At 60.0% G+C, this 55834-nt stretch carries 56 protein-coding genes (2 of these 56 cut by a window edge); 29 read left to right on the plus strand and 27 right to left on the minus strand.

Translation table 11 applies throughout. The features are described 5' to 3' along the window. The 3 genes in view from fdhF to J7447_RS10415 are tightly spaced (at most 6 nt apart) and all read left to right on the plus strand, a layout consistent with a single transcriptional unit that may run on beyond the window. Positions 1–471 carry the 3' end of a formate dehydrogenase subunit alpha gene (gene fdhF, locus J7447_RS10405; protein WP_209170130.1) on the plus strand. 2373 nt of this gene lie to the left of the window's left edge, so 471 of the gene's 2844 nt are visible here — the last part of the coding sequence; the start codon falls outside the window, past its left edge; the stop codon is at positions 469–471. Positions 472–477: 6 nt separating this feature from the next. After that, positions 478–1296, plus strand: coding sequence for a formate dehydrogenase accessory sulfurtransferase FdhD (gene fdhD / locus J7447_RS10410; protein ID WP_209170131.1), 819 nt, complete (start codon positions 478–480; stop codon positions 1294–1296). Next, positions 1286–1489 carry a formate dehydrogenase subunit delta gene (locus J7447_RS10415; RefSeq protein WP_075284757.1) on the plus strand — a complete coding sequence of 68 codons (204 nt, stop codon included), beginning with the start codon at positions 1286–1288 and terminating at the stop codon, positions 1487–1489. Before fdhD ends, J7447_RS10415 begins: the two co-directional genes overlap by 11 nt. A gap of 217 nt (positions 1490–1706) precedes the next feature. On the opposite strand, the gene J7447_RS10420 is transcribed toward J7447_RS10415, so the two are convergent. From J7447_RS10420 to J7447_RS10450, 7 genes are all read right to left on the minus strand, one after another. Continuing rightward, positions 1707–2384: a hypothetical protein gene (locus tag J7447_RS10420; protein WP_209169561.1), complete on the minus strand. Its 678-nt coding sequence runs from the start codon at positions 2382–2384 to the stop codon at positions 1707–1709. Beyond that, a complete protein-coding gene (locus tag J7447_RS10425) occupies positions 2381–4123 on the minus strand; it encodes an ABC transporter ATP-binding protein (RefSeq protein WP_209169562.1) in 1743 nt (580 codons plus the stop codon). Before J7447_RS10425 ends, J7447_RS10420 begins: the two co-directional genes overlap by 4 nt. A 139-nt stretch (positions 4124–4262) precedes the next feature. Next, positions 4263–5354, minus strand: a complete 1092-nt coding sequence (gene peaD / locus J7447_RS10430) for a quinohemoprotein amine dehydrogenase subunit beta (RefSeq protein WP_023000784.1) — start codon at positions 5352–5354, stop codon at positions 4263–4265. A 36-nt stretch (positions 5355–5390) separates the two neighbouring features. Next, positions 5391–5723 carry a quinohemoprotein amine dehydrogenase subunit gamma gene (gene qhpC / locus J7447_RS10435; RefSeq protein WP_006932572.1) on the minus strand — a complete coding sequence of 111 codons (333 nt, stop codon included), beginning with the start codon at positions 5721–5723 and terminating at the stop codon, positions 5391–5393. Then, complete coding sequence (peaB, locus tag J7447_RS10440) at positions 5720–7156, minus strand: quinohemoprotein amine dehydrogenase maturation protein (protein WP_209169563.1); 1437 nt, start codon at positions 7154–7156, stop codon at positions 5720–5722. Before peaB ends, qhpC begins: the two co-directional genes overlap by 4 nt. Positions 7157–7173: 17 nt before the next feature. Then, positions 7174–8739 (minus strand): quinohemoprotein amine dehydrogenase subunit alpha, encoded by a 1566-nt coding sequence (gene peaA / locus J7447_RS10445; protein ID WP_209169564.1) that lies wholly within the window; start codon positions 8737–8739, stop codon positions 7174–7176. Beyond that, the gene (locus tag J7447_RS10450) at positions 8736–10082 is read right to left on the minus strand and encodes a lycopene cyclase family protein (protein ID WP_209169565.1); all 1347 of its coding nucleotides are present in this window, start codon (positions 10080–10082) and stop codon (positions 8736–8738) included. The genes peaA and J7447_RS10450 overlap by 4 nt, the downstream gene beginning before the upstream one ends. A 242-nt stretch (positions 10083–10324) precedes the next feature. Here J7447_RS10450 and J7447_RS10455 point away from each other — a divergent pair, with 242 nt between their 5' ends. Beyond that, on the plus strand, positions 10325–11350 hold the full coding sequence (locus J7447_RS10455; RefSeq protein WP_062488315.1) for an AraC family transcriptional regulator: 1026 nt from the start codon (positions 10325–10327) through the stop codon (positions 11348–11350). Between the two features lie 49 nt (positions 11351–11399). On the opposite strand, the gene J7447_RS10460 is transcribed toward J7447_RS10455, so the two are convergent. Then, a complete protein-coding gene (locus tag J7447_RS10460) occupies positions 11400–12440 on the minus strand; it encodes a glutathione S-transferase C-terminal domain-containing protein (protein ID WP_209169566.1) in 1041 nt (346 codons plus the stop codon). Positions 12441–12515: 75 nt separating this feature from the next. Further along, positions 12516–13082, minus strand: a complete 567-nt coding sequence (locus tag J7447_RS10465; RefSeq protein WP_209169567.1) for a hemerythrin domain-containing protein — start codon at positions 13080–13082, stop codon at positions 12516–12518. Positions 13083–13231: 149 nt separating this feature from the next. Between J7447_RS10465 and J7447_RS10470 the strand changes: the two genes are divergently transcribed. Beyond that, positions 13232–14152: a LysR family transcriptional regulator gene (locus J7447_RS10470; RefSeq protein ID WP_209169568.1), complete on the plus strand. Its 921-nt coding sequence runs from the start codon at positions 13232–13234 to the stop codon at positions 14150–14152. Between the two features lie 40 nt (positions 14153–14192). Here the strand turns inward: J7447_RS10470 and J7447_RS10475 are convergent, their stop codons facing one another. From J7447_RS10475 to J7447_RS10500, 6 genes are all read right to left on the minus strand, one after another. After that, the gene (locus J7447_RS10475; RefSeq protein ID WP_209169569.1) at positions 14193–14969 is read right to left on the minus strand and encodes an SDR family oxidoreductase; all 777 of its coding nucleotides are present in this window, start codon (positions 14967–14969) and stop codon (positions 14193–14195) included. Beyond that, positions 14966–15952, minus strand: coding sequence for a D-erythronate dehydrogenase (denD, locus tag J7447_RS10480; protein WP_209169570.1), 987 nt, complete (start codon positions 15950–15952; stop codon positions 14966–14968). The genes J7447_RS10475 and denD overlap by 4 nt, the downstream gene beginning before the upstream one ends. 204 nt (positions 15953–16156) lie before the next feature. Then, positions 16157–17083 carry an SRPBCC family protein gene (locus tag J7447_RS10485; protein ID WP_077292481.1) on the minus strand — a complete coding sequence of 309 codons (927 nt, stop codon included), beginning with the start codon at positions 17081–17083 and terminating at the stop codon, positions 16157–16159. Further along, positions 17080–17421: a metalloregulator ArsR/SmtB family transcription factor gene (locus J7447_RS10490; RefSeq protein ID WP_023000773.1), complete on the minus strand. Its 342-nt coding sequence runs from the start codon at positions 17419–17421 to the stop codon at positions 17080–17082. The genes J7447_RS10485 and J7447_RS10490 overlap by 4 nt, the downstream gene beginning before the upstream one ends. Before the next feature lie 209 nt (positions 17422–17630). Continuing rightward, entirely contained in the window at positions 17631–18398 is a 768-nt protein-coding gene (locus tag J7447_RS10495; RefSeq protein WP_286189111.1) for a glutaredoxin, read from the minus strand. Between the two features lie 148 nt (positions 18399–18546). Further along, on the minus strand, positions 18547–19938 hold the full coding sequence (locus J7447_RS10500; protein ID WP_286189112.1) for a PLP-dependent aminotransferase family protein: 1392 nt from the start codon (positions 19936–19938) through the stop codon (positions 18547–18549). A 259-nt stretch (positions 19939–20197) separates the two neighbouring features. Here J7447_RS10500 and J7447_RS10505 point away from each other — a divergent pair, with 259 nt between their 5' ends. The 7 genes from J7447_RS10505 to J7447_RS10535 all read left to right on the plus strand — a co-directional run bounded on the left by J7447_RS10505 (position 20198) and on the right by J7447_RS10535 (position 26627). After that, positions 20198–21058, plus strand: a complete 861-nt coding sequence (locus J7447_RS10505) for a DMT family transporter (RefSeq protein ID WP_075283798.1) — start codon at positions 20198–20200, stop codon at positions 21056–21058. Positions 21059–21212: 154 nt separating this feature from the next. Continuing rightward, positions 21213–21647, plus strand: coding sequence for a peptidoglycan-binding protein LysM (lysM, locus tag J7447_RS10510; protein WP_023000769.1), 435 nt, complete (start codon positions 21213–21215; stop codon positions 21645–21647). Positions 21648–21974: 327 nt separating this feature from the next. Then, complete coding sequence (locus tag J7447_RS10515; protein WP_168684300.1) at positions 21975–22913, plus strand: ABC transporter permease; 939 nt, start codon at positions 21975–21977, stop codon at positions 22911–22913. Further along, positions 22914–23792 carry an ABC transporter permease gene (locus J7447_RS10520; protein ID WP_209169571.1) on the plus strand — a complete coding sequence of 293 codons (879 nt, stop codon included), beginning with the start codon at positions 22914–22916 and terminating at the stop codon, positions 23790–23792. Between the two features lie 5 nt (positions 23793–23797). Further along, entirely contained in the window at positions 23798–25339 is a 1542-nt protein-coding gene (locus J7447_RS10525) for an ABC transporter substrate-binding protein (RefSeq protein ID WP_209169572.1), read from the plus strand. A gap of 56 nt (positions 25340–25395) precedes the next feature. After that, a complete protein-coding gene (locus J7447_RS10530) occupies positions 25396–26007 on the plus strand; it encodes a hypothetical protein (RefSeq protein WP_075283771.1) in 612 nt (203 codons plus the stop codon). Next, positions 26004–26627, plus strand: a complete 624-nt coding sequence (locus J7447_RS10535) for a hypothetical protein (RefSeq protein ID WP_075283772.1) — start codon at positions 26004–26006, stop codon at positions 26625–26627. Before J7447_RS10530 ends, J7447_RS10535 begins: the two co-directional genes overlap by 4 nt. A 457-nt stretch (positions 26628–27084) precedes the next feature. On the opposite strand, the gene gstA is transcribed toward J7447_RS10535, so the two are convergent. From gstA to J7447_RS10555, 4 genes are all read right to left on the minus strand, one after another. Continuing rightward, positions 27085–27690, minus strand: coding sequence for a glutathione transferase GstA (gene gstA, locus J7447_RS10540; RefSeq protein WP_209169573.1), 606 nt, complete (start codon positions 27688–27690; stop codon positions 27085–27087). Then, positions 27687–28091 (minus strand): hypothetical protein, encoded by a 405-nt coding sequence (locus J7447_RS10545; RefSeq protein WP_209169574.1) that lies wholly within the window; start codon positions 28089–28091, stop codon positions 27687–27689. Before J7447_RS10545 ends, gstA begins: the two co-directional genes overlap by 4 nt. 87 nt (positions 28092–28178) lie before the next feature. Next, on the minus strand, positions 28179–29399 hold the full coding sequence (locus J7447_RS10550; protein ID WP_209169575.1) for an NAD(P)/FAD-dependent oxidoreductase: 1221 nt from the start codon (positions 29397–29399) through the stop codon (positions 28179–28181). A gap of 261 nt (positions 29400–29660) precedes the next feature. Then, positions 29661–30743, minus strand: coding sequence for a methyltransferase domain-containing protein (locus J7447_RS10555; protein ID WP_209169576.1), 1083 nt, complete (start codon positions 30741–30743; stop codon positions 29661–29663). Positions 30744–30917: 174 nt separating this feature from the next. Here J7447_RS10555 and J7447_RS10560 point away from each other — a divergent pair, with 174 nt between their 5' ends. After that, complete coding sequence (locus J7447_RS10560; protein WP_209169577.1) at positions 30918–31895, plus strand: helix-turn-helix domain-containing protein; 978 nt, start codon at positions 30918–30920, stop codon at positions 31893–31895. Here the strand turns inward: J7447_RS10560 and J7447_RS10565 are convergent. Then, entirely contained in the window at positions 31887–32357 is a 471-nt protein-coding gene (locus tag J7447_RS10565; protein WP_209169578.1) for a hypothetical protein, read from the minus strand. The genes J7447_RS10560 and J7447_RS10565 overlap by 9 nt on opposite strands. 124 nt (positions 32358–32481) lie before the next feature. Between J7447_RS10565 and J7447_RS10570 the strand changes: the two genes are divergently transcribed. Further along, on the plus strand, positions 32482–32964 hold the full coding sequence (locus tag J7447_RS10570) for a hypothetical protein (protein WP_055655204.1): 483 nt from the start codon (positions 32482–32484) through the stop codon (positions 32962–32964). A 235-nt stretch (positions 32965–33199) separates the two neighbouring features. Further along, the gene (locus J7447_RS10575; RefSeq protein WP_209169579.1) at positions 33200–34282 is read left to right on the plus strand and encodes a hypothetical protein; all 1083 of its coding nucleotides are present in this window, start codon (positions 33200–33202) and stop codon (positions 34280–34282) included. Positions 34283–34326: 44 nt separating this feature from the next. On the opposite strand, the gene J7447_RS10580 is transcribed toward J7447_RS10575, so the two are convergent. Next, positions 34327–35223, minus strand: coding sequence for a LysR family transcriptional regulator (locus J7447_RS10580; RefSeq protein WP_209169580.1), 897 nt, complete (start codon positions 35221–35223; stop codon positions 34327–34329). A gap of 111 nt (positions 35224–35334) precedes the next feature. On the opposite strand from J7447_RS10580, the gene J7447_RS10585 reads away from it, so the two are divergent. From J7447_RS10585 to J7447_RS10595, 3 genes are all read left to right on the plus strand, one after another. Further along, complete coding sequence (locus J7447_RS10585) at positions 35335–36534, plus strand: MFS transporter (RefSeq protein ID WP_209169581.1); 1200 nt, start codon at positions 35335–35337, stop codon at positions 36532–36534. 16 nt (positions 36535–36550) lie between these two features. After that, positions 36551–37639 carry an alpha/beta hydrolase gene (locus tag J7447_RS10590; protein WP_209169582.1) on the plus strand — a complete coding sequence of 363 codons (1089 nt, stop codon included), beginning with the start codon at positions 36551–36553 and terminating at the stop codon, positions 37637–37639. A 397-nt stretch (positions 37640–38036) separates the two neighbouring features. After that, entirely contained in the window at positions 38037–38522 is a 486-nt protein-coding gene (locus J7447_RS10595; protein WP_208984206.1) for a hypothetical protein, read from the plus strand. Between the two features lie 42 nt (positions 38523–38564). On the opposite strand, the gene J7447_RS10600 is transcribed toward J7447_RS10595, so the two are convergent. Beyond that, positions 38565–39134 carry a TetR/AcrR family transcriptional regulator gene (locus J7447_RS10600; protein ID WP_031269198.1) on the minus strand — a complete coding sequence of 190 codons (570 nt, stop codon included), beginning with the start codon at positions 39132–39134 and terminating at the stop codon, positions 38565–38567. A gap of 331 nt (positions 39135–39465) precedes the next feature. Between J7447_RS10600 and J7447_RS10605 the strand changes: the two genes are divergently transcribed. From J7447_RS10605 to J7447_RS10620, 4 genes are all read left to right on the plus strand, one after another. Next, positions 39466–40476, plus strand: a complete 1011-nt coding sequence (locus J7447_RS10605) for an AraC family transcriptional regulator (protein ID WP_209169583.1) — start codon at positions 39466–39468, stop codon at positions 40474–40476. A gap of 291 nt (positions 40477–40767) precedes the next feature. Then, a complete protein-coding gene (locus tag J7447_RS10610; RefSeq protein WP_209169584.1) occupies positions 40768–41643 on the plus strand; it encodes a HAMP domain-containing sensor histidine kinase in 876 nt (291 codons plus the stop codon). Between the two features lie 210 nt (positions 41644–41853). Next, entirely contained in the window at positions 41854–42711 is an 858-nt protein-coding gene (locus J7447_RS10615) for a cysteine hydrolase (protein WP_286189113.1), read from the plus strand. Positions 42712–42765: 54 nt separating this feature from the next. Next, positions 42766–43245, plus strand: a complete 480-nt coding sequence (locus J7447_RS10620; RefSeq protein WP_209169585.1) for a YHS domain-containing (seleno)protein — start codon at positions 42766–42768, stop codon at positions 43243–43245. A gap of 69 nt (positions 43246–43314) precedes the next feature. Here J7447_RS10620 and J7447_RS10625 read toward each other — a convergent pair whose 3' ends face one another. Next, complete coding sequence (locus J7447_RS10625) at positions 43315–44118, minus strand: SDR family NAD(P)-dependent oxidoreductase (RefSeq protein WP_209169586.1); 804 nt, start codon at positions 44116–44118, stop codon at positions 43315–43317. After that, the gene (locus J7447_RS10630) at positions 44115–45644 is read right to left on the minus strand and encodes an AMP-binding protein (RefSeq protein WP_209169587.1); all 1530 of its coding nucleotides are present in this window, start codon (positions 45642–45644) and stop codon (positions 44115–44117) included. The genes J7447_RS10625 and J7447_RS10630 overlap by 4 nt, the downstream gene beginning before the upstream one ends. 365 nt (positions 45645–46009) lie before the next feature. On the opposite strand from J7447_RS10630, the gene J7447_RS10635 reads away from it, so the two are divergent. Then, complete coding sequence (locus tag J7447_RS10635) at positions 46010–46555, plus strand: helix-turn-helix transcriptional regulator (protein ID WP_023000745.1); 546 nt, start codon at positions 46010–46012, stop codon at positions 46553–46555. A gap of 36 nt (positions 46556–46591) precedes the next feature. After that, positions 46592–47632, plus strand: coding sequence for a PLP-dependent cysteine synthase family protein (locus J7447_RS10640; protein WP_075283785.1), 1041 nt, complete (start codon positions 46592–46594; stop codon positions 47630–47632). 60 nt (positions 47633–47692) lie between these two features. On the opposite strand, the gene J7447_RS10645 is transcribed toward J7447_RS10640, so the two are convergent. Then, a complete protein-coding gene (locus J7447_RS10645) occupies positions 47693–49189 on the minus strand; it encodes a sensor domain-containing diguanylate cyclase (protein WP_023000743.1) in 1497 nt (498 codons plus the stop codon). Between the two features lie 227 nt (positions 49190–49416). Between J7447_RS10645 and J7447_RS10650 the strand changes: the two genes are divergently transcribed. Continuing rightward, entirely contained in the window at positions 49417–50118 is a 702-nt protein-coding gene (locus tag J7447_RS10650) for a DUF1287 domain-containing protein (RefSeq protein ID WP_209169588.1), read from the plus strand. A gap of 33 nt (positions 50119–50151) precedes the next feature. On the opposite strand, the gene J7447_RS10655 is transcribed toward J7447_RS10650, so the two are convergent. Together J7447_RS10655 and J7447_RS10660 are read right to left on the minus strand one after the other, a co-directional pair. After that, on the minus strand, positions 50152–50877 hold the full coding sequence (locus tag J7447_RS10655; RefSeq protein WP_062488287.1) for a serine protease: 726 nt from the start codon (positions 50875–50877) through the stop codon (positions 50152–50154). 113 nt (positions 50878–50990) lie between these two features. Continuing rightward, a complete protein-coding gene (locus J7447_RS10660) occupies positions 50991–51938 on the minus strand; it encodes a LysR family transcriptional regulator (protein ID WP_023000740.1) in 948 nt (315 codons plus the stop codon). 113 nt (positions 51939–52051) lie between these two features. Here J7447_RS10660 and J7447_RS10665 point away from each other — a divergent pair, with 113 nt between their 5' ends. The 4 genes in view from J7447_RS10665 to J7447_RS10680 are tightly spaced (at most 2 nt apart) and all read left to right on the plus strand, a layout consistent with a single transcriptional unit that may run on beyond the window. Further along, positions 52052–53212 (plus strand): acyl-CoA dehydrogenase family protein, encoded by a 1161-nt coding sequence (locus J7447_RS10665; RefSeq protein ID WP_209169589.1) that lies wholly within the window; start codon positions 52052–52054, stop codon positions 53210–53212. Next, positions 53212–54309, plus strand: a complete 1098-nt coding sequence (locus J7447_RS10670; protein WP_286189114.1) for a CaiB/BaiF CoA-transferase family protein — start codon at positions 53212–53214, stop codon at positions 54307–54309. Before J7447_RS10665 ends, J7447_RS10670 begins: the two co-directional genes overlap by 1 nt. Positions 54310–54311: 2 nt before the next feature. Further along, on the plus strand, positions 54312–55148 hold the full coding sequence (locus J7447_RS10675; RefSeq protein ID WP_209169590.1) for a MaoC family dehydratase N-terminal domain-containing protein: 837 nt from the start codon (positions 54312–54314) through the stop codon (positions 55146–55148). After that, positions 55142–55834: the 5' portion of a CoA ester lyase gene (locus tag J7447_RS10680; protein ID WP_209169591.1), read on the plus strand. Its footprint extends 108 nt past the window's final position; only the first 693 of its 801 coding nucleotides appear in the window; its start codon is at positions 55142–55144; the stop codon falls past the right edge of the window. The genes J7447_RS10675 and J7447_RS10680 overlap by 7 nt, the downstream gene beginning before the upstream one ends.

Here is a 55834-nt window from a genome sequence, read left to right on the forward strand (position 1 = left end):
CGGTTCATTGTCACCGAATATGTGGCGACGGACGAGAAATCCGGGCCACGCTTCCCGCTGCTTCTGACCACCGGCCGCATCCTGTCCCAGTACAATGTCGGTGCCCAGACCCGGCGAACCGACAACGTTATCTGGCACGATCAGGATCTTCTGGAAATCCACCCGCATGACGCGGAAAACCGCGGACTGAAGGAAGGCGACTGGGTGAAGCTGGCATCGCGTTCCGGAGAAACCACCTTGCGGGCCCATCTCACCGACAGGGTCAGCCCCGGCGTCGTCTACACCACCTTCCACCATCCGGACACCCAGGCGAATGTCATCACGACCGACTTCTCCGACTGGGCCACAAATTGTCCGGAATACAAGGTGACGGCGGTTCAGGTCAGCCTGTCCAACGGACCGACCAACTGGCAGGAAGACTATGCCGCCCAGGCAGCTATGTCCCGGCGGATCCTGCCGGCTGCGGAGTAACTGGTGATGGATCGCCCGCTCTCCCGCTCCATGCCCGGCCGTGCCGTCCACGCGGACGGCCAGGTGGCGGTCGCGAGAAGCCTGCCGGAGGAAAGCCCTGTTGCGCTCGTCTTCGATGGCACCACGCAGGCAGTGATGATGGCAACGCCGGGCGATGTTGCCGACTTTGCCGTCGGTTTTGCCCTGAGCGAAGGCATCATCAGCTCGATCACCGAAATCGAAGCCTTCGAGGAGGTCTCTCATGACCGCGGCATAGAGGCTCGACTTTGGTTACGCGCAGACCGCTCGAAACGGCTTCTTGCCCGCCGCCGTGCCATGGCCGGTCCGGTTGGTTGCGGCTTGTGTGGCATCGAAAGTCTGGATCAGGCCCTGCGGCCTTTGCCGACGGTCGACGCAACAACAGTCCTGTCCCGCCTGGATGTGGCCAGAGCGACCGATGCGCTCAGCCGGCTGCAGCCGCTTCGGGACCAGACGCGCGCCACCCACGCCGCCGGTTTCCTCCAACCGGGCAAGGGCGTGGTCGTGGCGCGCGAGGACGTTGGCCGCCACAATGCGCTCGACAAGCTGATCGGCGCCCTTGCCCAAGCCGGGACCGACCCCGCAACCGGCGCTTTCGTCCTCACCAGCAGGCTGTCGGTGGAACTGGTGCAGAAATGCGCCTTCGCCGGTTGCCCGGCCCTGATTGCCGCCTCGGCCCCGACGTCGACCGCACTCCGCCTCGCCGACGAGGCCGGCATAACGGTCGCCGCATTTTCAAGGGACGGCGGGTTTGATCTTTACGCGCATCCAGAGCGCGTCTTATCCGGAGTTGCAGATGTCGCCTGAAAAGATGGTCTATATGGCCAACCAGATCGCCACCTTCTTCAAGACCCAGCCAGGCATTGACCAGGCGGAGAAGGTCGCGAACCATCTGAAGGACTTCTGGGAGCCGCGCATGCGCGACCAGTTGAGAGCCCATGTGGAAGCCGGCGGTGCCGGTCTCGACTCGGTCGTCCTGGAAAGCGTGCGCAGGCTCTGACGGGAGGGTTTCCCTCTTCAATGCCACGATACTGAAATTCGGAAATTCTGCCGCTGCGAATATGCGGCCCATCCTTCGAGACGGACCTGACGGTCCTCCTCAGGATGAGGTCGAAAGGGAGATTTCGGCTTCGCAACAAATACAACCTCATCCTGAGGAAGCGCGAAGCGCTGTCTCGAAGGATGGGCCACAAACTCCGGCCTCTTTTCAAATAAGACTACCCGCCGGCAGATACCTCGGCCGCTCCGTTGCCCGCAAGCGCCCCATCCCCGCGCCGTTCCCGCCCCCGGTAACGGACAAAGGTCTCCAACCCGACCAGGGCATTCCTTTCAGCCCCCTGAACCGATCTCGCCAGCAATCCGGCGAGATGCGCTGCCGCCGCGCTGGCGCCGCGAATATTCTCGCGCCCGGCAGCCATTGGACAGGCACCGAAGGTGGCCTGCGGCAGATCCAACTTTGACAGCTCCGCAGGGCCACAGCGGGCATCCCCCTGCACTGACAGGACGCCTGTAATTGCCGCCGGATAGGCGTTACCACCGCGCGCCGGAGCAGAACCGACAATCAGACTGCCCGCCTGCTGTAGCCGAGCCACTGCCACCGACATCTCGATGGAAGATCGCGCCATGCCGAAGGCACACAGGACAATGTCGGGTGGATCCTCAGCCAGCCAGCTCAAGGCAGCGCAGATGGCGTCAAGCGTGGTCGAGAGCTGCCCCGGAAACACAACGGCGTTGAGAAGCAAAACATCTGCCGCATGAGTGCGCACGGTCTGCGCCATCGCTTCGGCATGCCCTGAGGCAAGTTCAGCGCCGTCCGGCCTGCAGAACCATTCCTGTCCCACCAGGCCTGGCCAGTCCCCCGGCAAGGCACCGTCTATCAGCCCGACCCTGATCAAACCCCGACCTCTCTTGCTTGCAGCACCAGCTCACTGTCAAAGATCCCATACCGTTCCGTGTCCCCATGCGTGACGACAAGGCGGGTACGATCACCAAACCGGGTATCGATCCGGGTCATGATCCGAGACACCCGGTCCGCATCAACCTCCGAAAGGCTTTCATCCAGGATCAGCACCTGGAACGGCTGCAACAGGGCACGGGCAAGGCACAGCCGCTGACGTTCTCCGCCGGAAAGGTCAAGCCCTCCCTCGCCAAGAGCCGTTTCAAGTCCCTTGCCAGAAAACCGGTCCTCCAGCTCCACGAATTGCAGAACGGCATGCATGTCTTCCTCGGCTGCCTCAGAAGACCCGAGACAGAGATTGTCCGCCACCGTTCCGGAAAAGACATGCCCCTTTTGCGGCACGAGGGCGACAACCGTGCGGAGATCTTGAAGAGAGAGATGACGTAAGTCCGTACCATCCAGAAGGATCGTTCCGGCCTTCGGGTCGTCATGGCGTTGAAGAAGCGACAGAAGCGACGTCTTGCCGATGCCGGATGGACCGCTCAGCCGGAGTTTCTGTCCTTTTGGGACGATGAGGCTAACATTCTCAAAAAGCGGCACGCCGCCATCCGGTGCATAGGCAACACCTGCCAGCACCAATTCACCACCACCGGCAGTCAGTGGCACAGGTGAAACCGGGTCCTGGACATCCGGTACGGCACTCATGATCCGGTCGAGCCGGTCGAGCGCCGCTTTCATGCGCGCCTGTCCGTGCCAGAGGGAAATGAGCGACTGCATCGGCCCGATCAGGAAGGCGAGATAGGCGGTGAAGGCGATCAGGGACCCGAGCGGCATGGTGCCGTCGATCACCGCGAGCCCGCCAACCAGAAAAACCGCACCACGCAGGATCGCCGTCAGCACCATCGGCACCGCCCGCGTTACTTCGTTCCACATCTGCGCAGACATCAATGCTGCGACAAGGCCCTGTTGCCGTGTTTCGATCCGTTTTGCCGCAGCTCCGGTCGCATTCAAAGCCCGCAGCGCGGAAAGCCCGGCAATCGTCTCCGCAAGCCCGGATGCGAGCACACCGCGCGCTTGCCGTACCTCAGTTGCCTTCGCCTGGGTGACGGGTCGTGCACGGGCGAAAAACAACAGTTCGACCGGTGCCAGCGCCAGTGCAAGAAGAGCCAGCTTGGGCGCCAGCACAAACAACATGACCAGGCCGCCGACCAGTCTCAACAGGCTGCCACCGCCGTTCACCAGCACGGCAAACGTGAATTGCTGTACTTCCCCGGCATCGCCATCAAGGCGGCTCATGAGTTCGCCGATGGATTGTTTGGCCTGCCAGCGGGGCGACTGGGCAAGGATCCTGTCGACGGCCGAACGGCGCAGGTCCTTCAGCAGCCTTGCCGAGAACCTCAGGTGCAGCAAGGAATTCAGTGCGCCCAGCGCCAGTGCCGCCAGGCCAACCCCAAAAAGGATGGCCACAAAAACCACAAGCGCGTGCTTGTCGCCAGCCATCAGGCCCCGATCGATGACAAGCTTGGTCAGGTAAGGCGGCACAAGCGCCGCACCTGCCGCCACAAGGGATAACAGGAACAGCATTGCCAGCGGCCAGCGGTATGGCGCGACCAGCGGCACCAGCCACGCCGCCTCACGGGTGCCGAAGACCCGGTTGAACACCCCACGCAGCACCGAAGGCCGGGACGACTTGGTCCCGGCCCGGTCTGCTCCGCTCAAGGAAACTGCCTGTTTCATCCGTGTTCCTTGTTTGCAACCTCCCCCATTGTCGTCCCCGCGAAATCGAGGACCCGGTAATCACCGGCAATGAGATTGGAGCACTTTAGTTGCCACCGGGAATACTAGGTCCCGATGGCCTGGTAGGTTCGGTACTCCCCTAGCTTCCGGTGCTGATCACCTGCATCGTACCGGCGGCCATGTCGCCGCCCGAAGGCAGGAGGATTTCGCCGATACGTTCCAGGGTTTCCGCATCGTAGACGCCAATGTCGTCATTGGTGCCGCCGACATATATCTCCTTGCCGTCGGACGAGATGTTCACACAGTAATAGGTGTGTGGCAGGTCGACCCGCTTGATCAGCTCTTTCTTCTCGACATCATGCTTGGAAAGCTGGGTGTAGACACCGTAAAGCTTGCTCTTGTCGTTGGGGTCACGCACGGCGGAGAACATGATCACTTCCAGGCTGGCGAAATCCTGGATATCGCTTTCCCCAGTCGTCAGATCGACCGACTGGTACCCCCAGACGAAATCGGCAATCTCGCTCATCGACTCGTCGGTGAACTTGGCGGCCGAATAAAGCAGCATGAACTCGTCTGCCTGTGTACCGATAGGCCAGAAGGCAAGGACGTCCGGCGGAGAATAGGTCGGCCGGTCCCAGGTGGCATTCTTGATCTTGATGGAGATTTCGCCGGTCTTCGGGTCAATCGCATAGATCTCGTGCCCGGCGGCATAGAGCATGCCATCACGCCCGGTTGCCATCACCGTCATGCGGCGGGGACTCGGGAACGTGCGGGCCGGTTTGGCGTCAAGACCGGCTGCTGTCTCATAGACCGCGATTTCCGGTTCAAGAACCTCGTATCGGTCGGCAAGCAGCCGAACCGGATTGCGCACCGTGTAGACCTCCTTGCCATCCTTGGAGACGGCCAGCGAGGCGATCGACTTGCGCCGGATGTCGCTTTCTGACTGATGCGCGGAAAACACCGTCTCGCAGGTGGAAAGGTCAATACCGAACACATCCTCCCAGCGATTGCCGAGGATATAGGCGATCTTGTTGTCGGGCGAGACAACGATGACACCGGGGATCAGGTTGAAGTCGAGCTTGCAGTCGGTTTCTATCGTCCGTGCCTTGGCGTCGATCACGTAAAGCCGGTCAGGCTTTGCGGCCGTGACAATCAGATCCTTGGCGAGGGCCGGCAGAGCGGTAAGGCTCAAGGCCAGGGCTGCGCTTGCCGCAGCAATAAGGTTTCGCATCGGGTTTCTCCGAATATCTTGAAGGGCGTCTGCCGGTCAGGTTTCGCTGTCGGACGGGAAAACCGTTCCGAGCGAGCGCCAGTCCTTGCCGGCATTGTCGGCATCGGCGTTCCAGTCCCGATAGGAATTGATGGTGTCCGGCACCTGGGCCGGCCACCAGCAAGGGTCCGAGCAGCCGTAAAGATCGGCCTCCATCGGTTGGCACAGGGCGGCGACACCGCCGAACGGGTCGACTTCCCAGCCGGGATCGAGGGTCGACGTGCAGCCAACCACAACGGTCTGCATGGCCCGCACTTCGTCCATCTTGTCGGTTTCGACCGCAGTGACGACACGGTCGGCTTTCTGGTTCAGGGGTTTCAAGTGTCTCATTTGCCGAATGCCCTCCGAGGCATGATGTGATCCGAAAAGAAGGCCGGAGCGCCGGCGATCAACTCGCCATAGACGCCGATGCCGAAATCCACCCAGTCGCGCATGAGGTCGCAATAGTGGTAGGTCGGCTTCATCGGATCGGAGAAATGGGCGTAACTCTCGTGGTAACAGCCACCCGCGCAGATGTTGCGGATGCGGCAGGTGGAGCAGCCCTTGTCGGTGCGGTCCGCCCGGTCCTCGATGAAACGGGCGAGCTTCTGCTTTTCGATGCCGCCGTCGACCGTTCCATAGGTCTCCATGTCGGACCCGGTGAACCGATGGCAGAGATTGAGACCGCCCTCGTGATCAACCGCCAGCATGCCGAGCCCTGCCCCGCAAGGCAGTGCCTTTGACCGGCCTTCGTAAAGGTCGTTCATGAGCTGGTGCATGTTGGAAAAGCCGATGTTGCGGCCAAGAAGCGCTTCATCCCGGTAGTGCCGTCCGAGACGTTTCATCTCGTCGAACACTGTCTGAAGCTCGTCGCCGGTCAGGTTGAACGGCGCGATGGGACCGGAGGTCACCGGCGAGAAGCCGACTTCATGAAAGCCGATTTCGTTTTTCAGGTGATCCCAGATCTCGTAGACGGCAGTCACGCCATGGGTCAGCGTCACTCGCCCGCCGACCGGGCGGGAGGTGTAGCGTTCCAGCAGCATCCTGGTCTTGGAGGCAACGACGTTGTAGGTGCCCTTGCCGCCTACGGTCTTGCGGTTCTTGTCGTGAAGCGCCTTCGGCCCGTCCATCGAAACGGTCAGACCGAACCGGTGGGTATTGAGCCAGTCGACGATTTCCTCGGTCAGAAGCGTCGCGTTTGTCGTCAGGGTAAAGTCGACACGCTTGCCGAGATTGCCGAAGCGGTCTTCCGCATAGGCAACGACTTCCTTGATCAGGGCCAGGTTGCTGAGCGGTTCGCCGCCGAAGAAGACAACATTGTAGCTGTCCCGGTCGGGGCTTTCCGCCAGCAATAGTTCGATCGAGCGCTTCGCCGTCTCGAACGCCATGCGCCGGCCCTTGGACGGCGTATCCAGATCCTCCTTGTAGCAATAGGTGCAGGAAAGATTGCAGCCCGTGTTAACGTTGAGAACGATCGTCGTCAGCGGGAAGTTCTGGATATGGATAGGCGGCCGTTCCGCCCGGGGCGGGCGGCCGTCGGTGATAATGTCGAGATCGAGAAACGAACGGATTCGCTCTGTCACCTCGAGCGGATCGACCCGGCCGCTGAACCGTTCCCGGACATCGGCTTCGGAAACCCTGGTCCGGTCTCTGAAGAGGTCGATCACGTCATTGTCGAGCCGGTCGATCTCGAACAGAGATGTCGTCGGCACGTGGAAGAGCAGATGGCGTCCGTCCACTTCGACCCGGTGCGCATTCTGCGGCTGAAAAAAGAGATATCCCATGATTACAAACTCCTGTTTCAGCGGATCGGGGGATCGTTCCAGCGCTGCACCGTGACGATGAGCTGACCTTCGCCGGTCGCCTCGCCGCTGGTTGCCAGCACCTTCAGATTGCCCGCATTGTTGGTGGAGAACGGACGCTCGGTATTCGGACCTGCAACGCCAGGCATGAAGATGCCGAGCGTTTCATCCATCACGCCTGCATATTCCGTATCTTTCAGGTGCTCGGCCTCTTCGTTGAAAGGCGCAACCGACCAGGATGCCGGCACGGAGCCGATGCGGATATCGTCCTCGGTCCCCGGCTGACCGTCCGGACCATTCCAGTAACCGACCGCATCGAAGCGGGCGGGAACCTTGCCGGCAGACCCGCCACCGCCGCCGACACGGGCAACGGCAAAGGCCGGCTCCACCTTGAGGCTGTCGACATGGCTATAGACCGCCAGCGTGTCATCTGTGGTTGTCTCTCCGGACGCAATCGTGATCAGGCCATCGGTATCCGCCGCGGGAGAGACTTCAATTGCGGATCCATAGGCGTTGGTCGCGCCGCCGGTGGCTTCAAGCGCACCGCTGAGGGCAACATCGCCAAGCCCTGTGCCGACGATCTGGACCGTAGCGCTGCTGCCGGCCGGAACCGTGGACGGAACGACGCCGACGATCGCAGGAGCCCCGCCAGCCCTGGCCGCCCTGAACGCACCACCGAGGCTGTCTTCGGCATGCAGGAACTGGCGGCCGCTCAGGCTGCTGCCGTCTTCGGAGATCGCCAGGATCTGCCGATACTTCGTTCCGCCAATGTCCAGGTTGGCGCGCCATTCATAGCCGGTATAGACGTTCAGCTTGCCCTCAAGGGTCAGCTCCTCGCCGCCGACGGTCATCAGCGTACCGGAAACCGTATAGGGTTGGCTGTCACCGGAAACCTCAAGCGTGCCATAGGCCTCGCCCTTCTCCGGCAGGCTGGTTGCGAACACCCAGCTTCCAGCGGCCTCCGGCTTCTGTGCTTCCAGCCACGTGTTCCAGGCGTCGGACTCGAGCGGATAGCGCTCGGCCAAAAGCGGCACCACTTCCTCACGGGCCAGTTTCAGCCATTCACGATCACGCCCGAGCGCCTGATATTCCAGGGTTGGCCATTGACCGACATGGAAATCGATATGGAGCGCCCATTCCTCCTGTGTGCGCCGCTGAAGCTTGAAACGGGCGGCTGAATGGCAACGGGAGCACATTTCGCCGAGAGGAGCCTCGACCTCTTCCATATGCGCAGGTTCACGTTCCAGAACGTAACGCAGCCCTTCAGTCTCGCTGGGGGCAAGACCTTGCGTGTCCGATAGGTAGTGCACCAGCTCGCTCTGCACGGCAGGCTCTATTTCCATGCCATGGAAGAGCCGCATGCGCACGATGGTCATCAACCAGCCTTCGGGCGTCTTTCGCTGACCGCTGATGCGGCTGAGCGCACCGTTGTCATCGGCCATGTGACAGCCGCTGCAATTTTCCTCCAGAAGCGTGGCACCGTCCTGCGCCCCCGCCGGAAGAGGCATCAGAAGCATGAGCCCGGCAAGGCCGGCCAGATGCCCCTTTCGCATTCGTTTGATCATGCTGTTTCCCTCGTTTTGGTCTGCTGTTGTTTTGTGCGGCTCAGCGAGCCATGCAGAAGTCCGCGGCTCTCTAGCCAGCCGAAGGCGGCCTTGAGCGCGGGAGACGGTGCGCCTGGCGGTGGCTGCGCCAAGGCGGAAGACGGAAAGAAAGGCTTCAGGTCGCCCACCGGAATGCCCGCGACATAAGCAACGCCGCCGGGATCCTGCGGCGTCACCAGCACTTCGCGCTCGACCAGGCGGTTACTTTCGACGACAACGCGCTTGTGCAGGCTGGTTTCGAACACGGTTGGATGGGACGGTTCGTCATCCGGCCATGAGACCCGTTCCGCCCAGAAAGGATTGCCGGAAAGGCCTGTTTCCAACCGGTAGAAATCGCGCCCTGTTCGCGCCTGACGCCAGAAGGTTTCCACGACGCGGTCCCGGTAGAACCGGGTGGCAAGATGGCTTCCTTTCTCCACGTTCTCGAGAATGGTCAACACGCTCGGCACCGCGGAAAGCGCGGACGACAGGGCCCAGAAAAGGCCGTGACCGGACAAGGGATCGATAGCAACTGCGGCATCGCCAACCGGGATGACCGGCAGCTTCAACCGGGGAGCTGCCAGAACAAGACCGGCCGAGCGGGCAATCAATGGATCCTGGAAGACGAAGTCAGAGAACCGGCCAGCAAGTTGGTCCTGGGAAAGGAACCGGGCCATTCGTTCCCGCAAGGCTGTTTGTCCGGCTCCAACGAGATCATCCGCGCCAACGGAAATCTGCAGCCAGCGGCCAAAACCCGGATCTTTCGCAACCCAGAGCCAGCCTTCAGGGGTGGCCACCAGATGGGTGCCGGCGGCGCCTGCAGCTTGCGTGGCCAGTCCTGCAATTGCCAGGGTCTGTGGTCCCTTGAGGCGCTGGGCGGTAGAAGTCTGCCGTCCGCGTGCGTCGATCAACAGGCGAGCGCGGATCTCCTCACCAGTCGTAAGCTTCAACACGACGCCCTGCTGTTCGTCGGAACTCAGGATCCGGCCAAGGCGTGCCTGCCGGGTCTGTGCGCCTGCCTCAATGGCTGCACGCCTCAAGGCCTCGTCGAAGACATGACGTCGAACCAGCCGCTCGCCATTGGCCGTTCCGGTGAGGCCAGCCCATGTCACGTGTCGGGGTAAGGGGTCGCTGGCAGCACCCAGCGTGTTGCCAAGTCCCTTGGCAATAAGAAGCTGCGCCACCCGCTCGCCGAGGCCTTCCAGCCTGGGCCGGCAGGTTGCCGGGTCGATCAGGAGCACGCTGAGCCCGGCACAGGCCAACTCACGCGCTGTGAATGCACCGGCGGGTCCACCGCCGGCCACTGCCACATCGATGCAGGTCACCAAATCTGTTCCCTTGTCCGGACGCCCAAGTTTTCAAGGTGCTGAACCGGATCTCTCTGTACCTGCCATTAGAGAGAGGGCTTTTTCGTACTTCTCGACAATTTCGGCCAATCTTTGCCGGCCTATTGAAATCCCGAACTGGTCAATTGCAACAACTCCGGAACTCTGCTGTAGTTGAAGCTTCCACTTGCTGTTTACTGCGGCAGGTGAGCCAAGCGGGACTTTCGGGAGAGGCGGGGGTCATGCCAACAGGTGCCACGATCATCGCAGGTGCCTTGAGCGGTCTGCAGTCAATGCTGATCGACAAGGGGCTGGAGCCGGCAGCTCTGGGACGCCAGAGCGGCGTGCCTGTCGACGCCTGGCAGGACGCACACTTCGAAATCCCGCTTTATGCGTTTGTCGAGATCTACGAGCACGGCGCCGCCATGCTTGGCCAACCCGGCATCGGCTGGCAATCAGGCCCCAGGCTCAACCTTCACGACCTCGGCGAACTGGGCGAAGCCCTTCTGACTGCGTCCACCGTCGGTTCTGCGTTGCGAACGTTCGAACGCTTCATCAAATTCATCCAGAGCGAGACGGATCTGCAGCTGACCGTCGAAGACGGCGTTGCCACGCTCACCTATCGTATCCTCAATCCGGATATCTGGCCGCGCAGGCAGGATGCGGAATTCACGCTTTCCGTCCTGACAGAGCTCATCCGGCGTGGTGCTGGACCCAACTGGCAACCGGACCTCATCTGCTTCGAACACACGGCGGCGCGCCCGCTGTCGATCTGGGCGGAAACCGCGGGCAGCTTCTGCCTGTTCGACTGTGAAACGAACGCGCTCAGTTTTCCAGAAAAGGTCCTGTCCGCCTCAATGCCACGCGACAGTGGCGGTGGTCATCGCAACGCCCTTGCCAGCTTGAGCGAGGCACTTGCCAACAAGGCCCGCACCAAGTCTTTGACCGCACGCACACGCACAGCCATCTACGAAGGGCTCGGCGCCGGGACGTCCGACCAGGAAGCCGTTGCCCGGCGCCTCGGCCTGTCGCGCCGCAGTCTGCACAGACATCTGGGTGAGGAAGGCTTGCGCTTCTCCACGCTTCTGGACGACTGCCGCTACCGCATAGCCCGCCATGCCCTTGTCGACACCAGCCATTCCCTGGCGCAGATCGCTTTCGAACTGGACTATTCCGACCAGACCGCTTTCGAGCGGGCGTTCAAGCGCAAGACCGGCATGACTCCGAAGCAGTACCGTCAAAGCTACGGCCGAACGCCTGCGCGCTAGCTGACGCCTGAAAGACAGACCTACAACACGTATCTCGCCTCCACGCCACTTACAGTGCCCCTGCAAGTTCGGGATGCGAATAGGCCTGCGGGTAAGGCATTGGCCGGAACGGCCCTAGCGGCACGACGTTGTTCCAGGAGCGCCCGAAATACCCCTGCCTGCAATGGACCAGCGAAGAACTGTCAGCAACACCCGGCAAGGCATGCACCCGGCACAGCCAATGCCAGAGATTGGGATAGTCCAGGATCCGCGCGCCGTTCAACTTCATGCGCACAAAATAGACCGGGTCGTGCCGATAAAGCGTCGGAAACAGCCTCAGATCGGCTTCCGTAAAGCTCTCCCCGGTGAGAAACGGTCCACCATTCGCTGCCAGCCGGTCTTCCAGCTCTGCCAGCATGGTGAAGTAACTTTCGTATGCTGCCGCATAGACGCTCTGGTCGGAAGAGAAACCGGCCTTGTAGGCACCATTGTTTATGCGTGTGTAGATTGCCTCGTTAAGGGCATCGATCTCCGACTGCAAATCCACATCGTTCGGATAAAGGTCAGGCCTTTTTTCCTGAACTATCGTACTGCCCAGCGCCCCCGCATGCGCGTTGAGCATGCGGATGATCTCGGCGCTTTCGTTGTTGACGATGCGCTGTTGCTTCTTGTCGTAAAGGACCGGGACGGATCGTTCATCAGATCCTTCGGCGCGGTATATCTGTTGCACCAGGCGCAGCCCCTCGCCCGTCGCCGTTTCCTCAGTGCATTCCGGCAAGGGCGCACCCGTCAGGCTCGCAATCCGTCCGGGATTGAATTCCCAAAGGCTCTCCCCTGCCGGATCGTCTTTTTCAGTCCGGCCCGGAAAGGCGACATCCATGGAAACGCCGGACTGAAGCCCGAGGATGTTTCGGGCAAGCGTTACACGGTGGCACCAGGGGCAATTGAGCGCCACAAACAGATGATATCTCCCGGGTTCGGCCGGGAAATCCGCATCGCCGATAGCAGACCGAAAGCCGCTCACGCCGCGCACGAACTCTCCTTGCGCACGTCGGCCGGCCGCATCAGACTGGTTTTCTTCCTTGGACAAATCGGCATTCGGCTTGGGCATCGTCTTCCTCCGGGGCTGTCAGTCTAGAACCAACTAGCAGCCGGGAGCAAAACCGCACCCGGCCGCTAGTTGCTGTTATCCGCGCAGGCGATGGTGAAGAATGATCGGCACTGCCAATTCCTCTTCATCACTCAGGTGGCGTGCCAGCAGGCTTTCAATCGTCCCGGTTACCGGCTGCAGCTTGCCGGCTTCCTCGCGCGCCTGCGCTTCGTCCAGCTGGACCAGCTTGATGGCGCGATTGGCGGTTTGCGAGAGCTGGAACAGCATCGCGTCCAGCGCCTCGTGGTCCTTCTCCAGGATCTCCAGTCCCCTTTCGAAACGCGGGTCGGCCTCACAGAGTTCCGGAAAGTAGCTCTTGTCTTCCCAGGTGTGGTGGCCATGGAGATTGCGTACCAGCAGATCGCCGTAACGAGAGAGCCTTGCAGCAAAATCGTCCGGGTCTCTCAGCTTCTCCAGATAGGCTTCCGTTTCGAGCCGAACCAGTTCCGCCAACTGCCGGAACATCACATGTGCCCCCAGCCAGTTGCTGGTTTTCTCCTTGAAACCGGGATGTGCCTCCCAGGTATCGCGCGGATACGCATCCAGCAGAATGCGCATGTCCGCGGGCATTTCCGAGGTGCGAATTTCAATATCTGCGTTCATGACGTTTCCAATCTGATTGTTGGCGGGCCGGATCGGAAGACACCTGGCGTGAAACGGTCCGGCACTTCAGGTCCTGCCACAGATAGGAAGTTGCAAATTTCATAACCAGATATCAAAATCAGGGATCAACGTTCTGATTTGGAGAACACTTGGGACAGATAGAAGACCTGCGCCTGTTCGTTCAGGTGGTTGCCAGTGGCAGCATCTCGAAAGCCGCTGGAGAACTCGGCATTGCCAAGTCGGCCGTCAGCCGCCGCCTGTCCCTCCTGGAAGATCGCTATGGGACCCGTCTCATCGACCGCTCGCCCGGCCATTGGGACCTGACCGAGCCCGGGCGCGAACTCTTTCAGCGCGCGAGCCGCGTCGTCAGCGATGTCGACGATATCGAGGACGATTTCCTGAGCAGCGGAACAGCCCCTTCCGGACCCTTGTCGATTTCCATACCCAGAGATTTCGGCCACGGTTTCCTCAATGCGGCGCTGATCGATTTCCAGGCTCGCCACGCGGATATCCAGCTGACCGTGGATTTCGATGACAGGTTGGTCGATCTGGCCAGAGAGAACTACGACTTTGCGATCCGTATCACCCAAACGCGGCCCGAAGATGCCATCGCGCTGAAACTGGGTACCGTGGAGCATTGCCTCTTTGCCAGCCCCGACTACTTGCGCCAGCACCCTGCGCCGCAATCGATCGATGATCTGCAGCAGCACCGGCTTCTTCATTTCGGCTGGGCCAGGCGGACCGTTTGGGAGTTCCAAACGCAAAAAGGCAAGCGCCAGCAAGTTGAGTTTCAGCCCGCACTCAATTCCAACAGTGGCGCGTTCCTGCTGGATGCAACCATCCTGGGGCATGGCATCAGCAGGCTGCCGGATTTCATCGTGACGGGCGCACTGGCAGCCGGACAGCTGGTGCCCCTGTTACCGGACATCGCTGTGCCGGCATGGGGCATCTATCTGCTCCACGCCCGCGAACGCCGCCTCAACCGTCGCATGCGCCTGTTTGCGGAGGAGATCCGGGCAGCTTGTCTTTCCGGCCTTGGCAACGAGCCGCAAGTCCCTGCCCCGGACTGAAACCCTTCCGCACTGAACTCGTTGCAACGCGAAGTCTAGATCAGCCACGCCCCACGAACGGCATGCCGGTTGCCATCACCGTCAACGTCAGCACATTGGCATCCAGCGGCAGGCTGGCCATGTAGGTGACGGCATTGGCGACGTGGGCCGGATCAATGGTCGGCTCGGAAGCGGTTTCGCCATTTGCCTGCAGCACACCACCGCTCATTTTGGCCGTCATGTCACTGGCCGCGTTGCCGATGTCAATCTGGCCACAGGCAATATCGAAGGGACGCCCATCCAGTGCGGCCGATTTCGTCAGGCCGGTAATGGCATGTTTGGTCGAGGTGTAAGGAGCCGAATTCGGTCTTGGCGTCGTGGCCGAAATCGAACCGTTGTTGATGATGCGCCCGCCTCTTGGTTCCTGCGCCTTCATCATCCGGAAGGCCTGCTGGGTGCACAGGAAAGCACCAGTCAGGTTTGCAGCCACGACAGCGCTCCATTCCTCGAAAGAAATATCTTCAAGTGGAACGGACGAATTCGAAATCCCTGCGTTGTTGACCAGGAGATCGAGCCTGCCGAAAGTCTTCGAGATCTCGTCAAAGAGCACCTTCACAGACGCCGGGTCACCGACATCCGCGGCAATCCAAGAGACTTCATTGCCGCTGTTGCGGGAGAGTTCGGTCGCAGTCTTTTCCAGGACATCCTTGCGGCGGCCAGTGATCAGAACCCGCCAGCCGGCGCGGCTCAAACCAGCGGCAACTGCCTTGCCTACCCCCGTGCCGCCACCGGTCACAAGCGCGATCTTTCCCTTCACGTCAAATCCGTCTGCGGTCATGGGTTTCTACCTTCCAGTTCATCTTCGATATGTATGCGGATGATGTCGTCAAAGCTCGTTTCCGCCTGGAACCCAAGCTCCAGCGCACGCCTGGCATCGAAATTCCTCGGCCAGCCCTCAACGATCCGTGCAATAGCCTCATCCGGTTCCCGGCGGATAAGCCTGACAGCCTTTTCCCCCGCGACCCGCCGCAAGGCCTCGATCTGCTCCCCGACAGTGGCGGAAAGCCCCGGCAGCGTGACCGTTCTGCGTGGACCGATGCCAGCAGCGTCCATCCGTGCGGCATGAACGAAAAAGCCGACCGCGGCACGTGGGCTGGCAAACCAGTGGCGTACGCTGTCATCCACCGGCAGAACAGCCTCCTGCCCGGAAAGCGGTTCGCGCATGATGTTGGAGAAGAACCCCGAGGCCGCCTTGTTTGGCCTGCCCGGGCGAATGCAGATGGTTGGCAGGCGCAGGCCTATGCCGTCGAAAAAGCCCTTGCGGGAATAGTCGGCCAGCAGAAGCTCGGTGATCGCCTTTTGCGTGCCGTAGCTTGTCAGCGGCGTTGTAAAGAATTCATCGCCAATCTTTTCGGGAAACGGCTGACCGAACACTGCAATCGACGATGCGAAGATCACCTTCGGAAAATACGGCTCCCGTGCGCCTTCGATCCGGATCGCCTCAAACAATTCGCGGCTGCCGTCGAGATTGACCGCATAGCCCTTTTCAAACTCCTGCTCCGCTTCGCCGGAGACGATCGCCGCCAGGTGAAAGATGACATCGGGGCGCGAAGCGACCAGCGTCCGGGCGGCTCCTGCCTTCGAAAGATCCACTGTGACTGCCTCGGCAATACCGGGCAGCGCCGCTGGTGCGGTTGGCGAAACAGCATCGGCCAGCGTCAGCCGGGACACTTCAAAACCAAGAACTTCCGGCTGCGCAGCCAGCTTTTCAACCAGCTTGCGGCCAACCATACCGGCAGCGCCGATGACGAGAACATGCATGGAGGGTCTCCGCGGAACTTGATGGCAGGAACGTTCCTCGGGAGACTTGCGGAGATTGGACGGAAGGGCAAGGCGGATTAAGCGGAAAGGTGTTCTCCCGGCCGAAACACAACCTGAAAGACTTTACATTCGGCCAGTGAGCGGCCCGCAATAAAGGTTATCCCCCTGAGCCGCTTGCGCAAATCAGGGGGACAACGCGGTGGCTCAACCCGCCTTGATGAAGTTTTCCAATTTGCCCAATGTCTGCTGTCCAAGTTCCACAGCGCCAAAGCCCTTGGCTTCCTGGAATTCCGCAGCAGTGCTGAAGACCATGCCGAGCGTGACCTTCGTTGCGCCGTTCTCTTCCTCGAACGAGGCCCAGGCGTCAGCATGCTTCGGGCCATTCTCGCCCCAGAGCAGCGTATAGCTGAGCCGTTCATTTGGCCGGACGTCCGTATAGAGATGGTGGTTCGGAAAAACCGTACCGTCAGGTGCGATCATGTCGAACACCCACTCGCCGCCCGCGCGCAGATCAATCCGGGTGGTGCGGCAGGAAAAGCCGTCCGGCCCCCACCACTGCGGCAGGGTTTCGGGGTTCATCCAGGCGCCCCAGACAACAGACCGTGGTGCACGGATCACCCGCTGCAAGATCATCGTGCGCTCGGCAGCGCCTGCCAGATTGTCCAGGCCAGCATTGAAGCCGTCCCGATATCCGCCTTCCATATTCGCGGCCAGCGAGGAAAGCTGCACGGTCACGGACAAGCGGCTGCTTTCACCCAGATCCGCGATCGACGCCGTAACCAGCGCGACGGACTGAGTTTCTCCTTCGCACGAGATCACCTCGTAATTCACGCTGCGCAGAGGTGGCTGAAGGTCCAGCCAACCGCATTCGCAGCGCATATCCGGCTGACCATCCACCTTGCAGAGCGAAATTTCGCGTCCGCCCACCCTGGTGTCGGCTTCGAGAAATTCCACGGTAACGGCGGGTGACGGTGCCGCCCAGACAGCCCTTGCCGCCGGAGCGGTCCAGGCCTGCCAGAGGGTTTCGGCAGGGGCGGCCATGTCGCGCTCGAAGAAAAGCGTCGCAAATCCGTTTCTTCCCTCGCCAGCCGCGTTGGAGGCAGTGTTGTTCAGAACCACGCTCTGCGTCATTCTCCGTTCTCCTTCATCACGTTCATTACAAACGCATCCAACCTGTCGAGGCGGGCCTCCCAGATGGCGCGCTGTTCATCGATCCATGTCCGCACCGGCTCCATGGCCTCCGGAACGATGGCGCAGGTGCGTATGCGTCCATCCTTGGCGGTGGTGATGAAACCTGCCTCCTCCAGCACGGAAAGGTGCCTCATGACCGTCGGCAGCTTCAGTCCGGTCGGCTCCGCAAGGTCCGTCACCCGCGCCGGGCCACTTGCGAGCCTTGTCAACATCGCGCGGCGCGTCGGGTCGGACAGCGCGTGGAACAACAGGGAGAGATCAGGATCATGCTTAGCCATATTGCTAAGTATTTCAAAATCCACATCAGGCGCAAGGAAAAACTTCGTCAATTAGCTAAGTTTTAGCCTGCGGCGGGCAGCACGACTGAAAGAAAAGTCTTTCAAGTCATATAGTTATAACCGAACCTTGAAAATTAATCGCAAGAACGAACCTGGCCAATCTGCCGTCCGTCTCCCTGACTGCAGAAGCCAACGTGCTTCGCACCCCGTCATCCCATTAGCAAAACCCGAGCCGGCATCCACAGCCCCATGGCCGTCATCATCAGGCTTTCGGTCAATGAAACAAAGCCGAGCGGAACGGAAGAACTGCCGCCAACGCAGGCGCATTTCAGTTCCCGTTTCTCCAGATAGACCGCCTTGAATATGCTGATAGCGCCGATCAGGCCAATAAAGAAGGAAACCGGCGCCGACAGCCAGACCAATGCACCGGCCGTCATCAGGATACCGGCGAAGGCTTCGGCATAAGGATAGATCCTGGAATAGGGAACCCAGCGCCGCGCCAGCAGGTCGTAGTTGAGAAACATCGTGGAAAAACTCTCCACGTCCTGCAGCTTCTGGATTGCGAGGATTGTCATGGAAAGCGACACGAACCATTCCACGGCCCGCAAGCTGAGCAGCGTTCCATATTGATGCCAGGAGAGGCCAAGCGCCAGAAGCAGGGCCACTGAAAAGATGGCGATCACGGGCCGATAGGTCGTGTCGCTACGCTCTTCCTCTGGCGGATCAAGTTTGAAATAGACGCGCAAGGAGTCATAGCCCCCGATCCGCTTGTTGCCGACGAAGGATTGTGGGGTCGTCTCGACGCCGTGTTTTTCCATGAAGGCGTCTGTCTCCTCACGGGTAGTGAGGTGATGATCTTCAACCTCGAAGCCCTGCCATTCCAGAAGGTCCTTCGATTTCAGGCCATAGGGACAGATGTGCCCGGGCATGACCATTCGGTAAAGCCTGGCGGTCTTTTGCTCGTCAGTGCCGTTCATCGGAAAAGCTCCTCAGTCAAACGGGATCCGACCGGGAAACGACCACTCACTTCGACATGATATTGATTGCGCGAGCATGCCTGTTCCGCACCGGCCGGCTGTAGTTTTCTGACAGGCAAACGCGGCGAGCCACGGATGGTTGCGAGGCTCAGCCTCCAGCTGGCTTCATCGCGCTTTCCAGCACGTCATAAACCTGGCCCTCGCCCATCTGGCTGACATTGAACCTCAGGAACCCGGTCATCGTCTGCGAAACGCTGAAGACGTTGCCGGGGGCGAGCACGACGTTCCGGCGCAGCGCGGAGCGGGCAATGGCGGCGGCATCCCGGCCGTCCGGCAGACTGCACCAGAGATAAAAGCCACCCTTGGGGCTGAGCCAGGGCGTAATACCGAGCCGCTCCAGCCTACCGGCAACCTCGCGCCGCTTCTTCGCAAGGCGCACCCGCAAGGCTTCCATGTGCTTGCGATAACTGCCGTCGCTCAGGACGCCGTAGACAAGATCGCTCGCGACCGGTCCCGGGCCACCGAAATTGGTGGCCACTTGCAGGTCGACAAGAGCCTCGATCCAGTCCGTTCGAGCTGCAATGTAACCGCAGCGCACGGAGGCAGACAGGGTCTTGGAAAAGCTGCCGATGCGGATGACACGCTCCAGTCCATCGAGAACGGCAAGGCTCGGCAGGGGTTCTGGCGCAAAGCTGCCGAAAATATCGTCTTCTATCACCACCAGGCCGTGGGCTGTCACAAGGTTCAGGACCTTGTGCGCAACCTGGGGCGAGATCGTCGCGCCGGTGGGATTGTGAAGGCCGGAATTGGTGATGTAGAGCTTGGGCTTGTGCCGGGTCAGCGCTTCTTCGAACAGCTCGGTATCCGGTCCGCTGCGCGTGAACGGCACACCGGCAACCTCCACCCTGTGCGCCTTCAACAACGCCTGAAAGTTGAAGTAACACGGGTCATCGACCAGAACCGTGTCCCCCGGCCGCAAAAAGAAGCGGCAAATGAGGTCGATGGCCTGTGTACCCGATGGCGTGAGCAGAACCTGGCCCGGGCTCACCTCAAGGCCTTCTTCCGAGAACTGCCGGGCGAGCAGGTGGCGCAGGTTCAAAGCACCCCGTGTTTCGCCATAGTCGAACAGGTGACCACCGCCGGTACGCGCCAGCGCTCGCAAGCCACGCTGCATGGCCTCGCTTGGCATCCAGTCCGCCGGCAGCCAGCCGCAGCCGGGTTTCAGTACATCCGGCCCGGCATCGAGCGACTGGCGCGACACCCAGAACGGGTCGATTTCCCGGTCAAGCTGCGGTCCGACGTCGGCGACCGAGAACGGACGGGCGGCATCGGCAACATAAAAACCGGAGCCTCTACGGGCATAAATGATGCCCTCTGCCGCCAGCCTGTCGTATGCGGTCACCACTGTTGACGGCGACACCCGCATGGTCGCGGCGAATCCACGAATAGACGGCAACTTTTCACCCGGTTGCAGCAAACGGCTGGCGATCTTCCGCTTGACGGCTTCCATTACCGTGGCCGTCCGTGTGTCCTGTTCCATTCGTTTGTCCGCTGAAGTGTATGGCAAGTGTGTACAGTACAGTTTTGCAAAATTGTATTGCACTGTCTCTGTCCTGACCAGTCCCTCCGGATTATTCCTGCCCCTGCAACGTGTCGTCATGGACGTTCAGGAAGGGGCTACGTTCGGCAAGCTTCGCTTTGTCTGCCGTCCTCTCGGCTTCGCAAGAGAGCAGGACGGATGCCGCAGCCTCCCTGACACGCCAGGAACCTTGAAAAACAAGACAGCAGAAAGACCAGATATGCAGGCATCGATGGCAGGATGGGGCAGCGGGCTCCTGGGCGTCCTCATTTTCAGTGGCTCCCTGCCGGCAACTCGGGTTGCGCTCAGTGGTTTCAACCCGATGTTCCTGACGTCCGCCCGTGCCGTTGTCGCGGCGCTCCTTGGCATTGCCTTGCTGCTACTGTTGCGGCAGGCCCGGCCGGAGCGGCGCGACGTGATCTCGTTGCTGATTGTTGCAGCCGGCGTCGTCGTCGGCTTTCCGCTGCTGACGGCGCTTGCCCTGCAACATGTCACTGCGGCCCATTCGATTGTCTTCATTGGCCTTCTGCCCCTGGCAACCGCCCTGTTCGGCATGTTGCGCGGGATGGAGCGCCCAAAGCCCCTGTTCTGGGTATTCTCCTGTACAGGCAGCGCGGCTGTTGGCGCCTATGCGCTGTCACAAAGTGCAGACCTTTCACTCAAGGGCGATCTCCTGATGCTGGCGGCGGTCATTGTCTGCGGCTTCGGTTATGCAGAAGGTGGCGCCCTCTCCCGCCGTCTTGGTGGCTGGCAGGTCATTTCCTGGGCGCTTGCCCTTTCGCTTCCCGTCATGGGTACGCTTGCACTGCTGACATGGCCGGACAGTTTGACAGGCATCGAAATGCCCGCCTGGGTCGGGCTCGGCTATGTCTCGATTTTCTCGATGCTTGTGGGCTTCATCTTCTGGTACCGGGGCCTCGCCATCGGCGGCATTGCAGGTGTTGGCCAGTTGCAACTGCTGCAGCCCTTCTTCGGGCTGATGCTGGCCAGCCTGCTGCTGCACGAACCGGTGTCTTCAACCATGCTCCTCGTCACCACCCTGGTGGTGGGCTGCGTTGCCGGTGCCAAGCGCTTCGCCTGAAGCCTCTTCTTTCCGGCCCGCCGCACACGTCTTGCCCAACCCGAATTCGCTTCCGCCCCCCGGAGAATTTTGCAATATGGTTCCGTATCGTGAAATTGCCTCCGCTGGGGCGTACCGGCGGATTTCGGCTGAATTGACTTAAAGGAAAAATGACATGGGTTTCTTTGATTTCGTGAAGGATGCGGGCAAGAAGCTGTTCGGCGATGACGAAGCGCCGGAAGCAAGCGCTGGAGCCATCGAAAAGGAAGTTGCCGACCTCGGTCTCGATGGCGACGTCAAGGTTGAAGTCAGCGGCGACACCGTCAAGATCGCAGGCGCCGCCCCAACCCAGGAAGCCCGTGAAAAACTGATCCTTGCCGTCGGCAACGTGCTTGGCATTTCTAAGGTCGAGGAAGAAATCACCGTCGAGAGCAGCGAACCGGAAGCCAAGTTCCACACGGTGGTCAAGGGCGATACGCTCTGGAAGGTTGCCGAGGCGGCCTATGGCAACGGCGCAAAGTACCAGGCGATCTTTGAAGCCAACAAGCCGATGCTGTCCGATCCGGACAAGATCTATCCGGGTCAGGTGCTGCGCATCCCCGCGCTCTAAGACCGAATTTCCGCAAGCCACGGCGTCCCCGTGGCTTGCCTCCTTTTCCCGCCGTTACCCGTTGCGCTCCATGTCCGCCCGCGGGGCTGGCACCGCTCAGAACCTCTCTCCAGGTATATTTTCCGAGACGCCCGGTCCCCATTCGTCTGGGGCAATCTTGCAGCTGCGCCCTCGACTTTTCCGCTTTTCAAATGGCAGTACAAAACTGCCGAATAGAAATCTGAGTATTTTTTTCAAGTTTTTTACAAACCAGCCTCGACACCACCCGTAAAATTATGATTATAAAGCTCAAGTTTTCTCATTCAGTGGATTTGGGGCGGTTTTCGGATGGTGCGCCGGCTGAGCCACAGGCTTGTCCAATCGGTAATACTGCTGTTCCTGGTGTCCGTTGCCGGCTTCGCCCTGTTGCGCCTGTTGCCGGGGGATTTTGCTGAAGTACTGCTGTTGTCCCAGATGGACGGCACCTTGCCGGATGCGGCTGCGGTCGAGCGATTTTCAGCCGAAAACGGCTTTGACGATCCCCTGCCCGTTCAATACCTGCGCTGGCTTGGCAATGTGCTGACAGGGGATCTCGGCACTTCCTTCGTTACCGGAGAAAGCGTTTCCGCCGATATCCTGCTGCGGATACGCCAGTCACTGATCCTGGCACTGCTGTCGATCGGCCTTGCCCTTGTCCTTGCAGTGCCGATCGGCTGTTTTTGTGCCTATCACGCCGGCGGCCTTGCGGATCGTCTATTGGCGGCGGCAAGCGTTGCCGGCCTGTCCATTCCCAATTTCTGGTACGCGCTGCTGCTGGCGCTTCTGTTCTCGCTTACGCTCGGCTGGCTGCCGAGCTCGGGCCACGGCACGATTGCACATGCGGTGCTGCCGACGCTGGTCATCGCGACCACCATGACCGGCGTGATTGCGCGCTTCGTGCGGGCCAGGCTCTTGGACGAGTTCCACCATGCCTACATCCGCACGGCCAAGGCCAAGGGCCTCAGCCAGACTCGGATCCTGCTGCATCACGCCCTGCCCAACATCCTGCCTTCGCTCCTGACCCTGACCGGGCTGCAATTTGCCCGCGCCTTTGACGGCATGATCATCGTGGAAACGATCTTCGCCTGGCCGGGGATCGGCAGCCTGCTGGTCGCTTCGCTGCTGAACCGTGACTACCCGCTGATACAGATCTGCTTCCTGGTGATCGCCTGCGGCTACATCATCATCAATCTCCTGGTCGATTACCTGGTGACGCTGGCTGACCCGCGCGTTCAGGAGGCGATCTGAATGGCAAGATCCCGACGCCTGTTTCAGACAAGACCTGATGCACAGAGCCGAGAAACGCGTGCAGGACTGCTGGCCCTTCTCATACTTCTGATCGTGCTGGCACCGCTCGCAGCGCCCAACCCGCCAGACCAGATAGACATCCTGAACCGTCTTGCACCTCCGGGATGGCAGCATTTTCTGGGCACCGACCAGATGGGCCGCGACGTCTTTTCCCGCCTCCTTTACGCCGGCCGCCTCACAACCGGCGCGGCCCTGCTTGTGGTGCTGGCGTCCGCGCTCACCGGCACGCTGCTCGGCTGCATCGCCGGCTATCTCGGCGGCTGGCCGGATCAGCTTCTGATGCGCTTTTGCGAGGGACTTTCTGTCCTGCCAGCACTGGCGATTGCCATGATCATCGCCGGTGTCATGGGGCTTGGCCTTGCCGTCGTGCTTCTGGCGCTCACCGCCGTGCACTGGACCGAATATGCCCGGCTGGTGCGCAACATGATCCTGGTGGAACGGGCCAAACTTTATGTGCAGGCGGCTGAAGCGCTCGGTTCGTCACGCAAACGCATTGTCCATCGCCATCTGCTGCCGAACATTACGGCGCCTCTCCTGACCATGGCCGCCTATTCGCTCTCCTGGGTCATCCTCGCCTTTGCCGGGCTCAGCTTCCTTGGCCTTGGCGTGGAACCTGGAACAGCCGAATGGGGCCGGATGATCGCTGATGCGCGCAACCACATGCGCAGCCATCCGCATCTCGTCCTCGCCCCGGGCCTGACGATCACCGCCTTCGTCATGCTGGTGAACCTGCTGGGCGACGGCATCGGCGATCGGATGCGCGCCCGCCACACCAACCTTTTGACCCTTCGAAAAACAATTCTCAAACCAAGGAGCTGATCCTCATGATCTCCCGCAGAACCCTGGGCCGTCTTGCCGTTTCCGTGGCAACGGCCGCCATGCTGAGCCTGCCGCACATGCCGGCGCAGGCCGAAGGCAGTTCAACACTGACCGTTGCCACCATGTGGGAAGCCCTGCCGCTGTCGATGAAACCGCGCCGCAGCCGGTTCTTCAACGAAAGCGAGATACTGGACACTCTGGTAAAACTCGATTTCGACATGAAACTTGTTCCCGGTCTTGCCACGTCCTGGGAACGCGTTTCCCCCAATGTCTGGCGCTTCCAACTGCGTGACGGCGTCACCTTCCATGACGGCAGCGCTTTCGACGCGGAGGCCGCAAAGTTCTCGCTGGAGCGAGTGATCGCGTTGCTGCCCTATGCATCCGACCTGCTCAACATCAAGGAAATCCGCGCCGTTTCCAGCCTTGAACTGGAAATCGAGACCAACGAACCTTTCACAGCCCTGCCAAACCAGCTGACCGACGCCATCACCGTCATCTACGCCAAGGCCTCGTTCGACGAGAACGGCGAGTTCGTGAAGCCTGTCGGCACCGGTCCCTGGGTGTTCAAGGAGTACCAGAAGCAGGACCGCACCACCGTTGTATGCAACGATGACTATTGGGGCGAAGCACCCAAGCTGGAAGAAATCGTCTACCGCTACATCCCGGACCACAATGCCCGCGCGCTGGCGCTGGAAACCGGCGAGGTCGACTTCGTCGTCCACCTGTTGCCTTCCGATGTGGAACGCATGAAGGCCGACGAGAAATTCGAAGTCTATGCCGAGCCGAGTGCAGGTCTTTATTACGGCGCTTTCAATGCCGGCGAAAACAGCGTGCTGCATGATCCGAAGGTCCGCCAGGCGGTCAACCTGATGGTTGACCGGGAAATCCTGGTCAAAGGGGCGCTCGACGGCATCGGCAAGCCGGCCTGGACTTTCTTTCCGCCGGAATTCCCGTGGGCCGCACCAGAGCTTTCAGCCTATTCCTTCAACCCGGAAAAAGCAGCCGGGCTTCTGACCGAGGCCGGTTACGAGAAAGACGGCACCACCTGGCAGAAGGACGGCGAGCCTTTGAGCCTGCGTATCCTCAGCTATTCCAGCCGCGCCGAAATGGCCACGATCAGCGAGACAATGGCCGCGCTTCTGCAGCAGCAGGGCATTGCCACGAAGCTGGAAATGTACACCTGGGAAGGCATGCTCGATCTCGTCAAGCAGAGCGACTATGACCTTTCCGTCGTCTTCTGGACCCCGGAAATGACCGGTCATCCGGATCTGCACCTGAAGTCGCAGTTCCATTCCAAGGCGGGCCTCAACTACCAGAACTGGGCGAACTCGGAATTCGACGCGCTTGTCGACAAGGGCCGCACGCTGGAAGAAGGTCCGGAAGCTCTGGAAACCTACGCCAAGGCACAGGAAATCCTGCAGACCGACGCGCCGATTATCCCGCTGGTTCACAAGATCTATGTAGCTGCCTCTAGCGAGAACGTCAGTGGCTACAAGGTCCATCCCTCCGGCTTCTTCTACAATTTCAAGGCCGTCAGCAAACAGTAACTGCGCCTGACCTTTGCCCGGACGGTTATCCGTCCGGGCCTTTCCGGGAGACCCGAATGGCATCCTGCCTTTTTCTGAAACCGATCAAGGGCGCTGGCAACGACCTGCCCGATGTTGGCGATTATGTGCCCGACATCGACGTGATCGGCCATTACGACCTCGAAACCGCCGACCTGTCGCGCTATCCCGCACTCTGCCTGCCGGCCCATCTCGACCAGCGATTTTTCGGCAGCCTGACAGCGAAGATCGAACAGTTTCTGGATGCTGGCGGCACGCTGGTATTCAACGGCCATGTTGCCTGGCCAATGCTGCCCGAATTCCAGCCTTTCGTTCCCCTGAACCGCTTCTCGCTGGAAGACCTGCAAATCCACCGGTTGACCGACCACCCGGTGTTCGAAGGCGTTTCAACCGAGGAATTGACCTATCGACGGGGCGTTGCCGGCTTCTACGCCCGCGGTTTCAACCCGCCGCCGGAAGGTGCTGTTAGCCTCCACGGTGTCGGTCCGGACCGCCTGCCCTGCGACTGGGTCTATGAGCGCCCGTCCGGCGGCCGCATCTTCATGCATGCCGGTAATGATCTTTGGATGTACGTCGGCTCCAGCGACACAACGGCGCGCATTGCCCCGCAGCTCTGCGCCTGGGCCAGCGGAAAAGGACCCCAGCAATGACCACGCTCGCAGTGCTCGACGCCGGCACCTACTACCATCATCGCACCATTTACGAGCCACGCTACCGCGACTATTTCGACGAGATCATCTACACGCGCGACCTGCCGGAAGCAGATCTGTCCGGCGTCGACACCCTGCTTGTTTCCTGCCGCACCGACCCTTCGGTGCTGCGCCCCCGGCGCGAACAGATCGCCGACTTTCTGGCAAGCGGCAAGACCGTTGTCGCCATGGGCTCCACCGGCCATCCGGACTGGTTGCCCAATGTGAACTGGACGGACACACCGACCAATTTCTGGTGGTGGAAGGAAGGCGGCGAGATCGGCCTGAAGTTGGCAACGCCCGACCATCCCCTCTTCAACCAGCTCTCCCTGGCCGACGTCACGTGGCACTATCATGGTTATTTCCAGGTGCCAGACGGGGCGCAGTCGCTGGTCGATGTCGGAGATCTCGGCTCGATCTTTTACGAGGACACGGTTTCCACCCCCGGCCGCCTGCTGATCACGTCCCTCGACCCGATGTACCATCACGGCAGCCACTTCATGCCGGCGACAACCCGGTTTCTGGACGGGTTCCTGCCGTATCTGAAAGGGACTACCGCAGAGCTTGCGAAAACGACATAGGCCTCCTGCGCGCAGCCCGTTCCGCTGCGTTCCCGATGCGCTTCAAGTGAAGCGGCATTGTCAGAATTCGTCATGATTGTTCAGAATTGGTAGGTGGAACCAGCCAGTCGATCCCCGGTATTTACGAATATGTTGAGCGGCACTCACCTGTGTCGACGAAGTACATCAGGAACATACCGAGGAGTGGCGGCAGAGAAATTGGTTTCCGGCAATACCCAAGTCGCAGCTGGAAAAGACCATTCTCGTCCCCCCCACACGCAGATCCTGCGCTTAGACCGCCTCTCTTTTCCTGACGCTCTGACGATGGCTCTTGTGTCCCACGCCGCTCTGGCCGGCGACGCACTGCCAACTGGCGGTGCGTTCGCTGCCGGCACGGGCCGTGCGTGGAGCTCTCACCTCGTCACAGGGTAAGCACCCGTTCCGCACCACCCTGTCTCGTCAGCGGATATGGCCAGCCCTAGTCTGCCAAACCTTCGCGCGCCAGGGCATCGCGGACAGCCTGCCGCCCTGCAACGTCATCGGAATGTCGTTGCAAGGCTGGCCAATCCGCAATCGAAAGCTTCTGATCTTCAAGCCAACGGCAAACCGTAAACAGATAGGCGTCGGACAGCGAAAAGGCTGGGCCCGTCAGGTATCTGTGCTTTTGGAGATGTCGCTCAATCACATTCAGCCGCAGCGACAAGTGCGCGCGGCCTGGGGACAGAAATGCCTCCGGCGTCTTCGGGCGAAACAGCGGGCTGAAGCTTTTGTGAACCTCGGTTGCAATGTAATTCAGCCATTCCAGGGCTCTCAGGCGCTCCAGTGCAGCGTCCGGCAACAGGTGCGCCTCGGGACGGATCATGTCGATATATTGCAGGATCACGGGGACTTCGGTCAGAAGTTGGCGCTCCTTCAGTTCGAGTGCCGGAACGTACCCTTTGGGATTGATCAGGCGAAAGTCGTCCCCTTCTTCAGTCCGTCGTGATTTGTAATCGACTTTTATCAATCGAAATTCCAGACCGGCCTCACGCAGAGCGATATGCGGTGCCAGCGAGCAGGCTCCCGGCATGAAATAGAGTTTCATTCCGATTGCCCCCCAGCTCCCATGTCAGGAATGCCATCCAGCAGGACCAGCGCAACGTCATAAGCCTGGCCGTTCGCTTCCTCCATCCTGTGTCCCAAGCCATGCAGGTCAGCAGCCAGGAACTGATCGCCGGGTGAAAGCAGCCGCGTGTCTCCATCGCTCGTTTCAATGCGGACCAAGCCACCGAGAACGGTTCCAAGAACAGGTACAGGCGCGCAATGCCATTCGTCCTTGTAACCGGGGGGGTGATGCATCATGAGAACGCCGGTTGCATCCATGGTTTCGGTGACACTGTAGCCCTTTGGCGAAGGCGGCGTGAAATCACCCTCCGAAAGCGTCCAGAACTCATCCGAAAAATGGGAGCCGCCGTTTGCGCGTGAGCAGATTTTGACGAATTTCATTCTCTTGGTTCCTGTTCGAAACGTGTTGCACCCGAGGCAGCCCGGGTTACCGACATGCCGGGCTTGCACCGGCCCCGGGCAGCTACATCAAGCGGTTGCATTTGCAGGGACGGACCGTCCATTGTCGGCATGAACCTTCCGCGCTCCGTGGTCGTCAGAAGGCACGCCACGCGTCGTATCAGCGGCGATCCCGGCGGCAATCCTGTTGGCTGCGATCCCGGCGGCATCAAAGTAACCAGTGAAAATCGGCTTGAACCCGGTGAACCAGAGACCGGAATTTTCCGGATCACGCTCGCCCATCGGGTAGTGCGGCACTCCATTGGTGTCGAGCACGCCGAGATGTCCCAGCAGCGGTTCCAGCCCCGTGCGATAGCCCGTTGCCGCGATGACAACGTCGGGTGCGCAGCTTGAACCATCCGTGAGGATGACGTTGTCCCCCTCGAAGCGGTCAACACCGGGAACCACCCGGAACCGCCCGGCCTTCAAGGCGGCCACAAATCCGTCATCGATCGCAAAGGTGACACCGTCCCGCAAAAGCCGGGTTCCGCCCCCTTCTGGATGGGTGGACAGCCCGTATCGGCGAAGATTGCCAAGAAAAACCCGCTCGGTCAGCCGAAAGGCCGGATCCAGGACCCAGGCCGGAAGGGCCGCGAAAACCCGGGCCAGTCGGTGCAGCGGAAACCCGAAGATGCGCTGCGGTACGACTGCAGGCCCATATCGGACAGACACGATGACCTCTGCCGGACCGTGCCGCGCGAGATGGTTGAGCGCATCCGTGCCCGAATTCCCGGCGCCAACGACCAGAACGCACTTCCCATCGAAGCGGGACACATCACCGAGGTTCGCCGTGTGCAGCAACTCGCCCGAAAACTGGTCGCGCCCCGGCCAGTCCGGAATGTGCGCAATGTTTTCGCGGCCCGTCGCGATTACCAGATTGTCTGCCTGATAGTCACCGGTCGCGGTGGAGACGTGCCACCCGTCTGGCGTACGGGCGACACTGGTTACCTTGCCACTGTATCGGACATGTTTGTCCAGTCCCGCTTCATAGGCTTCAAGAAATTCCACTACGGTGTCACGCTTCAGAAAGACGCCATCGGTCTTGGGCGCCTTCTGGCCGGGCAGGCTGGCAAACTTGCGGTGTATGTTGAGCCGAAGCGCCGGATGCCGCGCCCGCCAGGGTTCAGCAACCCGGTCCCGTGCTTCCAGCACGGTGACCGGCAGGCCACAATCGGAAAGAGAGCGTGCCACGGCAAGACCCGAAAGTCCTGCTCCGATGACAAGCGTGTTGCTGTATTGTTGGGACTTCATGATCAGTCCTTTCGGTGTCTTCTCAGCAAATGCTGAGGAAATTCAGGGTCACGCAGATGTGCGTATTGTTCGAGACCCAAATCCTGCAGGAGATGGTCCGAAAGCCGCGAGAGGTCTCCGAAATTCCGGCGAAAGCGTCGTTGTTCGCGCGCTTCTCTGATCCGTTGCCAAAAGCTCTTCACGCGACTTGAGACAGTCCTGTGCACCCCGTCGACGAACGGCAATATCATCGTCATGTCATGTGTCCTTGTCGGTGCCCGGTCAGATCCGGGCTATGAAATACGCGTTGATGGGATCGTGCGGCAGCCGGTGGGTTTCGACCGATGCGAAGCCGGTTTCGGCAAGGTACTCTTCGGCCGTCTCCACTCCCCACATCGCCCCCAACCCCGGACCACCCTGGCCGATGGAGACGGGTGTGCAGTGCATGCTCGAGATCGTGTACAAGAGCGGCGCGAAGGGATTTGCTATGTTCTTTTCAAGATCGCGCGACCCACCGATATCCTGCATCAGGAAGACGCCGCCCGGCCGCATTGACTGCCGCACGAGCCGCAGAAACGCCTTGGGATCCGCCTGGTCGTGAACCGCATCGAAGGCGGTCACCAGATCGAACCGGCCCAACTCGATTGCGGCCGACAGATCACGCGCTTCGAAGTGCAGGTTCTCCAGACCCTTGGTTCTGGCTTCAGCGGCCGTCTCTGCGAAAGCGTCCTCGCAAAGATCGAAACCGTGAAAGCGACTGTTTGGATAAACGCTCGCCAGCGCCATCATCGCCAGACCTCGGCCGCAGCCGAAATCGGCCACGTCGATGCCGTCCTCCAACCGTTGGATCAGGCCCGGGACCACCGGCAGGATAGCGCTCACAAGGTTGGCGACGACCAACTGCGCACTGTCCTCGGCCATCACCTCGTGAAAGCGATCAAAATGGTGGTAACAAAGGCCCTCGCCACTGCGGAACCGCTCCAGTAGTTCGTTTTCGATGGACGCCGCGATGCTGATGAACTGGGTCGTGACGGCCATGTTGTCCGGGCTGGCGCTACGGGTCAGAAACGCGGCATGCTCCGGAGGCAACGTGTAGCTTCTCGCCCGCGGGTCATAGTCGACGACACCCGCCGTCACCATCACGCCGAGCCATTCACGCAGGTAGCGTTCGTTGACAACGGCCTTCTGCGAAAGCATCTGCGAATTGAGGCCGGGGTTGGCACCAAGCGCATCGAACAGTCCTGCGCGGTGCCCGAGAGAGGTCATGATCGCGAGTGCCGCTTCGTTCAGCGTACCGACAAAGCGTTCGGCGAAGGCTTCGGCTTTCGCTTCGTTGAATGCAAGATTTGGGTTCTGGTAGGTCATCCGATGCTCCTGAAGTGGTAATGTGCAGCACGATCTGCCGCTGTCCTGACCATGGAGATGGACCAAATTCGCCAAGCGCGTTAGAAGCGAAAAAGAATGAAACGGTGATAATCAGACTAAAGTTGAGGGGTTTTGTGCAATATGAGCTTGAACACGACCGTTATAGGAACACGCTTGACCGGAACGTCCGTGCTGTTCTCGATCCTTGACGTGCTGGCCTCCGTGGGCCGCGATTGGGAAATGTTGCACGGCTTGCCTGCGCAATCGCCGGTGTTTCAGGTCAGCCTCAGAACCCTCGATGGCGCACCTTATTGGGACGTGAACGGGCGCAAGATCACACCTGACGGGATGCTGACCGAAGCGCCGGAACCCGACTTGATTATCGTGTCCGATTTGCACCTCGACCCAAATGGCCACCTGCCGGAAGAGTTTAACCCGGTCGCGGACTGGCTCAGTGAAGCCTACGCACGCGGCGCGATTGTCACCTCCGTCTGCTCTGGCTCGATCCTTCTGGGTGCAGCAGGATTGTTGGACGGCAAGGAAGCGACGACGCATTGGGGCTATGCGGATATGCTTGGACGAAACTTCCCGAAGGTGAAGGTTTGCCGTGAACGCATTCTCGTCGCGGCAGGGGACGGTCACCAGGTGGTCACCGCCGGTGGTGCCTCGGCGTGGGCTGATCTCATGTTGTATCTGATCGGACGGTTCGCCGGAACAGAAGAAGCCCGCAGGATCGCGAAGATCTATTTGATCGATCCACATGACCAGGGCCAACTGACATACGCATCCCTTGCCTCCGGGCGACAACATGATGACCAGCTGATTGCAGAGGCGCAGGTCTGGGCCGCACGAAATTACCACAGATCAAGTCCCGTAACCGCCATGGCGGTAATGGCCCAAATGACCGAGCGCGGGTTTCTGCGCCGCTTCAGGAAGGCGACCGGACAGGCGCCAGCCGACTATGTGCAGACTTTGCGTGTCGAGGAAGCCAAACAGCTGCTGGAGACGACGGCGATGTCGATCGAAGAAATTTCAGCCGAGATCGGATACACCGAACCCTCGAGTTTCCGATCGGCATTCCGAAAGCGCGTCGGAACCTCGGCGTCTGCTTATCGAAAGAAATGGCAAACGTTGGTTCCGGTTTCATCCTGAGTTTGGTCCCCATCCCTTACGAGCTGGGCCACCAGGTTTGCATCGCCGTCTCTGCTGTTCCAGGCAACTGCCGTTCATGCGCATCGCAGCACGTGGCGAAAATAGGCAAAGCAGTCTTTCGCTGCGAAGAACACCAACGGTCTGTCTGGCCTGGGAACCGGTTGTCAGGCGGCCTGCGGCAGCAGGCAGGCGGAGGGGTTGAACGACAGCTAGCCGTTCGGCCACCAGCTGAAGCTGCGCGACGACACCAGATTCCTGATTGCCATCCGGGCCGCCGTCTTGCTGACCGTCAAGGCTAGCCGCTTTGTTTGACAAATCATCAAATATTGACGTTACGGAAGTTATCGAATAAGTTGTAGATATAAGATTTATATCGTTTTTAAATATGGAGTTCGAGATGACGTGGAATATGCACACGTTTTTTGCAGTACTCTTTACCGCGACGATCGCCTTCACGACCATGTCTACGGTTCCGGTTGAAGCCTGCAACCCGAGATATCAGCGCTGTTAGTACAGCTGGTCTGGAGCCTTGTCCGTTTCAAAGGTTCGGCACGTTCAAGGCTTTCTCGAACTGGTGAGGTAAGGCGTGTCGTTCTGGTCGGGAAAAAAAGAGTCGCTCAATCAAAGCCTGGTGGAGATCACCTTCAGAGCGGTGCTCTCCGGCCTTGTGATAGTTTTTTTCGCGCAATTCCTGATCGCCAGGGTCGACAACCAAATCGAAGTCGCGTCGAAACGCGATGCGCTGAACACCTTCAGGAACAGCCATTTATCCAAGCTGACCACGCGGTTTTCAGACGCTTTTCTGGCCCTTGATTGTACGCGAAGCGTTAGCACCCTTTCGACGAATACATGCAAAAGCGATATCGCGACCTTCCTGACGGAGTTGAATACGATTTTCCTGGAACTAAAGGCGATCTACCCGACTTCCGGGTTCCCGAAATTGGTCGAGCTGCAAGACCAGGCAGAACTGATGTACTCAACACCGTCGCAAGTGACCCAGCAGAACATAGACGGCTTCGCAGCCACCTTTGGAGCATCGCTGCACGAGATGGCGCAGAACTTCAGATAAGAAAGGATGCCTGATCATGAAATGTATGTTTCACAGCTTGCTTTTTATCTGCTCAATTTCTGTCGCATGCGCTCAGGACCCGACCGGCGATATCCCCGAAGGAGCACGCTGGGTCGTTGGCGGCACATTCGCGCTGTCCAAAATTGGCGACAACGAGCTCAGAGGCAGCAAGAGTTATTCGGGCGCGGAAAAGGAGGCAAACAGACTTGCGACTTTCCTGCCCGGAATGACGATCATGTTCAATCTTGAAAGAAGCACGGTACCGGGACGATCGGAGTACCTTGAGGGTACGACACACTACGGGATCCCCGTAGCGGTTCTGGCCCGCGACATATCGGCAAACGACTTTGGAAACCGCGACACGACAGATGTGGTCACGCATCAATCCTATACGGGATGCCGGGATCTTGCCTGTACGCTGGAGGCTGAAGTCGGCATTGGCTATTCCTTCAAGATTGAAGAAGAAGACGATGAAAGGCTTGTTCTGTACAACCCGCAATCGGAACTGCGGATCATACACACTCTGGACGCTTTTGATCAGAATGAAGCGCGGGGATATTCCACACGCGTCAAGGACAGAGTGCACCCGCGCCTGAAGGTTCACGACGGATATGCTTCAGAGATTTCAACCGGCTGCGGGCTGACACGCCCGGTTCAACCGCTGATCAAGGTGCCAAAAGATCAATACGATACTCTGCCTCTGACCTGGGAGGTCAACAGCCTGAACTGGTCGTTGAAAGCGCTGGAGCTGTTTGATGTCGGCAAGGTCGAGTTGAACGCGGAAGGTACGCACTACGTCGGACGGCTGAATTCCGAGCTCGGGGTCGGTACCGAGTCCGATGAGGGTCCCGTGGCGCTTGACTTCACTGTCTTTGCCTATCGCGATTCCGAATGGACAAATCCGGACTTCTACAAATTTGGCGGGTTGGCGCAGACCGTTACCTGCCGCAAACGCAACCCGATCGCCGGTCAACCACTGCCGCGCTACGTCAAGAACGCCTTTCTCTATTTCGACATTCAGGAAGGCGAGCAACCCCAGGACTTTCCGCTGGACCCTGTCCAGTTGCCTGACCAGTTCAAGGACAACAAGGAACTACAGGACGAATTGCGAACCTATCTGCCCCGCGCCTTTTTCTACAGCGTGAACAATGCAAGGCAGTACAAAGAGCTGTTTGAATACATCGTGGAGGACACAAACATCGCCTTTCCGTCGGCAGTTGCCAACGTGATCGCGCGGCTGAACGCCACCTGCGGACCTCAGAGCCGTGCCGAATGCGCAGATATCGTGGATCGTGTCGGCGCTTTGAGAAACGACTAGCAAGACATACCGCCGCAAGATTTTCACCTGGATCGTTCTGAAGGTCACGGCAATCGATGCCGAAGTGCATCTAGAACCAGTTTGAAGACGGGAAGGTTCTGTCGCCGGGTCGGGTAGTAGAGAAAGTAACCGTCGAAATACGGAGACCAGTCGTCGAGAAGCAATCTCAGATCACCAGACTCAACGTGTGGATCTGCAAGACTGTTCGGAACAAAGGCGACCCCCAAGCCATTTAGCACGGCGTCCATCATGGCGTAGGAATTGTTGAAGGTGAGTTGGCCGTCAACACGAACATTCACTTCCTGCCCCTCCTTCTCGAACTCCCAGGCATAAAGTCCGCCACGTGTTTCGTGCCGCATGTTGATGCAGTCATGATCGAGCAGATCACGCGGATGTTCCGGGCTTTTCCGCGACGCCAGATAAGCGGGAGAAGCCACGGCGACCATGCGCCAGTCAGGGCCGATGCGCGCGGCAATCATGTCTCTCTCCACACTTTCGCCCAAGCGCACTCCAGCATCAAAACCGTCCTCCACGATATTGCGAAAACCACTATCCAGACTGAACTCGATCCTGATGTCGGGATGGCGGTGAAGGAACGGCTTCAGCTTTGGCCAGACGACCGTTTGAAACGCGTGATCAGAAAGCGTCAGCCGGATTGATCCGGACGGCTTTTCACGCAAGGCCAGCAGTGCTGCAACTTCGTCCTCGATCTCTTCCAGTCGCGGCGCGACGGTTGCCAGCAGACGTTCGCCGGCGGGTGTGGTCGCTACATTGCGCGTCGTGCGGTTCAAGAGGCGCAGACCCAGGTTGGTCTCCAACCGCTTGATGGTGTGGCTCAATGTCGATTGCGCCACGCCAATCCTTGCGGCGGCGTTGGTAAAGCTCCGCTCTTCCGCAACGATGCGGAACCACATCAGATCATTGAAATCGGTTTTTGACATGGCGGCATCATTAATCGACCTGATCGATTAGTCCATGCCGCTTGTGACAGCTAATCACATAGACCGTTCGTCTCTATCTTCCCGGCAATACAAGAGACCGGAGAACCTAAATTGAGCGATGCGAGTGTCACCACGTCCCAAAGCCAGCCTCTTGCAGCCTGGGGTGCGGTCCTGTCCATGGCGCTTTGTGTCGCCATGCTGATCGCGTCGGAATTCATGCCGGTCAGCCTCCTGACGCTGATGGCGGAAGGACTGGGCTCGAGTGAAGGCCAGACGGGTCAGGCGATTTCGATTAGCGGATTATTCGCCGTTGGTGCGAGTTTGCTGATCACGACCACCGCGGGCCGCTTGAACCGCAAATGGGTGATGGTCGCATTGACCGGGCTGATGTTGATATCGCTGGTGATGGTTGCCATGGCACAGAGCTTTGCTGCGCTGATGTTCGCCCGCGCCCTTTTGGGTATCTGCATCGGTGGTTTCTGGGCCCTGGCAACTGCTGTCGTCATGCGGCTGGTTCCCGAAGCAGACGTTCCGCGTGCACTTTCGCTGATGTATGGAGGACAGGCAATCGCCGCGGCCTTCGCAGCCCCGCTTGGCAGCTACCTGGGAGATTTCATCGGCTGGCGTAACGTCTTCTGGTCGCTGACACCCGCCGTCGCAATCAACCTGATCTGGCAACTGGTAGCGCTTCCTTCATTGCCTGCGCGCCGCAGTCGGAGTTTTGGAGCCCTGGTCGCGGTGTTGCGCCGCCGCTATTTCCTACGCGGCATCTTAGCGGCGATGCTGTCCTGGGGCGCAGCCTTCACCATGTTCACCTACCTGCGCCCGTACCTGGAACAGGTAACGCGGGTCGATGTGACCGCTTTGTCGATCCTTCTTCTGTTGCTGGGGGGCGCGGGCTTTGTGGGAACCTGGGCGGCGGGTCGTTTCATCGCGGGTAACGTGGCGCGGCAATTGAAGTACCCGGCACTTATCATGGGTACAGTTACATTTGGCCTCCTGTTCACGGGAGGCTCGTCACTTCTGACCGGAATTCTGCTCTTCGTCTGGGGCGCGATGAACACCGCCATGTCTGTCATCTTCATGACCTGGATGGCGCAGAACGTCGATGACGCCCCGGAAGAGGGCGGCAGCCTGATGGTAGCCTCGATCCAGGCCTCGATCCTGCTGGGCGCAGTCGTCGGTGGGGCGTTGCTGGACAGCTGGTCGATCACCGCAACCTTCGCCGGCAGCGTCATCCTGTCCGTCGCTGCCGTCGCCGTGATTGGCAACGGTCATCTCCTGCTCAAGCCCCAATCGGAAAAGCAATGAACCAACCGGAGAAAAAATGACCGACAAATCCAATGAACTGACCACCGGCACGACGCTCGGTCGTCGTGCCATGCTGAAGATGACTGGCGCGGGTGTCGCCGCCATCGGCATGGCTTCAGCAATCAACATTTCAATAGCAAGGGCACAGACCATGACAGAAGTTTGGGACAAGACCTTCCCGCAAAGCGACCGTGTCGATCATGAAAAGGTTCGCTTTACCAACCGATACGGCATCACCCTGACCGGTGATCTCTATTTACCCAAGGACCGTGCAAAGAGCGGCCTGCCAGCCCTGGCCATCAGCGGCCCGTTTGGCGCCGTCAAGGAGCAGTCCTCAGGCCTCTACGCTCAGACCATGGCCGAGCGTGGCTTCGTAACCTTGGCCTTCGATCCTTCTTACACCGGTGAGAGCGGCGGCGAACCGCGCAACGTCGCCTCGCCCGACATCAATACCGAAGATTTCATGGCAGCGGTCGATTACCTTGGCCTGCATGGTTCAGTGGACCGCGAGCGGATCGGTGTTATCGGCATCTGCGGCTGGGGCGGCATGGCTCTGAATGCCGTCGCGGCTGACAAGCGTGTCAAGGCAGTCGTGGCCAGCACCATGTATGACATGACCCGTGTCATGTCCAAGGGCTACAATGACAGCGTGACCGCTGAACAGCGTGCGGCAACGCTGGAACAATTGAGCCGCCAGCGTTGGGAAGATGCTGAAAACGGTGTCCCGACAATGCAGCCGGCATACAACGAGCTACATGGTGGCGAGGCGCAGTTCATGGTCGATTACCACGACTATTACATGACATCGCGCGGCTACCATGAACGTGCGGTCAATTCCGGTAACTCCTGGACAATCACGACGCCGCTGTCCTTCATGAACATGCCGATCCTCAGCTATATCGCAGAGATCGCGCCGCGTCCGGTCCTGTTCATCCACGGCGAGAATGCCCATTCGCGCTATTTCAGCGAAACCGCCTATGAAGCAGCAGCCGAACCGAAGGAGCTGCTGATCGTTCCTGGAGCTAACCACACGGATCTCTACGACAAGGTGGATGTAATTCCCTTTGACCGGATCGAGACCTTTTTTGAACAGGCACTCGCCTGATAGAGGGTCTGCCTCGCCACGGAATATCCGGGCGGGGCAGATCTGTGCCTTGTGCTGACATTCATCATCATCGCTGGTTCAGATTTTCAAGCTCTAACAGGTCCTTTTTTGCTCAGGACTTGCAGGTCAACTCCGGGCTGGTATTGCCGCTGCCTCCAGCACCGACAAATGTCAGCTACGCCATGGCTGAACCCGCAAGCAGGCAACCCGCTCCCGAGTCTTTTCAGCATCGCCCCTCGTCATACCCTTGCCGCCCCTGTACCCTACCCTTCATCCTCTAAACGGGATGATCCGGTAACGCCCACCACGGGAGGCGGTCGTGATTCAGCTTGCTTCGGTTTTTGCAAAGCCTCTTTTGGGGAAACTTGGTGTCGGTGATGAGGCCAGGGAGCGGTTTGTGGCATTACAGAAGGCCGTGACGGGGGAAACGGGCACGGCCTGGATTCCGCTGTCCCGACCTTCCGCAACACTCGATTTTTCCACGCACCGGCAGATGGCGTCCGACATCCACAACACCGGTGAAATCGGCCCGGAAAAGGAACCGGTCACCTGGAAGGAGTTCGTCTGGACGTCGGACCAGACTATCAAGGACTGTGTCCTGCACAAGATCTCCTGGCGGTTCTACGAGAACGGCCTGATTTGCCTGGAGGTTTGTGGCAGCAAGGATGCGGTCGGGCTGGATGGCAGTGACCTGATCGGCCACCGGCTGGAGCTGCGCGACGACACCGGTTTTCTGATCGGCATCTGGGCCGCTGCCTTCCTGATCGTCAAGGACACCGAGCGGCGCAGTTTCCAGACGTCGACCGAGGATGACCACAAGCTGTTGAAACTGCATTTCGGCAAGCTGGCCGAACAGCAGACCGGCATCGCTTTCCGCATCTGATACCGCCAGAAACTCGACCGGTCTGTCCCGCCAAACGCTTCCTCAGGCTGGGATCAGCGTTTCGGCGATGGCCCTTGCGGTTCTGGAGGCAGCCGGCATGCCGCGCACCTGTGCGGTGGCGATGGCGCCTTCCTTCAAAAGGGCAAGCTGTTCGGCAAGGGCTGCCGGGTCTTCGGCGCCGGCCTGACGACACAGAGGCTCAAGGTAATCGACGATCCGCTGTTTGTGCTCGGCCGCCGTGCGGTGGATCGGGTGCTGGTGGTCGCCGAATTCGCTCGCCGCGTTGATGAAGGCGCAGCCGTTGAAGCCGAGCCCCTTGAAGGCACGGCCGTTGAACCAGTCCTCCAGCGCGTCGAACATGGCCAGAAGCCGCTCTCGCGGCCGTGGCGAGGCTTTTTCCATTTCGCCCATCAGCCAGTTGCGGAACTGCTCGTCCCGGCGGTTGAGCGCGGCCAGAATAAGCTCCTCCTTCGAGCGGAAGTGCTTGTAAAGCGTCATCTTGGCCACCCCCGCCTCGGCGAGGATCTTGTCTATTCCGGTCGCATTGAACCCGCGGGTGTAGAACAGCCTGAGCGCTGTATCCACGAGCTCGTCTCGGCGTGATTGCACCATCATCTCCATATACAGACAGGTTTGTCTACTCTACTATCCTGTTCGCCCCCTTCTCGTCCATCCTCACACGAGGTTATCACGGCTTATTGACATATAGACAGACCTGTCTGTATAAATTCCTTAACGTCACGTTTTCGATCAGGAAGGCGGTAGTCATGTCCGGAAGTCAGATCGCGGTTCACATTCATGCAGACACCGGCATTTGTTCCGGGAACCGGTCTCACTGGAACTACGTGGCTCTTGCCAGCGGGTCTGTATCCGGTGCGCGCTCTGAACTGGCGCAAGGTCAAGCCCCTTTCCCGACGTACCGTGCAGCAAGAGGGGTCTGACGATGGCGAGTGTCATTGCCTCCTTTGCGCACACCATGGCCGCTACCGCAGGACTGACCATGACCAGCGACGGCAAGCTGGTCGCAGCAGATGGAACCGTGCGCCATAAGGTGCGCACCGAGGACGGCCGCATACCGGACACAGCCCACTTCGAGCTGCTCGACTGGATACGCAGCTGGTATCCGGATGAAACAGGTCTGGTATTTGCCTATGCGCAGAATATCAAACCGGACGATCTCGGCGTTCTGGGCCTTGCCATCAAAACCGCGCCCACTCTTCGCACCACACTGCAATTGATCGAGCGCTACTTCCGGCTGGTGACCGACACCGCAGTATATTGCCTGGAGGAAGACGGGCCACTTGCCGTCTTCTCCATTGCAGGGCAGACCTCCCCTCAACCGATCCTGCATCTTCGCAACGAATGCGCCCTTGCAGGTTTTGCTCATAATCTGGCGTCTCAAGTCGGTCCGCGCCTGAAAATTGAGGCCATCACCTTTCGCCATCCCTGCCGGGGCGATGCAGAGCGCTACGCGGCGTTTTTCGGCTGTCCGGTCCGCTTCGGTGAAGCGCAAGACGCAATTATAATGACCCAGCCGATGCTGGACCTGCCAAACCGGCTTGGAGATCAAGGCGTCTGCACTTTCCTGACCGATCATCTGGAGACGGAAATCGACGCCCTGCCAGCCGGCAGCGCGTTGACGCGCGATCTTCTGAACCGCCTGACGAAAACGCTCAGCAGCGGCGTACCTTCCGCGGCAGCCGTCGCGCGTGATCTCGGCATGAGCGAGCGCACCCTCTATCGCCGCCTGGCGGAAGAAGGGCTGACCTACCGCGACATGCTGCGCGAGGCACAGACGAAGCTGGCCCGGGAGCTGCTGGCAGGCAGCAGCTGTTCCATTGCCGAAATTGCCTTTCTGACCGGCTTCTCCGAACAGAGCACCTTCACCCGTGCGTTCAAGCGCTGGGTCGGCCAGCCACCGGCGCAATTCCGGCAACACAGCGCGACCGTCTGAGAACACACCCGCCCGACGCACTGGCTCACGGCAACGGTCGCGGCCAGATCTGGCAAAACCCGAAACATTCGCAAATCCCGGAAGAGCCCGGCCAAACATGGCCGGGCTCAACCTGTTTTGCTGCCTTCTGGCAGGTCAGAACAGGCTTGGCAGATAGGGCCAAAACAGTGGCAGACCCGGCCGATACCAAGAAGGCACTCCTCGCGTATTCAAAAGTCACCGAACGACGGAGCGGTCATCACCGGGCACTTTCCCGCAGCGCTCCAGGGCTTTTGAGACAAGGAGCGCCACATGATTATCGAACAGATCACGGCCCGCAGTCCGGCCAGGCATGACCATGTACCTTCGACGTTTCCGGCAGCGTTGACGCATTCGGACAACCTGACCGACAGCAACGCGTATGGCCGGACGCTTTCCATCGTCGCCCACGACCTGCGCGGTCCCCTTGCCAACCTCTCGCTGTTGATCGAGCACATTGCCCAATGCGCAACCTGGGAAGGTCAGCCCGCCATTGCGGATAACGCCGCAAAGGCCGACCGTATCCTCCAGCACCTGACCGGCAGTCTCAGCGCCCTGGTCAAGCGCGGCAAGGAGGGACGGGATCCGCTCTCCTGTGTGATGCGGCCAGTTGATCTGGCCGAGGTTCTGGCGCTGGCGGTCGCCGTCAACCAACCGCTGGCTCGCCGCCATGCGGTCAGTCTGGAAATCGTGTCCCTATCCCCCTGTCTGATCTCAGGCGATGCGGAGCTTTTGTTCGAAGCCTTCGACAATCTCATCGGCAACGCAGTGCGCCACAGTCCGGACGACGGCACCGTTCTTTGCGCTATCTCCCGGGAAGATGACGGTAATATCTCCGTACGTATCAGCGACCAGGGTCAGGGCTTCACCGCTGCCGATCTTGCCCGGGCCTTCCGTCCCTTCACCCAGCTTTCGGCAAAGGCCGCCCGGCCTGGGCCGTCCTCGGGACTTGGCCTCTGGATCGCCCGGCTGATCGCCGAACGCCACGGCGGCAAGATTGCGGCTCAGAACGGAGGCGGAAGCAGCAATAGAGGCGCGGTTCTGACCGTGCGCCTGCCGGCCTTACCGGCAAATGATGCGAAACCGGCTTCAGTCCGCCGGAAGGTTCCCGAACGTGCCAGCAAGGCACCGGACCGCGCAACTATCTGACCTCAGCTTTCTAACCTCAGCTTTCTGGCACCGGCATGCCGGTGCCGCCCCCATGGAGCGCGGCCAATTCCGACGCCAACCCGGCCCTGCGCCGGGAACAGGAGAGCCGTGCCTTCAGGCACCCGGTGATCGGCCGCGAACCTGACAGCGTTTCAAGTTGATGCGCTGCCCATCCCAAACCCTGTCCAACACAAGCAATGGAGACTTCATATGGACAACGAACATGACAAGACCTGCGCCTGCTGCGTAACACCGGAAACGGTTGATCACGCCCGCCGCCGCCTGCTTGCCGGGGCAGCCGGTGCGGCAACCGTGGGTGCCGTCGCCATGGCCACCGGTTCCGCCACCGCCGCAACAGAAGAAGCCCGTGCGCTCTATGCCGATCCGGAAAAACCGGGCCTGCCGCAGATCGACATGGAAATCGAAGCCGGCCGCACCGCGCTTGTCGTCACCGATCCGCAGATCGACTTCCTGTCCGAAGACGGCGTCACCTGGGGTGTCGTTGGCGAAAGCGTCACCGAGCAAGGCACCGTCGACAACATCGAACGCCTGTTCAAGGCGGCCAAGGCTGCCGCGATGCCGGTGTTCATCTCACCCCACTACTATTATCCGCACGACCACAAGTGGCAGTTCGAAGGCACCTTGGAAAAGACCATGCATTCCATCGGCATGTTCGATCGCCCGGGCCCGCTCTCCCTGGAGAATTTCGAAGGGTCCGGCGCCGACTGGATGCCGCAGTACAAGAAATACATCGAGGACGGCGAAACCGTCATCTGCTCACCGCACAAGGTCTACAGCCCGGCGCAGAACGATCTGAACCTACAGCTGCGCAAGCGCGGGATCGACAAGGTGATCCTGGCCGGCATGTCCGCAAACCTGTGCACGCAGGCCCATCTCTACGAGCTTCTGGAACTCGGCTTCGAAGTGGCCGTGGTTCGCGATGCGACCGCAGGCGCCAAGGTGCCCGAGGGCGACGGCTACCTCGCCGCCATCATCAATTTCCGCATGGTCGCCAACGGCGTCTGGTGGACCGACGACACAGTCGAACGCATCGCCCGTTCCGCCTGACCGCCAGCTCTCTCCTTAAAACCGACTAACCCAACCCAAGACTGGATCAAACCAATGAAACTCAAATTCGCCCTTCCGGCCCTGGCCGCAGCCCTTGTTCTGTCCACCGCCGCCCTTGCTGCGGACGAATACAACGTTGCCAACGGCCTCACTCTCAACGGCAATCCGCTCGGTATGCATGGCATCGACCCTGTTTCCATGTTCGCAGGCACAACCCCGGGCCTTGGCGATGCGGTCCACACCTCAAGCCATGATGGTGTCGACTATTATTTCGCCACGGCCGAAACCAAGGAGCAGTTCGACGCTGCTCCGGAAAGCTTCCTGCCGCAGTTCGGCGGCTTTTGCGCCTTCGGCATCTATGTCGGCAAGAAACTCGATGGCGACGTCCGCTTTGCCGATATCGTCGACGGCAAGCTCTATCTCTTCGTCAACGCTGTCATCTTCGACAAGTACCTGGAGCAGAAGGACGAGGTTCTCGCCGGCGCTTACGCCAAGTGGCCGGAAATCCGCGAGACAGCCATTGGCGATCTCTGATCACCCATGAAGCCAAACAGGGACGAGCCCCGACCGGGGGCTCGTCTGCCGTTTTGGTGGTCGACAGCCCTACTGAGCTGTCCAGCCGCCATCGACGGGGATTGTCACGCCCGTCACGTTGTGCGCCACCGGGCTGCACAGCCAAAGCGCCAGCGCACCGATTTCAGACGGGTCGGACGTGCGGTGGGAAGGCTGTTTTTCCGCCAGAAGATCTGCAACGCCCTTGTCGCGATCGCCGCCATGAAGGGCGGCGCGGGCTGCCACCTGCGGCTCGATGATTGCGGTTTCCGTCCAGCCGGGCGCGATACAATTGACCGTCACCCCACCCGAGGCTCTGGAACCGCTTGCCGCATATTCCAGCGCGGCCACCTTGCTCATGCCGACGACGCCGAATTTCGAAGCCACGTAAGGCGCCTTGTTGACCGAGGCGACCAGCCCGTGCACCGAGGCAATGTTGATGACACGGCCAAAGCCGCGTTCGGCCATCGCCGGCAGGGCAAGACGCATCGTATGGTAGACGCCTGACAGATTGACGCCGATGATGGCATCCCATGTGGCAGCATCCGCCTCGGCAAAGCTGACAGTCTTCTGGATACCCGCATTGTTGACCAGGATATCCGGGCCGCCCCAGGCGGCAACGTCCGCCATCATCGTCTCGACAGCCGCCACGTCGCGCATGTCAGCGCCAAAGAACCGGGCGTCCGGTGCCCCGGCAGCCTTGATCTCTGCCACAGCCGCTTGCGCCTCTTCCGGGTTCGCCAGACCGTGGACGGCAACGCGTGCCCCTGCCCCCGCCAGTGCCTTGGCAATCGCCAGGCCGATCCCCTGAACGGACCCTGTGACGAGAGCTGTTTTTCCGGTGAGATCTGTCATGCCGTTTCCTCCGCTTCGAGCTGTTGTCTCAGGTCCGTTTTCAGGATCTTGCCGTAGTTGTTTTTCGGCAGGGCAGCCGGGAAATGATAGTGTTTCGGCCGCTTGAACCGGGCGATCCGGTCCAGACAGAGCTTGTCGAGCTCAGCCTCGCTCACGCTCTGGCCCGGGTGACAGGCAACAAAGGCGACAACGATCTCTCCCCACTCCTGGTCCTGCCGGCCAACGACTGCCACCTCGTGCACAGCCGGGTGTGTCAGCAGCACCTCTTCGACTTCGCGCGGGTAGATATTGGAGCCACCGGAAATGATGACGTCCTTGGACCGATCCTGCAGCGTGACGTAGCCGTCCTCATCCATGCGACCAACGTCTCCGGTCCACAGCCAGCCATCACGGATGGTCTGGGCTGTTGCCTCCTCGTTTCGCCAGTAGCCCTTCATCACCGTATCTCCGCGCACGGCAATTTCCCCGACTTCGCCGTGGGGCAGCTCCCGGCCATCACCGTCGACGATCGCAACCCGCACGACGGACTGGGCCGTGCCGACGGAATTCAGCCTCTCGCGCCAACGTGGATGGCTGCGGTCACAAACTTCGGCGCGCGGCAGTGCGGTGATGCCCATCGGGCATTCGCCCTGACCGTAGATCTGCACGAACCGTGCGCCCATCACTTCAACCGCTTCCAGAATGTCCGCCTCGTACATAGGCCCGCCGGCATAGACGATGGTCCGCAACCCCCGGCCAGTGCCCCCCGAAGCCTTGGCGACATCCACCAGGCGGCGGACCATGGTGGGCGCGGCAAACATGGAGATGGAGCCGATCACAGGCGCGATCTGCAGGATTTCGGCAGCGTCAAACCCGCCGCTGACCGGTACCACGTGACGCGCCCCTTTCATCACGTGCATGAAATTGTAGAGCCCGGCACCATGGCTCATCGGCGCGGCATAGAGGATCGCATCCTGCGGCTTGACGTCATCGACATCGACAAAGTAGCTCAGCGCCATCGAAGCAAGATTGCCGCAAGTCAGCATCACGCCCTTGGGCCTGCCGGTGGTGCCGGAGGTATAGAAAAGCCAGGCAAGATCTGCAGGATCCAGAGGTTCCGGCGTGGTGTGCGGTGCTGCCTGGCACATGGCGCCGAATTCAGGACTGTCGAGCGAGACAAGACCCACGCCCTCCGGCAGATGCGGCGCCAGAAGTTCGGCGGTCTTTTTGTCGGCGAAGACAAATTCTGCACCGGAATTTTCCACCATCCAGGCGGCTTCCTTTTCGTGCAGCTTGGCGTTTATCGGTACGGCTGCGCCGCCACGCCACCAGATGCCGTAAAGCGCTTCCAGATAGCGCGTGGAATTTGCGGCAAACAGTGCGACCCTGTCTCCCTTGCCGATGCCGTAGCCGGCAAGCGCAGCGCTTATGGCCCCGGCACTACGAGCAAACTCCAGATAGTTTGCCTTGCGCTCGGTCCCCTGCAGCAGCGCCGGGCTCTGCGGGTTTCTCGCCGCGCTCCGGTATAACCATTCTGCCGGATTCATCCTGTTTTTCTCCCCCCGATACGCCGTTTGGTGCAGTGCGACCGCGTTGGTCCGCCATCCCGCTTTTCTCTTCCTGAGGAAGCGCCGAGCGCTGTCTCGCAGGACGGGCGGCATATTGCGGACAAGCAGCCCATCCTTCGAGACGCGAGCAAGGCTCGCTCCTCAGGACAAGAATGACCGACCGGGCATGCCCTCCTCCGGACACACCCCAGCCAGTCTCCTCCCGGCACCTCCCTCGTCCCTTCGGCTCGCTGGTTCTTCCGGACCAGATGTGATTTCCAGAAAAACGGCCGTGCGGGACAGCTATCTGATACTCTTCAGACCCTTAGAGCGAAAATTCCGTCAAAACACGTAACGGGGAGCCCATGGACGACTTCGCAGCGCTTGCTTTCGACAATGCGCCCGTCGGCCTGGCCTTGACGGAAGAGCGGCAGATCCGACGCTGCAATGCCCGTCTTGCCGATATGTTCGGCTTTGAGCCGGAGGAACTTTCCGGGGCCTCGCTGTCTGTCCTTTATCCCTCTTCGGAAGAGTTTCTCCGCATCGGCAAGATCGGACTGGAACGGATGAAAGGCAGTGGTCGCTACCGGGACGAACGCATCATGCGCCGCAAATCCGGAGATCTGTTCTGGTGCCGCGTGCGTGGCCAGTCTCTCAACCTTGAAGCCCCGTTCGCACGGGCGGTCTGGAGCTTTGCCGACATTTCCGAAGACCGGCCACTGGCTGAAATGAGCCTGCGTGAACGCCAGGTGGCCAAACTGCTGGCCGAAGGAAATACAACCAAGGAAATCGCCCGCCTGCTCGGGCTGTCACCGCGCACGGTCGAGGTCCACCGGGCCCGGCTGATGAAGAAATTCAGCGCCCGCAACAGCCTGGAACTCATCGCCCATATTGCGGGCATTCCGCTTTAGCGCCACTCTTGGGCAACAACTGCCGGGAGAACTGCGATGGACAAATGGGTGCGGGATGCTGTCGCCAGGATTAACGCGGATGCACATCGGTCCGCCGACACGCATCTGTTCAAGCTGCATGGCCTCAGTTGCGCCGGTGTCGATATCTATCTGAAGGATGAAAGCACCCACCCGACCGGCAGCCTGAAGCACCGTCTCGCCCGGTCGCTGTTTCTTTATGCGCTGTGCAACGGCAGGATCCGCGAAGGCACACCGGTGATCGAAGCCTCGTCGGGCAGCACGGCCGTTTCGGAAGCCTACTTTGCGCAAATGATCGGCGTTCCATTCATTGCCGTGGTGCCGCAAAGCACCGCCCACAGCAAGATCGAGCAAATCCGGCTCTACGGCGGTGAACCGCATTTCGTCGGATCAGCGCCCGAGATGCACGGCGCGGCGGTGGACCTTGCCGAACAGCTCGGCGGACATTTCATGGACCAGTTCACCTATGCGGAGCGGGCAACCGACTGGCGCGGGAACAACAACATTGCCGAAAGCATCTTCAACCAGATGGAATTCGAGCCACATCCTGTGCCGAAGATGCTGGTGATGAGCGCCGGCACGGGTGGCACGTCCGCAACGCTTGGCCGGTTTATCCGCTACCGGGGCTACGACACCGGCCTGACCGTGGTCGATCCGGAAAACTCGGTCTTCTATGATGCCTACCGTACCGGGAACCACGCTCTCACCGAAAACTGCTCAAGCCGGATCGAAGGCATTGGCCGGCCAAAGGTGGAACACTCGTTTCTGCCGGACGTCATCGACGACATGATCAAGGTGCCCGATGCCGCAAGCATTGCAACGATCCTGTGGCTGGAGAAACTGATCGGCCGCAAGGCGGGCGCTTCCACCGGCACAAATCTGTGGGGTGCGCTGCAAATCGCCGGCCGGATGATCGACAAAGGCGAGACAGGCTCGATCGTCACGCTGATGTGCGACAGCGGTCAGCGCTATCTCGATACCTACTACAATCCGGACTGGGTCACGGCGAAGTTCGGCGATATCTCACCCTACGAAGAGGAACTGGCACGCTGGGTCTAGACTAGGAGCAGGGCTGAGCAAGAAGGCAGGCCAAAGGAATGTCGTTCACTTTCACCGCAGCTAGCTCGCCACCCGCATCCTGTAGGCTTCATACGTCAGGACGTTTGCCCCGCTCTTCTTGGCTTCATACATGGCCTGGTCCGCGTGGGTGATCAACGATTTGGCATCATCTGCATCATCGGGGTAGAACGACACCCCGATGCTGATGCTGATGTTGATATCCTTGCCCTTGATTTCCATCGGCCGCGAGACCTCCCGGTAGATGCGGGTGGCACAGGCCAGAACATCCTTCTCTTCCGCATAATCGCCGATGATCACGGCAAACTCATCCCCGCCGATCCGGGTCACGACATCCCCTTCGCGCGTGCAGCGCTTGATGGTGGAGGCAACGGCCTGGAGCAGCGCGTCACCCACCGGATGCCCATGGCTGTCGTTGACCGGCTTGAAGGTATCAAGGTCCAGCATCATCAGCGCAAACTTGCGGTTATCCCGGTCTGCAATGGCAACGTTTTCCGCAAGGCTCTGGCTGAAATGTGCCCGGTTCGAAAGGCCTGTCAGATGATCGGTCATCGCTAGCCGCCTGACAGCTTCTTCCGTCTTCTTCAGACGGGTAATATCCGAATGGGTGCCGGACATGCGCAAAGGCTCGCCGTCTTTCGTCCATTCGACCACACGTCCCCTGTCGAGAACCCAGACCCACCTGCCCTCCTTGTGGCGCATGCGAATTTCGTTGTCGTAGGCTTCCCTTGCTCCGGAAAACACCTCTGCCAGCTTCTGCTCAGATTTTTCCACATCGTCCGGATGGGTCAGCCGGTACCAGGTCTGTCGGCTGACCGGCTGCAACTCGGCCAGCGAATAGCCGAGAATTTCAGCCCAGCGTTCGTTGTAGACCACCTCCCCGGTCTGAACGTTGCATTCCCAGGTCCCGACGTTGGTGCCGAAGATGATCTCTCGCAAACGCTGCTCCGAGGATCGCAGCCGCTTGTGTGCGGTGTGTCTTTCAAGCAGCAGAAAACTGACGACGACAAGCGACAGACCAAGCGTGCCGACCAGGCCCAGCATCCACTGGTTCCGGGCGTTATAGGCAGAGGAAAGTTCCGCGCTCTTGCTGTCGACCATTTCCTCCAGGCGGTTCTTGTAGTGCCACAGTTCTTGTTCCCGCTGCCGGTCGTCGGAAATATCGTGCACCACGGAAAGCAAAGCCTTCCTGCCGTCGTAGTCCACCGGAGTTGAATGAACTTCCACGCTTCGAACGGAGCCATCTGCCAGCTTGTGGCGGAAGATAAAGAAATTTCGGTGTTCAGCCTTGGCAAGTTGACGTTCGGCTTCAACCTGCTCGGCCGTCAGCTGATTGATGTTCTGAATGGACATGCGGCGCAGCGTATCCCGGTCGAACCCGTAGAAGTCTGCCGCGGCATTGTTGGCATCAAGAATGCTTCCGGTATCCGGATCGATCAGCATCATGGTTGCGCTGTGACGCAGAAAGAACTGATCATAGGACAGGGATGCCTGCTCGGCCTGGGCAGGCGTCGCCAGCCAGGACAAAAAGACAATCATTGCCGTTTTCAGCAGTATTTCCCCAAATTTCGTCAACATTTACCGCCTTTTGCTGCAGTAAAGACTCATCAGATTAAATTTTCGAGAACAAAAAACGTGCAATTGACCGACTTCCGCAACGACACGCGCATTGGTTTACCCAACGGGAAAATCGGTCAAATGTCGCCTCGCCCCATTCCGGTCCCACTCCGCCAGTATTCCGGCTTCAGATTTATGGGAGCTCTCACATGAAGCGGCGTACATTCCTGTTCGGAACCGGACTCCTGGCAGCAGGAGGCGCCTACGCGGCACACACCCTCCCCGCTTATCGACTGCAAACCGGGTTGCAGCTCGTCAGCAAGGCACTTGCCGGACCGTCCACGCCGCCCACTGAAGCAGCGTCAAAAAGTTTTGCTTTGCCCAATCCGTGGGCGGGACAGCTGATTGAGGCGGCAGAAAGCCAGATCGGCGTTACGGTGGTCTACGATCCGGCCTATGTCTCGCTCCCGTTTCCCAATGGCGACCTGCCGCGCGAACGCGGTGTATGCACCGATGTGGTCGTCAGAGCCTACCGCGACGCTTTCGGCTACGATCTCCAGTCGGCCGTTAATGCGGACATGAAGTCGGACTTTTCGTCCTATCCAAAGATCTGGGGTCTCAAACGCCCGGACAGGAACATCGACCATCGGCGGGTGCCAAACCTGCAGACCTTCTTCAGACGAAAAGGCGCAGCTCTTTCGGTCACTGCAAACGCCAAAGACTATCAGCCCGGCGACGTCGTTTCCCAGATGCTGCCTGGAAACCTCCCGCACATGGCGATTGTCAGTCACCGTGCCTCCGCAGACAGCGAACGACCAATGGTGGTCCACAACATTGGTGCTGGAACGCAGCTGGAAGACCGGCTGTTCGATTTCGAAATCACCGGCCACTACAGGTTCAAACCCGCCTGACGCTCCAGGGCTGAAGTTTGCCTTTGACGGGGGTCACCCCTCCGTAAGCGTCATCAGAATGTCCGCATACCAGGCGCAATTGAGGCCTAGCGCCTCATCCAGCACGAGATCGCGCGTGCCGACATCGAGGCGGGCGGAGTGAACGCCAAGCAGTTTCCACGGCAGTTCGCTTGCGGTGTCTGCCGTATTGCGCATAACTACCGGAGCCCCGCTTGTGCCGCGATGCGTGCGGGCATCGGTCAGGAAATAGCCCATGCCCTGAAACCGGAAGCCGAAGGAGGAAGCCACGACCGCGTGGCGGACCACCGGCATGTGATGGAGCGTGTCATGAAACCCGAGCGGAAAACCGACAACCAGAATGGATGATCCGATCTCGACATGCTCTTGCGGGTCACTCAGGTGTTCCGGCCCGAAGGCCCGATAGACGATATTTTCAGGTAGCGCCGCCCGGTCAATCTCGATCACCGCAACGTCGATATCGCCTGCGGTATCCTCTCCCTGGCGCCAGAGGCTTTTGCCATCCCGGAAAAGCGGGATCGAAAAAGCGATGGAGTCGGCCAGGTTTTCAGGATCGTTGTGGAGTTCGATTTCGATACGGGAGGGATGATGCCCGCTTGGCTCATCCACCATGACATGCCGGCTGGTAACGAGAAACAGGCGCTCATCACGCGCAAAGAAAAAGCTGCTGGCGTTCGTGAGATAGGTCTGGTCATCAAAGGTGGAAATACGGGGCGAGGTCAGCAGGACAGCGTCGATCATCGTCAATCGGTTCTCCAGAAATAGCGGGAAGCCTTGCACACATGGACAGGCTGCTTGCTCAGTCAGCATAGGGCAGTATCGGGAAAACGACAGAGCTCCGGGTTTTGTTCCCGTCAGGAGACAGTCTCGGTGCCGGAAACCTGCGGTGGCCGGGAAGCAGCCCAGGCCCCCTTGTCGCGCAAATCCAGAATAACCTCGCGCAGCAAAGCGTGCACCGCTTCCAGCGCCCGCGTCACCGGTCGTCCACCCGGCGACATCAGATGAGCCCCGCGCCAGAGCCCCGGCGCGGCAATGCGGCTGACACGAAGGGAACCTGCTGCCACCTCCTCCGTCACCGCGTAGAGCGGCAGGATCGACGGGCCAAACCCGGCCGCCACCAGGCGTTTGATGTTGTTGAAGGAGTCGATTTCCATCGCGATTTCAGGTGCAAAGCCCAGCGCCTGGAACGTCCGGTCAATCAGCACCCGCAAGCCGTGCGCTCCGCTCGGCAGCACCATTGGCACGTTGTCGAGTGCCTCCATGTTCATTTCCAGCGGACGTTCGGCATCCGCGGGCCATAGAACCACAAGCTCTTCTTCAAGCAATAATTCAGACCGGATACGTGCATCCTTGGAACGGCTGTAAAGCACGGCAAGATCGATCTTGCCTTCGCTCAGCCAATCACCAACAAAACCGCTCATGGCCTCGGTAATATTGAGCGTGATCCGCGGAAAGCGCTCACGCGCCGCCAGGATCAACGGCAGAGACACCATAGCGCTGATCGTGCCCGGCAGGCCGATCCGCACGATGCCGGACGGATCGGTTTCCAGATTGCGGATATCGTCTTCCGTGCGCGCCAGATCCTCGAGAATTGCCCGCGCCCTTTGCAGCAGCAGCTCTCCCGCCTCCGTGGGCGTGACACCGGAGCGACTGCGCGTCAGCAGCCTGGTGCCAAGCTGCTCCTCCATGTTCTTCAGGTGCAGCGACAGGGCCGGCTGCGCCACATGCAGGCTTTCGGCAGCCCGCGTAAGCGAACCCTGCGCAACGATTTCCAGAAAATAGCGGAGTTGGCGGATGTCCATGGCAACAAGTTAGCATATAAAATTTATATGATGCCCATCCAAAACATATATTTGTTCAATAGCAGTTCAGCGGCTTAACTGCGGTCAACAAACACGCCAGACGAAAAGCCCACATGACAAGCCAAACTGATAGCTACCAGGACATTCGCGACGGCATCCGCGCGCTATGTGCCCAGTTTCCCGCCGAATACCACCGCAAAATCGATGAGAACCGCTCCTATCCGGAAGAATTTGTCGACGCCCTGACACGCGAAGGCTGGATGGCCGCACTTATCCCGGAGGACTACGGCGGATCGGGCCTCGGGCTCACCGAAGCTTCGGTCATCATGGAAGAAATCAACCGTGCAGGCGGCAATTCCGGCGCTTGTCACGGCCAGATGTACAACATGAACACGCTCGTGCAGCATGGCTCGGAAGAACAGCGGCTGAAATATCTGCCGAAGATCGCAAGCGGCGAATTGCGGTTGCAGTCCATGGGCGTGACCGAGCCGACCACGGGCACGGACACCACCAGGATCAAGACCACCGCCGTGAAGAAGGGCGACCGCTACGTCGTCAACGGCCAGAAGGTCTGGATCAGCCGTGTGCAGCATTCCGACCTGATGATCCTCCTGGCGCGCACAACGCCGCTTGCCGACGTGCAGAAAAAATCGGAAGGCCTTTCGATCTTCCTGGTCGATATCAGGCAAGCCATGAAATCAGGCATGGAGGTTCGCCCGATCCTGAACATGGTCAACCACGAGACCAACGAACTCTTCTTCGACAATCTGGAAATCCCGGAAGAAAATCTCATCGGCGAGGAAGGAAAAGGCTTCAAATATATCCTTACCGGCCTCAACGCCGAACGCACTCTGATTGCCGCCGAATGTATCGGCGATGGCTACTGGTTCACCGACAAGGTGACTGACTATGTGCGCGAACGGGAAGTCTTCGGCCGTCCCATAGGCCAGAACCAGGGTGTCCAGTTCCCGATCGCCGAAGCCTATATCGAGATCGAGGCGGCCAACCTGATGCGCTACAAGGCCTGTAGCCTGTTTGATGCCGGCGCTCCCTGCGGCGCGGAGGCAAACATGGCCAAATACCTGGCCGCAAAGGCAAGCTGGGAAGCGGCAAATGCCTGCATCCAGTTCCATGGCGGCTTCGGTTTTGCCTGCGAATATGACGTCGAGCGCAAGTTCCGCGAGACGCGGCTCTACCAGGTAGCACCAATCTCCACCAACCTCATCCTGTCCTATGTTGCCGAGCATGTGCTTGGCCTGCCGAGGTCGTTCTGATGGTGTTGCCGCTGGAAGGATTGAACGTCGTCGCCATCGAACAGGCGGTGGCCGCCCCCTACGCCACGTCCCGGCTTGCAGATGCCGGAGCGACAGTCACCAAGGTCGAACGGCCCGAAGGTGATTTTGCCCGGGGGTATGACGACGTTGCCAAGGGTCAGTCGAGTTACTTTGTCTGGCTGAACCGGGGCAAGGACAGCATCACGCTGGATCTTGGTTCCGACAAGGGCAAGGAAAAGCTGGCGCAACTGATCGCAGACGCCGATGTCCTGATCCAGAACCTCAAGCCTGGCGCCCTGGCCCGCCTTGGTTTTGATCCGGACAGGTTGGTGGTGGATTATCCGCGCCTTATTACCTGCTCCATCAGCGGTTTCGGCGAAACCGGGCCGATGGCCGACCGCAAGGCCTATGATTTGCTGATCCAGGCTGAAACCGGTCTTTGTTCGATCACCGGCGGACCGAACGAACCCGCGCGTGTCGGCATTTCCCTTGTCGACATCGCCACCGGGGCAACGGCCTATACCGCCATTCTGGAAGCCCTGATCCAGCGCGGGATCACCGGCAAGGGCACGCAGATCTCGGTTTCCATGTTCGACGTTCTCGCCGACTGGCTGACCGTCCCCCTTCTCAACCATGAAGGCGGCAAGAGCCCCCAGCGGGTCGGCCTCGCTCATCCTTCGATTGCGCCCTATGGCGTCTTCCAGCCAAAGGAAGGTCCGGCAATTCTGATCGCCATTCAAAGCGACCGGGAATGGAGGACCCTTTGCAGCGACTTCATCGGAAAACCCGAACTCGGCACCGATCCAAGGTTCGCAACAAACGTCGCGCGGGTGAACAATCGCAGGGAAACGGATGCCGCTGTTGGCGAAGCCTTTGCGAAATTTGATGCCGAAACGGCCATCAGGTTGCTGACGGAGGCTAATATCGCATTGGCCTCCGTCAACGATATGGAAGGCCTGTCGACCCATCCCCACCTGAGGCGTATCACTGTCGACAGCCCGAATGGCCCGATCTCCTTCCCCGCCCCTGCAGCCATCTTTTCGGGCGAACCGCGCAGCTACGGCCCGATCCCGGCCCTAAAGCCCCTGGAGGCGTGATCATGGACCTCGACATCGACCACCTGCGCAGCTGGATAGGGCGCGAAGACAGCTCCTCGGAGGTCTTGAGCCCCACACTGGTTCGCCAGTTCAACGCGACCTTTGACCGGACATCAGGTGAAGCTCCAGGTGATGTCGCGCCGCTGCTGATCCATTTCTGCCTTGCTCAGCCGGCCGTTCAGACAGCCGGTCTGGGACCGGACGGTCATGCAGCCCGTGGCGGCTTCCTGCCGCCCGTGCCCCTGCCCCGGCGCATGTGGGCAGGCGGCGAGTTCACCTTCCAGGGTGACATCCGGATTGGCGAGGAGGTCCGGCGGGTGTCAACCGTCAGGGATGTGGTCCTGAAACAGGGCCGCACCGGGCCACTCTGTTTCGTCACGGTCAATCATGAAGTCACTTCTGACGGTCGACCTGTCTTGAACGAGCGTCAGGACATCGTCTACCGGGAGGCACAAAACGTTGCGGGCATGAAGACAACCCCGGCGCCTGCGACGGCTGGAGACGACGTCATGCAGATCACGCCATCGGCCGCCTACCTCTTCCGCTATTCGGCCATGACCTTCAACGGGCACCGCATCCACTACGACAAGGACTATGTCCGCGACGTGGAAGGCTATCCAGGGCTTATTGTTCACGGTCCCTTGCAGGCAACACTGCTTTGCCAGTTCGCTGCGGACCTCAAGGAAAGAGCACCGAAAACATTCCGGTTTCGAAGTCTGTCGACCATATTCGACACGGCAGACTTCACGGTGAACGCGCAAACGGAGGGAGAAACCATGAAGCTCTGGACCGCGCAGCTTGGCGGCCCGGTTGCCATGGAGGCGACGGCAGCATGGTAACGGCAGTCAGGACACCTCTGTTCGTGCCGGCAAATAGGCCCGACCGGTTCCCCAAGGCAGCCGCAACCGAAGCCGACGCGATCATCCTGGATCTGGAAGACGCGGTTCCCGCATCGGAGAAAGAGGCCGCCCGCATCAATCTGACAACCGGCTTCACCGAAAAACCGGTCATCGTGCGCATCAACGCCGTAGGGACTTCGTGGCACCCGGAGGATGTCGTTGCTCTTCGAAAGCTGGCACCGGATGCCGTCATGCTGCCGAAGGCGGAGGCTCCCGGAGAGATTGCCACGCTCCACGCTGCCTTGGGTGGCTCGGTCCCGGTTATCGCGCTCATTGAAAGTGCCAGGGGACTTGCCAATGCCAGGAGCATTGCAAGCACCGATGGGGTGGTTCGACTGGCTTTCGGGTCCATCGACTATTGCGCCGATCTTGGCTGCGCGCATTTGAAGGAGGTGCTCTTGCCCGTTCGCTCCGAACTGGTTCTGGCGTCCCGGCTTGCCGGCATCGCGGCCCCGATCGACGGCGTCACAGCACAGCTCGACAACCCTGCGCAGACATTTGAAGACGCCTCCCATGCACGGGATCTCGGTATGGCCGGCAAACTCTGCATTCACCCAAGACAGCTTGCCGAGATCAAACGCGCCTTCGCCCCGAGCCTCGACGAAATCGAGTGGGCCAGGCGTGTT

The organism is Labrenzia sp. R5_0 (genome assembly GCF_017743835.1).
Lineage (GTDB): Bacteria > Pseudomonadota > Alphaproteobacteria > Rhizobiales > Stappiaceae > Roseibium > Roseibium algicola.

What these genes read in the sequence shown, in the direction of transcription:
- peaB (WP_209169563.1), bottom strand. Translation starts at nt 7,156, where the DNA reads ATGGGATATCTCTTTTTTCAGCCGCAGAATGCGCACCGGGTCGAAGTG.
- J7447_RS10640 (WP_075283785.1), top strand. Translation starts at nt 46,592, where the DNA reads ATGGACAAATGGGTGCGGGATGCTGTCGCCAGGATTAACGCGGATGCA.
- J7447_RS10525 (WP_209169572.1), top strand. Translation starts at nt 23,798, where the DNA reads ATGATCTCCCGCAGAACCCTGGGCCGTCTTGCCGTTTCCGTGGCAACG.
- J7447_RS10670 (WP_286189114.1), top strand. Translation starts at nt 53,212, where the DNA reads ATGGTGTTGCCGCTGGAAGGATTGAACGTCGTCGCCATCGAACAGGCG.
- J7447_RS10460 (WP_209169566.1), bottom strand. Translation starts at nt 12,440, where the DNA reads ATGCCCAAGCCGAATGCCGATTTGTCCAAGGAAGAAAACCAGTCTGAT.
- J7447_RS10575 (WP_209169579.1), top strand. Translation starts at nt 33,200, where the DNA reads ATGTTCAATCTTGAAAGAAGCACGGTACCGGGACGATCGGAGTACCTT.
- gstA (WP_209169573.1), bottom strand. Translation starts at nt 27,690, where the DNA reads ATGAAACTCTATTTCATGCCGGGAGCCTGCTCGCTGGCACCGCATATC.
- lysM (WP_023000769.1), top strand. Translation starts at nt 21,213, where the DNA reads ATGGGTTTCTTTGATTTCGTGAAGGATGCGGGCAAGAAGCTGTTCGGC.
- J7447_RS10500 (WP_286189112.1), bottom strand. Translation starts at nt 19,938, where the DNA reads ATGGAACAGGACACACGGACGGCCACGGTAATGGAAGCCGTCAAGCGG.
- qhpC (WP_006932572.1), bottom strand. Translation starts at nt 5,723, where the DNA reads ATGAGACACTTGAAACCCCTGAACCAGAAAGCCGACCGTGTCGTCACT.
- J7447_RS10530 (WP_075283771.1), top strand. Translation starts at nt 25,396, where the DNA reads ATGGCATCCTGCCTTTTTCTGAAACCGATCAAGGGCGCTGGCAACGAC.
- J7447_RS10625 (WP_209169586.1), bottom strand. Translation starts at nt 44,118, where the DNA reads ATGACAGATCTCACCGGAAAAACAGCTCTCGTCACAGGGTCCGTTCAG.
- J7447_RS10535 (WP_075283772.1), top strand. Translation starts at nt 26,004, where the DNA reads ATGACCACGCTCGCAGTGCTCGACGCCGGCACCTACTACCATCATCGC.
- J7447_RS10650 (WP_209169588.1), top strand. Translation starts at nt 49,417, where the DNA reads ATGAAGCGGCGTACATTCCTGTTCGGAACCGGACTCCTGGCAGCAGGA.
- J7447_RS10620 (WP_209169585.1), top strand. Translation starts at nt 42,766, where the DNA reads ATGAAACTCAAATTCGCCCTTCCGGCCCTGGCCGCAGCCCTTGTTCTG.
- J7447_RS10590 (WP_209169582.1), top strand. Translation starts at nt 36,551, where the DNA reads ATGACCGACAAATCCAATGAACTGACCACCGGCACGACGCTCGGTCGT.
- J7447_RS10545 (WP_209169574.1), bottom strand. Translation starts at nt 28,091, where the DNA reads ATGAAATTCGTCAAAATCTGCTCACGCGCAAACGGCGGCTCCCATTTT.
- J7447_RS10485 (WP_077292481.1), bottom strand. Translation starts at nt 17,083, where the DNA reads ATGACGCAGAGCGTGGTTCTGAACAACACTGCCTCCAACGCGGCTGGC.
- J7447_RS10455 (WP_062488315.1), top strand. Translation starts at nt 10,325, where the DNA reads ATGCCAACAGGTGCCACGATCATCGCAGGTGCCTTGAGCGGTCTGCAG.
- J7447_RS10515 (WP_168684300.1), top strand. Translation starts at nt 21,975, where the DNA reads ATGGTGCGCCGGCTGAGCCACAGGCTTGTCCAATCGGTAATACTGCTG.
- J7447_RS10610 (WP_209169584.1), top strand. Translation starts at nt 40,768, where the DNA reads ATGATTATCGAACAGATCACGGCCCGCAGTCCGGCCAGGCATGACCAT.
- J7447_RS10630 (WP_209169587.1), bottom strand. Translation starts at nt 45,644, where the DNA reads ATGAATCCGGCAGAATGGTTATACCGGAGCGCGGCGAGAAACCCGCAG.
- J7447_RS10550 (WP_209169575.1), bottom strand. Translation starts at nt 29,399, where the DNA reads ATGAAGTCCCAACAATACAGCAACACGCTTGTCATCGGAGCAGGACTT.
- J7447_RS10475 (WP_209169569.1), bottom strand. Translation starts at nt 14,969, where the DNA reads ATGACCGCAGACGGATTTGACGTGAAGGGAAAGATCGCGCTTGTGACC.
- J7447_RS10490 (WP_023000773.1), bottom strand. Translation starts at nt 17,421, where the DNA reads ATGGCTAAGCATGATCCTGATCTCTCCCTGTTGTTCCACGCGCTGTCC.
- J7447_RS10580 (WP_209169580.1), bottom strand. Translation starts at nt 35,223, where the DNA reads ATGTCAAAAACCGATTTCAATGATCTGATGTGGTTCCGCATCGTTGCG.
- J7447_RS10675 (WP_209169590.1), top strand. Translation starts at nt 54,312, where the DNA reads ATGGACCTCGACATCGACCACCTGCGCAGCTGGATAGGGCGCGAAGAC.
- J7447_RS10425 (WP_209169562.1), bottom strand. Translation starts at nt 4,123, where the DNA reads ATGAAACAGGCAGTTTCCTTGAGCGGAGCAGACCGGGCCGGGACCAAG.
- J7447_RS10605 (WP_209169583.1), top strand. Translation starts at nt 39,466, where the DNA reads ATGGCGAGTGTCATTGCCTCCTTTGCGCACACCATGGCCGCTACCGCA.
- J7447_RS10645 (WP_023000743.1), bottom strand. Translation starts at nt 49,189, where the DNA reads ATGATTGTCTTTTTGTCCTGGCTGGCGACGCCTGCCCAGGCCGAGCAG.
- J7447_RS10415 (WP_075284757.1), top strand. Translation starts at nt 1,286, where the DNA reads ATGTCGCCTGAAAAGATGGTCTATATGGCCAACCAGATCGCCACCTTC.
- J7447_RS10465 (WP_209169567.1), bottom strand. Translation starts at nt 13,082, where the DNA reads ATGAACGCAGATATTGAAATTCGCACCTCGGAAATGCCCGCGGACATG.
- J7447_RS10555 (WP_209169576.1), bottom strand. Translation starts at nt 30,743, where the DNA reads ATGACCTACCAGAACCCAAATCTTGCATTCAACGAAGCGAAAGCCGAA.
- J7447_RS10665 (WP_209169589.1), top strand. Translation starts at nt 52,052, where the DNA reads ATGACAAGCCAAACTGATAGCTACCAGGACATTCGCGACGGCATCCGC.
- peaD (WP_023000784.1), bottom strand. Translation starts at nt 5,354, where the DNA reads ATGCGAAACCTTATTGCTGCGGCAAGCGCAGCCCTGGCCTTGAGCCTT.
- J7447_RS10565 (WP_209169578.1), bottom strand. Translation starts at nt 32,357, where the DNA reads ATGGTCGTGAAGGCGATCGTCGCGGTAAAGAGTACTGCAAAAAACGTG.
- J7447_RS10600 (WP_031269198.1), bottom strand. Translation starts at nt 39,134, where the DNA reads ATGGTGCAATCACGCCGAGACGAGCTCGTGGATACAGCGCTCAGGCTG.
- peaA (WP_209169564.1), bottom strand. Translation starts at nt 8,739, where the DNA reads ATGATCAAACGAATGCGAAAGGGGCATCTGGCCGGCCTTGCCGGGCTC.
- J7447_RS10615 (WP_286189113.1), top strand. Translation starts at nt 41,854, where the DNA reads ATGGACAACGAACATGACAAGACCTGCGCCTGCTGCGTAACACCGGAA.
- J7447_RS10635 (WP_023000745.1), top strand. Translation starts at nt 46,010, where the DNA reads ATGGACGACTTCGCAGCGCTTGCTTTCGACAATGCGCCCGTCGGCCTG.
- J7447_RS10495 (WP_286189111.1), bottom strand. Translation starts at nt 18,398, where the DNA reads ATGAACGGCACTGACGAGCAAAAGACCGCCAGGCTTTACCGAATGGTC.
- fdhD (WP_209170131.1), top strand. Translation starts at nt 478, where the DNA reads ATGGATCGCCCGCTCTCCCGCTCCATGCCCGGCCGTGCCGTCCACGCG.
- J7447_RS10520 (WP_209169571.1), top strand. Translation starts at nt 22,914, where the DNA reads ATGGCAAGATCCCGACGCCTGTTTCAGACAAGACCTGATGCACAGAGC.
- J7447_RS10505 (WP_075283798.1), top strand. Translation starts at nt 20,198, where the DNA reads ATGCAGGCATCGATGGCAGGATGGGGCAGCGGGCTCCTGGGCGTCCTC.
- denD (WP_209169570.1), bottom strand. Translation starts at nt 15,952, where the DNA reads ATGCATGTTCTCGTCATCGGCGCTGCCGGTATGGTTGGCCGCAAGCTG.
- J7447_RS10660 (WP_023000740.1), bottom strand. Translation starts at nt 51,938, where the DNA reads ATGGACATCCGCCAACTCCGCTATTTTCTGGAAATCGTTGCGCAGGGT.
- J7447_RS10655 (WP_062488287.1), bottom strand. Translation starts at nt 50,877, where the DNA reads ATGATCGACGCTGTCCTGCTGACCTCGCCCCGTATTTCCACCTTTGAT.